Origin of the sequence: Mycobacterium sp. UM_WGJ (genome assembly GCF_000455125.1) — a bacterium.
GTDB lineage: Bacteria > Actinomycetota > Actinomycetes > Mycobacteriales > Mycobacteriaceae > Mycobacterium.
Map to the genome: position 1 here is coordinate 1 of NZ_AUWR01000032.1, position 56,020 is coordinate 56,020.

Genomic DNA, 56,020 nt, shown 5'->3' on the forward strand with positions numbered 1-56,020 from the left:
TGTGCGGATCACCGACACCTCGCTGCGCGACGGCAGCCACCACAAGCGCCACCAGTTCACCCCCGAGGAGGTCGCGGCGATCGTCGCCGCGATCGACGCCGCCGGGGTGCCGGTGATCGAGGTGACCCACGGGGACGGCCTGGGCGGGTCGAGCTTTAACTATGGGTTTTCCAAGACTCCCGACCAGGAGTTGATCAAGCTGGCGGCGGCCACGGCCAAGGACGCCAAGATCGCCTTCCTGATGCTGCCCGGGGTGGCTACCAAGGAAGACATGAAGGCCGCGCAGGGCAACGGCGGTGTGATCTGCCGGATCGCCACGCACTGCACCGAGGCTGATGTGTCGATTCAGCACTTCGGCTTGGCCCGCGAGTTGGGGTTGGAGACGGTGGGGTTTTTGATGATGGCCCACACCATCTCTCCGGAGAAGCTGGCTGCGCAGGCCCGGATCATGGCCGATGCGGGTTGTCAGTGTGTGTATGTGGTGGATTCGGCTGGTGCGCTGGTGCTCGAAGGGGTGGCCGACCGGGTGGCCGCGTTGGTCACCGAGCTCGGTGATGACGCGCAGGTGGGTTTTCACGGGCATGAGAACCTCGGGCTGGGGGTGGCCAACTCGTTGGAGGCGGTGCGTGCCGGTGCCAAGCAGATCGACGGGTCGGTGCGCCGGTTCGGTGCGGGTGCGGGTAACGCTCCGGTGGAGGCGTTGATCGGGGTGTTCGACAAGGTGGGGATCAAGACCGGTATCGACTTCTTCGACATCGCTGATGCCGCTGAGGACGTGGTGCGCCCGGCGATGCCCGCCGAGTGCGTGCTGGACCGCAACGCGTTGATCATGGGCTATTCCGGGGTGTACTCGAGTTTCCTCAAGCACGCCGTGCGCCAGGGCGAGCGCTACGGCGTGCCCGCCCATGAACTGCTGCACCGGGCCGGGCAGCGCAAGCTGATCGGCGGCCAGGAAGACCAGCTCATCGACATCGCACTGGAAATCCAGCGAGAGCGAGCCGCGAAATAACCGCAGCATGACGGTGCGGCCGCAGGCCCAGTCGATTCTGGAGCAGCTGGCCGGACCGCAGGCGCGGCTGCGTGACGACCAGTGGGCGGCGATCGAGGCGCTGGTGGTGGCGCGCCGCCGCGCGCTGGTGGTGCAGCGGACCGGCTGGGGCAAGTCGGCGGTGTATTTCATCGCCGCGAAGCTGCTGCGGGCCAGTGGGCACGGTCCGACGGTGATCGTGTCGCCGCTGCTGGCGCTGATGCGCAACCAGGTCGCCGCGGCCGAACGCGCCGGTGTGCACGCGGCCACCATCAACTCGTCGAACGTGACCGAGTGGGCCGACGTACAACGCCGGGTGGCCGCGGGCGAACTCGACGTGCTGCTGGTCAGCCCGGAGCGGCTCAACAATCCCGACTTCCGCGATCAGGTGTTGCCGGCACTGGCCGCCAAGGCAGGGCTGGTCGTGGTCGACGAGGCGCACTGCGTCTCGGACTGGGGACACGACTTCCGGCCGGATTACCGGCGTATCCGCACCCTGATCGCCGAGCTGGGCGCCGACATCCCGGTGCTGGCCACTACGGCAACCGCCAACGACCGGGTGGTCTCCGACGTCGCCGGCCAGCTGGGGGTCGGCGGTGGCGACACCCTGGTGCTGCGTGGCGGCCTGGACCGCGAATCGCTGCGGATGTCGGTGGTGCACGCCGGTGGTCCAGCGCAGCGGGCCGCCTGGATCGGCACTCACCTGCAGCAGCTGCCCGGATCCGGGATCGTCTACACGCTCACCGTGGCCCAAGCCCACGATGTGGCCGCCGACCTGCGCGCGCAGGGGTTCGCGGTGGCCGCCTACACCGGTTCGACCGACTCGGCCGATCGCGAGCAGCTGGAGGCCGACCTGCTGGCCAACCGGGTCAAGGCGCTGATCGCCACCTCGGCGCTGGGCATGGGATTCGACAAACCCGATCTGGGATTCGTCGTCCACCTGGGCGCACCGTCCTCGCCGATTGCCTACTACCAGCAGGTCGGTCGCGCCGGGCGCGCCACCGCCAGCGCCGAGGTGATCCTGTTGCCCGGCACCGAGGACTCCGACATCTGGCGCTACTTCGCGTCACTGGCCTTCCCGGCGGAGTCCTTGGTACGCAAGGTGATCGGCGAACTGTCCCATGATCAGCCGCTGTCGACGCCGGCGCTGGAAGCGCGGGTCGACCTGAACCGGTCGCGGTTGGAGATGGTGCTCAAGGTCTTAGATGTGGACGGCGCGGTGCGCCGAGTCAAGGGCGGCTGGCTGGGCACCGGAGCCCCGTGGACCTACGACGAGGCGCGCTACCGCAAGCTCGATGAGCTACGCCGGGCCGAGCAGCAGGCCATGCTGGACTACCAACGCACCGACGGTTGCCGGATGACCTTTCTGCGGGCCCAACTCAATGACCCCCAGCTGCAGGCAGGGGAGCGCTGCGGACGGTGCGACAACTGCGCCGGACCGCGGTTTGACGCCGCCGTGGATCCCAGCGCCGCCGCCGCCACCCGTGAGCGGCTGATGCGTCCCGGCGTGGAGATCACGCCGCGGCGACAGTGGCCGTCGGGGCTGGCGCAGCTCGGCGTCGACCTGTCCGGCCGGATCGCCGACGGGCCGGAACCGGGCCGGGTCATCGGCCGTCTCACCGACCTGGGCTGGGGTGCACGGCTGCGGCGGCTGCTCGACGAGCCGGACCGCGAAGTGCCCGACGAGGTGGTGCGTGCGGCCGTGAGCGTGCTGGCCGGCTGGGAGTGGCGGACCCGGCCGACCGCGGTGCTGGGCCTGGACTCGGCAACGCACCCGGTGCTGATCGGCTCGTTGACCGACCGGCTGGCCGAACTCGGCCGCCTGACCCGGTTGGACACCTTGCGGTATGCCCCGAACCGGCGCGCGACGGCGGCGGCGAACTCGGCCTACCGGGTCGCCGCGCTGCAGGGTTGCTGGCTGCCGCCGGCGGAACTTCCGGCCGATATCGGCCCGGTGTTGCTGGTCGACGACGTCACCGACACCGGGTGGACGTTGACCATGGCGGCCCGGGTGCTGCGGGCTGCGGGCGCCCCGCAGGTACTGCCGTTCGCCCTGGCCAGCGTGAACTGAAAACGCGGGTACCGTCGAGTGATGAGCGGTATTACTCGAGCGATCGCGGTCAGCTTGCTCAGCGTGGCCGCGGTACTGACACCGGTGGCCAACGCCGCACCGCAGCAATGCGACCAGACCTTCGGCAACTCCATCGACGCGTACCTGAACCGACACCCGGACGTCCGGGCCGAGCTAGACGAGAAGGGACGGCAGGAGGATCCCGGCGCCCCCAACCCGGTGCTGTCCTACCTCGAACGGCACCCGCATGTACGGGAGGCGTTGATCACGCTGTCCCAGCAGTGTGTGTGACGAACGGCGACCGGAACACATAGCGGCTGGTGGGCACGGTGTCGATGTTCAACTGCGCACCGAACGCGCTGACACTGGCGATCATCCGGCCCACCCGATCGCTGAGGTCGGCCTCGTCGGCCGCGCCGTAGAACGCGTACGGGTCGGACACCGCCTCGTCGGGGAAGTTCTCCTCGACGATGGCGTCGATGCCGGGTGCGTCCTCGGTGATCGGGCGGATCACGACATTCTGGGTGTAGCCGAAGGTCGCCTGGGTGTCGATCGCGACCTGGGTGTGGTCGATGTGCCAGCGGTGCAGCCAGGTCGCCTCGTCCAAATCAGCCGGCCGCCGCAGTAGCGCCACATTGGCCAGCCCCCGGGTACGGCGGCCCTCGCCGAGGTCCGGCGGCGGCATGGGCATCGATTCGGTCACCAAATATGCTGCCGCCGAATCAGATTCGGCCTCGATCAGTGCAATGGCTGCCCGGGTCGCTTCGCCGTAGTACTGCTGGGTCCACAGGCTGATGACGGCCGCCGCCGGCGGATCCAGCGTCGTCAGGGTCATCATGGAGTCGCGCACCGGCTCGTCGCGCACGTTGACCACGACGCCCGGCAGCCCCAGATCCAGTAGTTTCGCCGCGATCGGACCCCGCAGATTCTGGCACCATTGGTCGCTGAAATCGGCTGTACGCGCGACGATCATGACCTTTTCCATCGATGTCTCCTTAGCCGGTTGCGGCGCGGAACGCCGAGACGAGTTCGCCCAGCAGCTCGGTGGCCCGGCCGATGTCCTTGGGTAGTGAGCAGGTGACCCGCACATCGGTGACCCCGGCGGCTACCAGTGCCGGTGCGGAGGCCGCGGTGGCCGCGGTGTCCAGGGAACCGTCCGGGTTCTTGGCGGTGGTGGCGTGGCCCAGTACCTGCAGGCCGGTCGGATCGCCGCCCAGTGCGGCGATGCGGTCCTTCATCGCCGCGATGGCACCGGCCGGGTCGTGCATCGCCGGACCCCACGGGATCCAGCCGGACCCGAACCGGGCCAGCCGGCGCGCCACCGCGTCGTTGACGGTGCCGCTCACCCAGATCGGAACCCCGCCTGCGGCAACGGGCTTGGGCATCTGGTGAATGTTCTGGAACGACAACTCCGGGGACGTGTAGCTGCTGCGCTGCTGGGTCCACAGCGTCTGGCACACCTCCAGGGTGTGATCCAGCAGTCGCCCGCGGCGCTCGAATGACAGTCCGGCGGCCTCGTACTCCTCGCGTTGCCAGCCGACGCCCACGCCGAGATCCAGCCGCCCTCCCGACAGCACATCCAGGGTGGCCAGCTCTTTGGCCAGCACCGCCGGACGGCGCAGTGCCGCCAGCAACACCGCAGTGCCCAAACGGATGTGAGTCGTGGTCGCGGCCAGCGCGGTGAGCACGATCAGCGGATCCAGCCACTGTCCGTCGGGCCCGGTCGGCTGGCGCCCGCCGGCGATCCCGCCGAGCCGAGGGTCGGCGTACGCATCCGGATTCTCGCCGAACACCACGTGGTCGGAGACCACCACCCGATCGACACCCGCAGCGTCCATCGCCGCGCCCAGCGCCAGGGTGGTGCCCCAGTCGTGACCGGCGTCGTCGGTGAAGGTCTTCAGCTGCAACGAGATCTGGGGCTTCCGGGCAGCAGTCATGAGCGCACCTGACGTACCGGGCGAGATTCGATCGCGTCGATGGTCAACTCCCGCCGCGCGATTCGCCAGCCCTGTCCCAGGCGGTGATAAGCGTCGCGGTAGCGCAGATACCAGACGTAATCGGTGAGCTTGCCGTCGTGCTCGATCCAATGGTGCGCTACCCCGGTGATCTCTCCGCTCGCGACGTCGGTCGAGGTTGAGGTAGAGGCGGTGTAGACCTCGCCGACGATGCCGTGCTGGGTGCGGGTTACCGCGGCCAGTGCCGACATCGCATCCCGCACGCCGGCGTGGCCGTGGTGGCGCACGCATGGCTCCAGGTGATCCGGCGGATCCGGCAGGACGAGTTCGGCGTCGGCGGTGAACAATTCGGCTACCTCGTCGAATCGTCGCGCATCGACGTAGCTGGCGTAGCGGTGCACGAGCTCGGACAGCTCCAGGCGGGACGCAGTCGACAAGACCAGCGCCGTCATGTCGCCGAACCTAACAGCCAAACGGGCTTGGTTCCGCCCAGTTGCGCGGTGAGCGCCTCGGCGGTCCGCAGCAGTCCGCGCGCCCACTTGGTGATCTCGGAGTCGGTCAGTGCGCGCTGGGCGTGCAGCGACACCACCATTGCCTGGCGTTGATGGTGATCGTAGACCGGCGCGGAGATCACGCTGATGTCGTGGCGGCCCCGGCTGCCGGCTTCGCCACGCAGATAGACCCGTTCGCCGATATCGGAGACCAGCTCGCCGAGCAGGGCGCGCAGCTCGTCGGGCAGATCGCTGGGCAGTCCTGCCATCAACCCGTAGAGCCGCTGCCCGCCGGGTGTCAGTCGCTCGACCAGGTAGCCGTCGGCACGGCATTCGTCGACGACGCGTTGTAGGCGCTCGCTCTCCGATCGCAGCGGGATGGTGGGCTGGCGGGCCAGCCAGTCCTGCAGCGCAGGGTCGTCCCAGAGCACGAACATCAATCCGACGGGAGGCGCGAACGGATAACTCTGGCCAGCCTGAACTCCCAGCCGCGCATTGGGCGCCGCCACCAGCTCCAGCACGGTGATTCGGTCGTCGACCACCGCGCTCAGCGCCGCAGACGTGGCGAAATCCGCGGACAGCCGCCGCAGTTGCTCGCGCGCCTCGGGACCGACCCGCAGCGACTGTTGGGCCGCGCGACCGAGCGAGATCAGGCCCGCCCCGAGCCGGTAGGTCTTGGCGGGATCGTCTCGCCTCAGATAGCCGGCGTCGGCCAGGGCGTTGGCGATGCCCAGGCAGGTCGGCTTGGACAGCTCGGTGCGCCGGGCCAGTTCGGACAATCCAAAGCTCTGGTCGGGGTGGCGGGCCAGAAAGTCCAGGATCGTCACCACCCGCTCGGTCGGCGGGGACGACCGCACGACTCGTGGGGGCGCCGCTTGTTCAGGCACAGCCATTGCAGCATGCTACCGCGACCGTCTAAAGTCGGTTCGAGATATCTACCATGTCGGTCCAATATTGAACCAATCGACGATCTGTGAGGTGTTGCAGCGATGTACTCCGAACCCCTTTCGGCCGCGATCGCCGAGGCGGAGAAGCTGGTCGCCGCGGCTCCGCACATCGAGACCGAGGCCGACTTGCTCGAGGGCCTGCAATACCTGGCCGGCGGCGTCGAGGCGTGTGTGCACGCCGCCTTCAACAGCGAGCGTGACCACCCGTTCTTACTGTCGGGCACCGGGCCGTTCACCAAGATGGGTCTGGACAACCCCGACACGCTGTACTTCGGCACCGTCGTGCGCCCCGGCAATGACTACGTGGTGCAGGGGACCCGGGGGACCACCACCGACCTCAGTTTCCAGCTGCTCGGAGGCGAATACACCGACGACAACGTCCCGGCCAGTGAGGCCGCCTTCGACGACCGCGAACTCGATGTTGCCGCCGACGGCACCTTCACCTGGCGCTTCCAGCCGAAGGCGCCGGCGCAACTGGTGATCCGCGAGGTCTACAACGACTGGGCCGCCCAGCGCGGCACCCTCTCGATCGCCAGGACCGACACCGAAGGCACCGCACCGCCGCCGTTGACCCGCCAGTTGATCGAGAAGCGTTATGCGGCAGCGGGAAAACAGCTGATCAACCGCATCAAGACCTGGCTCGCGTTCCCACAGTGGTTCTACCTGAACCTCCCGGTCAACACTATGGTGGCGCCGCGACTCACGCCGGGCGGTCTGGCCACGCAGTACTCGTCGGCCGGGCACTACGAGCTCGCGCCCGGCCAGGCGCTGGTCATCACCCTGCCGGTGTCGGACGCGCCGTACCTCGGCTTCCAGTTGGGCAGCCTGTGGTACATCTCGCTGGACTACATCAACCACCAGACCTCGCTGAACGGCACTCAGGCGCAAGCCGATCCGGACGGCAAGATCCGGATCGTGGTCTCCGACACCGATCCCGGGGTCACCAACTGGGTCGAGACCCTGGGCCATCGGCGCGGGTTCCTGCAGTTCCGCTGGCAGCGGGTGTCGCGGCAACTGACCGAGGCCGACGGTCCGACCGTCGAGCTCATCGACGTCGACGCCGTGCAGTCGGCACTGCCCTTCTATGACCACAACAAGATTTCGCAAGAGGACTGGCGAGCGCGAATCGCGCAGCGGCAGCAGCAAATCGCTAACAGAATGCTGGGGTGAAGATGACGGGAATGCTGACGAGCAAAGTCGTCGTGATCAGCGGGGTCGGGCCGGGCCTCGGCAGCACGATGGCCACTCGGTTCGCGGCCGAGGGTGCCGACCTGGTGCTGGCCGCGCGCAGCGCCGATCGCCTGGAAGAGGTGGCCAAGCAGGTCAGGGCCGCGGGGCGCCGTGCCCTGGTGGTCCCGACCGACATCACCGACGACGACCAGGTAACCCAGCTGGTGGAGGCAGCGTCGGCCGAGTTCAACCACATCGACGTGTTGATCAACAACGCCTTCCGGGTACCGTCGATGAAGCCATTGGCGCAGACCACATTTCAGCACATCCGCGACGCCATCGAACTCAGCGGGCTCGGCGCGCTGCGGCTGACCCAGGGCTTCACGCCGGCTCTGGCCGCGGCGAAGGGCTCGATCGTCAACCTGAACTCGATGGTGATCCGGCACTCGCAGCCCAAGTACGGCGCATACAAGATGGCCAAGGCTGCGCTGCTGGCGATGTCGCAGTCGCTGGCGTCCGAACTGGGCGAGCAGGGTATCCGCGTCAACTCCGTTGCACCCGGATACATCTGGGGCGACACCTTGCAGAGTTACTTCGCCCACCAGGCCGGCAAGTACGGCACCACCGTCGAGCAGATCTACGCGGCCACCGCCGCCAACTCCGACCTGAAGCGGCTGCCCACCGAGGACGAAGTGGCCTCGGCGGTGCTGTTTTTGGCCAGCGACCTGGCCAGCGGCATCAGCGGCCAGGTTCTCGACGTCAACTGCGGGGAGTACCACAACTGATGACCGCTCGTACCAATGTCGGCACCGTCGAGGATCTGCACGCCTCGGCCACAAAGATGGTGGGTCTGGACGACTTCGGTCCCGACGACGACAATTACCGCGAAGCACTCGGTGTATTGCTGGACTCCTATCGCAGCGAGGCCGACCTCACCGAGTTGGGCAGCAAGATGAACCGGTTCTTCCTGCGCGGTGCGCTGGTGGCCCGGCTGCTGTCACAGGCCGGCTGGAATGCCAATCCTGAGTACACCCAGGTCGGCATCGAGCGGCCGATCTTCGTCACCGGGCTGCCCCGCACCGGAACGACCGCGCTGCACCGGCTACTGGGGGCCGATCCGGCGCACCAGGGCTTAGAGATGTGGCTGGCCGAGTTTCCGCAGCCGCGGCCGCCACGCGAAACCTGGGACAGCAACCCGGTTTACCAGCAGATGAAGGCCCAGTTCGAACGGCACCATGACGAGAACCCGGACTACACCGGGCTGCACTTCATGACCGCCGACGGCCTGGAGGAATGCTGGCAGCTGCTGCGCCAATCGCTGCACTCGGTGTCCTATGAGACGCTGGCGCACCTGCCTACTTATTCACGCTGGCTCTCCGAGCAGGACTGGACCCCGGCGTACCAGCGGCATCGCCGCAACCTGCAGCTGATCGGTCTCAACGACACGGACAAGCGGTGGGTGCTTAAAAATCCCAGCCATCTGTTCGCGTTGGACGCGATCATGGCGGTCTATCCCGACGCGCTCATCGTGCAGTGCCATCGGCCGGCCGAGACCATCCTGGCGTCGATGTGCTCACTGGCTCGGCACACCACCGAAGGTCAGTCGAACACCTTCGTCGGCGCGCAGATCGGCGCCGACGAGATGGAGACCTGGGCGCGGGGGCTGGAGCTGTTCAACAGCCAACGCGCCCAATATGACCAGGCCCAGTTCTGCGACATCGATTACCAGGATTTCGTCGCCGACCCGCTGGCCACCGCCGCGGGCATCTACGAACGCTTCGGCCTGCCGCTCTCCGACGAGGCGCGCCAGGCCATGGCCGATGACTATGCCGCCAGCAAGACCGGCCCGCGCGCGCCCAAGCACGAATACTCGCTGGCCGACTACGGGTTGACCGCCGAGCAGGTCCGGGAGCGCTTCGCCGGCCTGTAGCCGCGCCAGCAGCTTAGTGACTGCTCGCAGGGCGTGGGGCTAGTCGATGCCGTCGCCGGGCGGGGGAGCGCTGGAGCCCTCCTCCAGATGGCCCTCGGCGACCGCGTGCGCAATGCTCTTGGAGAGCTTCGGGCAGCCGCGGCTGCGACTACTGGAGTGGCCGGCCTCGCGTTCGGCGGCGAAGTAGGCACACTGCTGCACCGCCGCTGAATTCCATTGCACCGAGGTGTATCCGGGCCCCAGCTTCTTGACCTCGACGGTGGCGGTGCAGTGCCGGCATTCCACCGGCATCAGACCCGAATGCAGGTAGCGGTCGGTATCTCGTTCGGTCGCAGCACGAATCGCCTCGTAGCGTTCCGGGTCGACCGGAAACAGCGGTTGCCGCGAGTAGCGGGTGTCGGGCCCGTCGTCGGGGGAGTCGCCGTGCTCGCCGTGGTCGTCGTGCGGACCGTAGAACATCAGCATGGACCGGGCCAGCTCACCGGCGTCGGGAACCTCGCGGGCCATGGCGCCAGGCCTACTCTGCGTTAACGGTTTCGGAAGCCTTTGCGGCTTTCGCTTCCTCTTCCTGCACCCGCAGGTTCTCGGCGACTTCGGCGTTCCACTTCTCGTTGGCCACCGTCGCGTCGATCTCGATCTCGAAGCGATCGGTCATCTCGGGCGTGACGTCGGCAGCGTCGACGTAGAACTGCGAGTACCACCGGCGCAGCTGGTAGACCGCGCCGTCTTCCTCGACTAGCAGCGGGTTCTCGATCCGACTCTTGTGCGTCCAGATCTCCACGTCCTGCAGGAAGCCCTTGCTGACCCCGTCGGTCATGGCGTCGGCGATCTTCTCGGTCGTCGCGTCGTCGAGCCCCTTGGGCTTCTGCACGATCACGCCCCACATCAGCCGGAACTGGTCCTGGCTGATCGGGTAGTGGCAGTTGATCAGGATCGACTCGGCCTTGAAGCCGCCGTAGCTGTTGTGCAGCCAGTTGATCATGAACGACGGGCCGAAGTAGGAGGCCTCGGAGTCCAATTCCGAACCGCCGTAACTGGTGCCCAGGCCGGGCACGTCGGAACGGCCGACATTGTGCAGGTACTGCGAGGCGACGTGGCCCTCGAAGACGTTCTTGAACGAGGTGGGCAGGCCGTAGTGGATGTAGAAGAAGTGTGCGAAGTCGGTGACGTTGTCGATGATGTCGCGGCAGTTGGAGTCGATCACCATGGAGTTCCAGCGCCAGTCGGTCCACTCACCGCTCGACCACTCCGGGATCTCCGGGATCCGCACCTCGTCCGGCGGCGGGTTGCCTTCGGGGTCGTTGTACATGAACAGCAGCCCGCCGCGCACGTCGGTCGGGAAGGACTGGGTGCGCGCCACCCGCGGGGTCCGCTTGGAGTACGGCACCAGTTTGCAGCGCCCGTCGCCGCCCCAGCGCCAGTCGTGGAACGGGCAGGCGACCTCGTCGCCCTTGATCTCACCGCGGCTCAGGTCGCCGCCCATGTGGCGGCAGTAGGCGTCGAGCACGTGCAGCTCACCCTGCGAGTCGGCGAAAACCACCAGCTTGGCGCCGAACGCGTGAATCGAGTGCGGCTTGCCGTCCTGGAAGTCCTTCACCGGGCCCAGGCAGTGCCAGCCACGCGCATAGCGGTCCGGCAGTGTTCCGGTATCGATGTGGCGGACGCCGACCTCGGCGTTGTCAGTGCTCACCTGTTGCCTCCAACCTTCGCTTCTAACTAGAACACGTTACAGTTTTGACGCCTGTTTACGCAATAAGCCCTGCTGGTTCGGGGTCTTTCGTCCCTGGTATATGTGGATGATGCAGCTGTTCTCCTTCAATGGCCGGGCGCCCAAGATCGATCCCACCGCCTTCGTGGCTCCCACCGCCACGCTCATCGGGGACGTCACCATCGAAGCCGGGGCCTCGGTGTGGTTCGGCGCCATCCTGCGCGCCGACGACGCGCCGATCGTGGTGCGCGAGGGTGCCAACGTGCAGGACGGCTCGGTGTTGCACGTGCCGCCGGGCGTTCCGGTGGACATCGGCCCGGGCGCGACGATCGCGCACATGTGCCTCATCCACGGCGCCAACATCGGCGCCGAGGCATTGATCGGCAACCACGCCACCGTGCTCGACGGCGCGGTGATCGGCAGCCGCAGCCTGGTTGCGGCCGGCGCGACGGTGCTTGCCGGCACCAAGATCCCGGCCGGGGTGCTGGTGACCGGCTCGCCCGCCGTCGTCAAAGGCCCGATCGCGGGAACCGGAGCAGAGATGTGGATCAACGCCAACCCGCCGTATTACCGCGACCTGGCGAAGCGGTACCGCGAAGGCATGGAGCCGGTCGCCGAACAGTGACCGGCCGGCGCCGCAAGGCCTACATCTTGGCCTAGATCTTGCGGGCCGTCTTCGCGGCGCGGTCCAACTCCCAGTAGGCGCGCAGCGCGACCAGTTCACCCTTGTTGTTGGCCCGGTAGGTGAACACACCCTCGGTGACGATCTGATGACCGCCCATGGTGATGGTGATGTTTCCGGTGTTGGCTTCCTCGTCACCGCACTGGAAGGTGTCGGAGAAGTTGAACTCGATCTTGTCGGTGCTCGCGATGGCCTTGTCCCAGAACGCCGAGATCTCGTCGCGGCCGCGGTGGCCCTTGCCCTCGGGGTCGAAATGCGACGGCCCGATCGGGTCTTGCACGATCGCGTCGTCGGCGAAGTTGGCCAGCCAAGCTTCCTTGTCGCGGGCAGCTACCGCGTCACGGGAGCGCTTGCCCGCAATGTGGGCGGGGTGATCTGCGTTCATGCGGGTCTCCTCCTCAGTTGGCGGGCTTGTCGGCGCCGACAACCCACATCGAGTAGTACTGTGAGCCGCCGCCGTAGGCGTGACCCAAGGCCTTGCGGGCATTCGGGACCTGGTGGTCACCGGCCTTACCCATCACCTGGATCGCCGACTCGGCGAACCGGATCATGCCCGAGGCGCCGATCGGGTTGGACGACAACACGCCGCCGGAGGCATTGAACGGGATCTTGCCGTCGATCGCGGTCTCGCCGGCCTCGGTGAGCTTCCAGCCCTCACCTTCGGGAGCGAACCCGAGATTCTCCAGCCACATCGGCTCGAACCAGGAGAACGGCACATACACCTCTGCGCAGTCGATCTCGTCGATCGGGCTGGTGATCCCGGCTTCCTTCCACAGCGCCGCCGCAGCGTCTCGGCCGGCCTGCGGATTGACCTGATCGCGACCGGAATAAGCCAGTGGCTCGGTGCGCAGTGCCGTGGCGTGGATCCAGGCCACCGGATGCCCCTCGGCGATCCGCGCGTCAGCGATCTCCTCGTTGCCGATCACCATTGCGGCGGCACCGTCGGAGGACGGGCAGGTCTCATCGAATCGGATGGGATCCCACAGCATCTGGGAGGCCATCACCTTCTCGAGCGTGATGTCCGGTTGATGCAGATGCGCCAGGGGATTGCGGGCTCCGTTGAGCCGGTCCTTGACCGCGACCATCGCTCCGATATGCGTCGGCGCGCCGGAGCGGCGAATGTAGGCCCGCACGTGCGGGGCGAAATAGCCACCGGCGCCGGCCCCCACCGGCTTGGTGAACGGCACCGGAATGCTCAGCGCCCACATGGCGTTGGACTCCGACTGCTTCTCCCAGGCCATGGTCAGCACCCGCCGGAACTTGCCGGACTTCACCAGGCTCGCGGCCACGACCGCGGTCGAGCCGCCCACCGAGCCGGCGGTGTGCACCCGGATCAGCGGCTTGCCGGTGGCGCCGACGGCGTCGGCCATGAACAGCTCGGGCATCATGACGCCCTCGAAGAAGTCCGGAGCCTTACCGACCACCACTGCGTCGATGTCGTCGAACGTCGAGCCCGAATCGGCCAGCGCGCGATCGATGGCCTCACGCACCAGGCCGTTCATCGACACGTCCTGGCGCTTGGCGACGTACTTGGTCTGCCCGGTGCCCAGCACCGCAGCGAGCTGGCCCATCAGTTGCGTCCTTCCATCACCGCGACCAGGTTCTGCTGCAGCGCAGGTCCGCTGGTGGCGTGGGCCAGTACTCGGCCCGCCGAACCATTGAAGATGTGTTGTGCGGCAAAGCCGATGCGCTCCAGTCCCGCGACGAACATCGGATTGGCCGCCAGGGCGCCGCCGGAGGGGTTCACCTTCGTTTTCGACGGCAACTGCATGGCTTCGGTCAAAATCAGGTGCTGATGGGTGAACGGCGCGTGGATCTCAGCGACGTCCACCGCCGGCATGTCGTCGCCGGTCGCCACGCGAGTGGAGGCGGTGGTCGACGGGGAGCGGGTCAGATCCCGGCTGCCCAGCACCGGAGACTCGATGCGGTGCTCGAATCCGGTGATCCAGGCCGGGTTTTCGCACAGTTCGCGAGCCCGGTCGCCGGCGGCCAGAACGATCGCGGCCGCGCCGTCGGTGATGGGTGCGATGTCGTGCCTGCGCAGCGGGTCGGCGAAGAACGGGCGTGCCAGCAGCTCGTCGAGGTCGGTCGACGACTCCACCGAGTCCACCCGGTCTGACGCGGCGAACGAATCCATTGCCACCCGGGCCATCTGCTCGCGGGTCCACTGACCACTGTCCAGCCCGAGCCGGGCCTGCAACGCTGCGATCGAGACCGCGTCGGGCCACAGGGGCGCAACGGTGTAGGGGTCGGTCTGCAGCGCCAGGATCCGGCGCAGCTGGCCGGCCGAGGACTTGCCGAAACCGTAGGCCAGCGCGGTGTCGACCTCGCCGGTCAGCACCTTGATGTAGGCCTCATAGAGCGCCCATGCGCCGTCCATCTCCACGTGCGACTCGTTGATGGGCGGAACCGCGCCGATCGAGTCGATCGCTGAGATGAACGAGAATGCGCGTCCGGCAAGGTAATCCGAGGAACCCGAGCACCAGAAGCCGATGTCGGTCTGGGCGATGCCCAGGTCGGAGTACAACTGGGCGAAACACGGCATCAACATCTCGACGCCGTTGGTGGTGCCGTCGGTGCGGCGAACGTGCGGGGCGTGGGCGAAACCCACCACCGCGACATCGCGTTGCGTCATGCTGCCCCTCACAGGTGGTGCTTGTAGGTGTCGTAGTCGGCGTCCGGTTCGCCGGTGGGCCGGAAGTATTCGATGTTGTCGATGCCCAGGCCCCACTCCTCGCGGGGCTTCCACACCGCCGCGACACGCATGCCCATGCGCACCTCGTGTGCGTCGATGTCGGACACCAAGTGCAGGAACGGAATATCGGCACCGTCGAGCAGCACGTAGGCGGCCACGTACGGCGGCTTGATGCGCTGCCCGGCGAACGGGATGTTGATGATGGCGAACGTCGTCACCGTTCCGGTGTCGGGCAACTCGACGAAGTTGTCCAGCGGCAGGCCGGTGGCCGGGTCGGCTTCCTTGGGCGGGAAGTACAGCTTGCCCTCGGTGCCGGTGCGGGCCCCCAGCAGTTTGCCCTCCTGCAAGGCGCGCAGATACGCGCTTTCGGGTAGCGATGCGGTGTGCTGGATCTCCAGGCTGGACGGGACGACCACCATGGTCACCGGATCACGCTCATCGGGGACATCGGCTACCGGTTCTGCCTCTTCGCCGATCGCGAAGTAGGCGATGTCGGTGATCGCGCCGACGGTCTCCTCGGCCCAGTGCGCGTGCACCCGGGTACCCGCGCTGATGGCCTTGGGGTTCTCGGCAGCCACCGCGTGCAGCAGTGGCACGTCGGCGCCGTCGAGCTTGATCAGCGCCCAGGCGAACGGAGTGTCCAGCGGCTGGCCCTCCAGGGGCTCCGGCTGCCATGACCACGAGACCACGGTGCCCACACTGCTCACCGGTACGATCTCGGTGAGCGGTTCGTAGCTGACCGGGTCATACTCGGCCGGTGGCACGTACACCCGACCGTCGGAGCCACGTACGCCGACGATGCGGCGCTCACGCAGAGCGGTGAAGAACGCGCCCAGAACAGGGCCGACTGAACGTGTGTAGTCGAAGGACAACTTCAGCGGCGCAGACAGCGGTGGCTCATGCTCATCGATCTGCGCGCGGGTGCTTTGGCTGGCAGTCACGGCATCGAGTAGAACAGGTTCTAACAATGGTGGCAAGCAGGCGAGCGAGGAGCCAAGGATGAAGCTGGGACTGCAACTCGGATATTGGGGCGCGCAGCCGCCGACCAACCACGCCGAACTGGTGACCGCGGCCGAGGATGCCGGCTTCGACGCGGTCTTCACCGCCGAGGCCTGGGGCTCCGATGCCTACACGCCGTTGGCCTGGTGGGGCTCGTCGACGTCACGGGTTCGGTTGGGCACCTCGGTGGTTCAGCTGTCGGCACGTACCCCGACCGCCTGCGCGATGGCCGCTTTGACGTTGGACCACCTCTCCGGTGGCCGTCACATCCTGGGCTTGGGCGTGTCCGGTCCGCAGGTGGTGGAGGGCTGGTACGGCCAGCGCTTCGGCAAGCCGCTGGCTCGCACCCGCGAGTACATCGACATCCTGCGCCAGGTGTGGTCCCGCGAGGCCCCAGTGACAAGCGCCGGCCCGCACTACCCGCTGCCGATCAGCGGCGAGGGCAGCACCGGGCTGGGCAAGACACTCAAGCCGATCACCCACCCACGCCGGGCCGACATCCCGGTGATGCTCGGCGCCGAAGGCCCGAAGAACGTTGCGCTTTCGGCTGAGATCGCCGACGGTTGGCTGCCGATCTTCTACTCCCCGCGGCTGGCCGACATGTACAACGAATGGCTCGACGAAGGCTTCGCCCGTCCGGGCGCTCGCCGTACCCGGGAGACCTTCGAGATCTGCGCGACGGCCAACATCGTCATCACCGAGGACCGCGCCGCCGCGTTCGCGGCGATGAAGCCCTACCTGGCGCTCTACATGGGCGGCATGGGTTCGGAGGACACCAACTTCCACGCCGAGGTCTACCGCCGGATGGGCTACAGCGAGGTCGTTGACGACGTGACCAAGCTGTTCCGCTCCGGACAAAAGGACAAAGCCGGCGAGATCATCCCCGACGAGCTGGTTGACGACGCCGCGATCGTGGGAGACATCGACTACGTCCGTAAGCAGATCACGGTGTGGGAGGCCGCCGGCGTCACCATGATGGTGGTCACCGGACGCAGCCCGGAGCAGATTCAGCAGCTGGCCTCGCTGGTTTAGTTCGCTTGGACGCCCGGCGCCGTTCCTGCCTTGCGAGCAGACTAGAACGCGTTCTAGATTGGCCGAATGAGCGAAGCCGGCCTGTGGAACATCGCCCGTGACACCCCCGACGCCGTCGCTGTCGTCGACGTCCACGGTGGCCAGCTGACCTACGGGGAGCTGGCCGCGCGCGCCGATCGCTACGGCCGCGGGCTGCAGGCGATGGGCCTGGCGCCCGGCGACGTGCTGGTGATGGTGCTGCCGAATATCGTCGATACGCTCGCGGTGTACTTCGCCGCCATGCAGACCGGGCTCTACATCGTGGCCGTCAACTGGCACCTCACCGGTCCGGAGATCGGCTACATCCTCTCCGACAGCGGCGCGAAAGTCGTTGTCGCCCATGAGCGGTTCGCTGAGGCAGCTACGATCGCCGCGGACGAGGCCGGCCTGCCCGCGCAGCGCCGCTTTGCCGTCGGTGACATCGAGGGGTTCGCCCCGCTGTCCACGTTGGGCGCCGACGAGCCGGCGGACCGGCCCGACGTGCGCACCATGGGCGCCGCGATGCTCTACACCTCCGGTACCACCGGCAAGCCCAAGGGCGTCCAGCGGCCGCTGACCGGCGCCGACCCCGACGCGGTTCCGGTTGCCTCGGCCGGCTTCTTCGCGCTGTATGACCTGTTGCCGTTCGACAACCACGTACACATCTGTGGCTCGCCGCTGTATCACACTGCGGTGCTGAATTTCTCGTCGATCTCCATCCAGCTGGGCCACAAGGTGGTGCTGATGGACAAGTGGGATCCCGAAGAGATGCTGGCGCTGATCGCCGAGCACAGGGTCACCCATAGCCACATGGTGCCCACCCAGTTCCGTCGGCTGTTGGCGCTGCCCGCCGAGGTGCGTGAGCGCTACGACATGTCCTCGCTGCGCAACATGATTCACGGCGCGGCGCCGTGCCCGCCCGAGGTCAAGCGCCAGATGTTGGACTGGTGGGGTCCGGTGATCACCGAGTACTACGCCGCCACCGAGGGCGGCGGCACCAAGATCAGCGGCGCCGAGTGGCTGACCCACCCCGGTTCGGTGGGCAAGGCCTGGCCGTATTCGGTGGTCAAGGTGCTCGACGACGAAGGCAACGAGCTGCCGGCCGGCGAGGTCGGCACCGTCTACATGCAGATGGGCGGCTCCACCTTCGCCTACCACAACGACCAGAAGAAGACCGAGGAGAACCGCGCTGGTGACCTGTTCACCGTCGGCGACGTCGGCTACCTGGATGAGGACGGCTACCTGTATCTGCAGGACCGCAAGACCAACATGATCATCTCCGGCGGAGTCAACGTCTACCCGGCCGAGATCGAGAACGAGCTGATCATTCACCCAAAGGTGCTCGACGTCGCGGTGTTCGGGGTGCCCGACGAGGAATGGGGCGAGGCGATCAAGGCTGTCGTCCAGCCCGCCGAGGGCGTGGCCGGAGACGACACGCTGACCGCCGAACTTATGGAGTACGCGGCGGCGCGGCTGGCGAAGTTCAAGCTGCCCCGCTCGATTGACTACATCGCCGAGATGCCGCGCGACCCCAACGGCAAGCTGTACAAGCGCAAGCTGCGCGACCCGTACTGGGAGGGGCGGGACGCCAAGATTTAGGCGCCCACCACCTGCGCGTCGCCGAAGGTCATCTCGACGCGGCCCACGGTCGACGACATCATCGGCCGCTTGGGCAGGCCCAGCGCAGCCAGCTCGCGGGCGTACGGATGGGTGCCCAGCCGCAGCGTGGTACCGCCCAGCGACCCACGCACTTTCGAAATTCGCATCTCCCAAGGCACTTGGCGGGTAACGCCGTCGAGGTGGCTGAATGCCTGCAGCACCCGGGGCCGCGAAGTGAGCGGTCCTGGAATCGGCAGGCCGCGCCCGAATTCCATGGTGGCGATGTGCTGGCCATCGGCGGCGACATCGAAACCCAACTGCCGGCCGTCGCGAACGGTGAAGTCCGCCATGATCTTCGGGAATCCCCAGATGGTGCGCCCGGCCTCCAGGGTGAACGCCTGGTCGACCGGCAGGTGGTGGATGAACGCACCGGCCGAGCCCAATGCGCGCCAGCCGCTGGCCTCGGTGCCCGGCGGTTTAGCGAGGCTCGACGGAGGAGAGGCGAAGCTGGAACCGCCGCATGAACTCGGCGGGTTGACCATCACCGCGGTCCCGAACTCCAGGTACTTACCCAGGTCGCCGTCGATATAGCGAGCCAGCATCAGATTGACCACCGCACGTCCCGGCTGCTGCTGGAAGACCTGCAGGCCGCTGTAGTCGATCATTGCCTGCGCGGCGTCCGCGGGCACTGAAAACATCGCGGAATGCACATCCGCGTGACGGATACGGACCGGCATGGTAAGCACAGTGCCAGCGATGGTGTGCTGTGAAAGAGCCATGGCTCCCACTGTAATCCGGAGGACGCCAATGACCGAGGTAATGGCCGACGCGAAGCCGGCCACCAAGCCGGACGTCGATCTGACCGACGGCACGTTCTACGCCGACGGAGGTGCCCGTGACGCCTACGGCTGGATGCGGGCCAACGAGCCGGTGTTCCGGGACCGCAACGGGCTGGCCGCGGCGTCGACCTACCAAGCGGTGATCGACGCCGAACGCACACCCGAGGTGTTCTCCAACGCCGGCGGCATCCGTCCCGACCAACCGGGCTTCCCGTACATGATCGACATGGACGACCCGGAGCACCTGGTGCGCCGCAAGCTGGTCAACGCCGGATTCACCCGCAAACGCGTGCACGCCCAGCTGCCGTCCATCGAGACGTTGTGCGACACGCTCATCGACGCGGTGTGCGAGCGCGGCGAATGCGACTTCGTCCGCGACATCGCCGCCCCGCTGCCGATGGCGGTGATCGGTGACATGCTCGGGGTACTGCCTGAAGAACGATCGATGCTGCTGCGGTGGTCAGACGACCTGGTGGCTGGGCTGAGCTCACACCTGGATCCGGAATCGGCGACGGCTCAGGCGGTCATGGCGGCGTTCGCCGGCTGGACCGAATTCACCAGGAACACCATCACGAAACGTCGGGCCGAGCCCACCGACGACCTGTTCTCCGTGCTGGTCAACGCCGAGGTGGACGGCGCGCAGATGACCGACGACGAGATCATCTTCGAGACGCTGCTGATCCTGATCGGCGGTGACGAGACCACTCGGCACACCCTGTCCGGTGGCACGGCGCAGCTGTTGCGCTACCTCGATCAGTGGGAGTTGCTGCAGCGCGAACCCGATCGGTTGCCGGTGGCGATCGAGGAGATGCTGCGGTGGACCTCGCCGGTGAAGAACATGTGCCGCACCCTGACCCGCGACACCGAGTTCCACGGCACGCAGCTGCGCGAGGGCGAGAAGATGCTGCTGCTGTTCGAGTCGGCCAACTTCGACGAGTCGATATTCGACGAGCCGGAACGCTTCGACGTCACCCGCGACCCCAACAGTCACGTGGCATTCGGCTTCGGCACGCACTTCTGCCTGGGCAACCAGCTGGCCCGGCTGGAGTTACGGCTGATGACGCAGAAAATCTTGCAACGCCTGCCGGATCTGCGGCTGGCCTCCGATGACGCGCTGCCACTGCGGCCGGCGAACTTCGTCAGCGGCCTGGAGTCGATGCCGGTGGTGTTCACCCCGACTAAGCCGGTGCTGGCTTAGCCGCGTCGCCCTCGCCGTTCGGCGGAAAAGCGGGCGGGTTACCCGCTCGGCGGGGAAGGGAGGGGCGCCCGCAGCGACTCGATGATCGCCTCCGTCGGGGACCGCCACTCCAGACCCAGATCGGCCAAGGTGGCCGAGTCGTCGGTGGGGGTGGCCGAGGTCAGCAGCCAGGCCGCTTCGTAGCTCAGCGACTCTGGCAGCGGCAGCAGCTTGCTGGCAAGGTCGCTGACTCGGCCGATTCCCTTGAAAACGCTGGGCGAAATAGGGATTCGCCGCACCGGCTTGCTCAGGCCCTGCTCCACCGCGGCAATCATCTCGGCGAAGCTGACCATGATCCCGCCGCACAGGTAGCGGTGCGGGCCGCGGCCGGGCCGCATCAGCGCCTCGTGCACCCGGCCGATGTCGCGGACGTCGACCATCGCCATGCCGCCGCGCACCACCGGCGCCACCCGGTACTTCACGATCGGCGTCCAGCCCCGCTCGGTGACACCGGGCGCGGTATGAAACGCCGGGCCGACCACGCTGGAGGGATAGGTGACCACGACCGGGGCGCCTTCGTCCTGCAGCCGGCGGGCCACCCGCTCGCCGTAGGCCTTGGTGCGCGCGTACGCGCTGCGCCCGGGCACGGTGGGCGAGTCCGGCCCGATGATCCCGTTCGGCGGCGGAAAGAGCGCGCTGTAGGAACTGACCGACACCACCGGGTCCAGACCGGCGGCCACGGCGCGGGTCAAGATCGCTTCGGTGGCGTAGGCGTTGATGTCCCACATCAACTTTTCCTGGCGGTCGTTGGTGCCGACCACCCCCGCGGCATGCAACACCGAGTCGCAGCCGTCCAACAGCGCAGCCACCACCGCGGTGTCGCGGATGTCGCCGTCGAGAACCTCCAATGCGCCCAGTTCACGCAGTCGCGGAATGACGGGCTCAGCACCGCAGCCCGGGGCGACCATGAGCCGAACCGAATGCCCGGCTTCGAGCAGGGCCTTGACCGTGTGGGCGCCGAGGTAACCGGTGCCGCCGGTGACTGCGACCCGCATCAGCGGTTCTTGAATTCCGGCTTGCGCTTCTCGGCGAACGCCCGCGGGCCTTCCTTGGCGTCCTCGCTCAAGAAGACCTTGATGCCGATTTTGGTGTCGATCTTGAAGGCATCGTTCTCGTGCAGGCCCTCGGTCTCGTGGATGGTGCGCAGCATCGCCTGCACCGCCAGTGGTCCGTTGTTGTTGATCTGCTCGGCGATCTCCAGCGCCTTGGTCAGAGCCTGGCCGTCGGCCACCACATGGCCGATCAGGCCCATCTCCAGCGCCTCGGCGGCGGTGATGTGTCGACCGGTGAACAGCAGGTCACAGGCCATGGTGTAGGGAATCTGGCGCACCAGTCGCACCGCGGAGCCGCCCATCGGGTACAGGCTCCACTTGGCTTCGGAGATGCCGAACTTGGCGCTTTCACCGGCGATGCGGATATCGGTGCCCTGCAGGATCTCGGTGCCCCCGGCGATGGCCGGGCCTTCCACCGCGGCGATCAGCGGCTTGGTCAGCCGGCGCCCCTTGAGCAGGCCGTCGATACGCGACGGGTCGTAGCTGCCGTCTTTGAAGGAGTCGCCGGGTGCCTTCTTGTTGGCCGCTTTGAGGTCCATGCCCGCGCAGAAATAACCACCGGCGCCGGTCAGGATGCACGAGCGGATGTCGTCGTCGTTGTCGACGCGGTCCCAGGCCTCGACCATGATCGCCAGCATTTCGCCGGAAAGAGCGTTGCGGGACTCTGGCCGGTTCAGGGTGACGATCAGGGTGTGTCCGCGCTGCTCAACGAGGGCGTGGGGCTGTTCTGACGACTCGCTCACCGGCGTCCGCCTTTCCGGGTTGGAACCTCGACTTGAAATCGAAATGTAACACGTTCTAGTTTGTGTGTTGTGGCTCTCAACATCGCCGACTTAGCCGAACACGCCATCGACGCCGTACCGGATCGGGTTGCCCTGATCTGTGGGCCTGATCAGCTGACCTACGGGCAGCTGGAGGAGAAGGCCAACCGGCTGGCCCATTACCTGATCGACCAAGGCGTCAAGAAGGACGACAAGGTCGGCCTGTACTGCCGCAATCGCAACGAGATCGTCGTCGCGATGCTCGGCATCGTCAAGGCCGGCGCCATCCTGGTCAACGTCAACTTCCGTTACGTCGAGGGCGAACTGCGCTACCTGTTCGACAACTCCGACATGGTGGCCCTGGTGCACGAGCGCCAGTACGCCGACCGGGTGGCCAACGTGCTGCCCGACACCCCGAATATCAAGACCATTCTGGTGGTCGAGGACGGCAGCGACCTGGACTACCAGCGCTACGGCGGAGTGGAGTTCGAGGCGGCCCTACAGCAGGGCTCGCCCGAGCGTGACTTCGGACCGCGCAGCGAAGACGACATCTACCTGCTCTACACCGGTGGCACCACCGGGTTCCCCAAGGGCGTGATGTGGCGCCACGAGGACATCTACCGGGTGCTGTTCGGCGGCACCGACTTCGCCACCGGCGAGCCGATCGCCGACGAGTACGGACTGGCCAAGCAGGCAGTGGCCAACCCGCCGATGGTCCGCCACCCGATCCCGCCGATGATCCACGGGGCCACTCAGTCGGCGACCTGGATGTCGTTGTTCAGCGGCCAAACCGTGGTGCTGGCACCGGAATTCGATGCCGACGCGGTGTGGCGCACCATCCACGACCACAAGGTCAACCTGCTGTTCTTCACCGGTGACGCGATGGCGCGCCCGCTGCTGGACGCGCTATTGGCCCATCAGGACGCCGGCAACGAGTACGACTTGACGTCGCTGTTCCTGCTGGCGTCCACCGCGGCACTGTTCAGCCCCAGCATCAAAGAACGGCTGCTGGAGCTGCTGCCCAACCGGATCATCACCGACTCCATCGGTTCCTCGGAGACCGGTTTTGGCGGCACCAGCATCGTCGCCAAGGGTGAGGCGCACACCGGCGGGCCGCGGGTCACCATCGACAAGAACACCGTGGTGCTCGACGAGGACGGCAACGAGGTCAAGCCGGGCTCGGGTGTGCGCGGCATCATCGCCAAGCGCGGTCACATCCCGGTCGGCTACTACAAGGACGAGAAGAAGACCGCCGAGACCTTCCGCACCATCAACGGCGTGCGGTACGCGATCCCCGGCGACTTCGCTCAGGTCGAGGCCGACGGTTCGGTGACCATGCTGGGGCGCGGCTCGGTGTCGATCAACTCCGGAGGCGAGAAGATCTACCCCGAAGAGGTTGAGGCCGCCCTCAAGACCCACCCCGACGTCTTCGACGCACTGGTGGTCGGGGTGCCCGACGCCCGGTACGGCCAGCATGTGGCCGCGGTGGTGCAGCCGCGCGGGGATGCCCGGCCCTCGCTGGACGAGATCAACGCCTGCGCGCGTACCGAGATCGCCGGATACAAGGTGCCCCGCAGCCTGTGGTTCGTCGACGAGGTGAAGCGTTCGCCTGCCGGCAAACCCGACTACCGCTGGGCCAAGGAGCAGACCGAAGCCCGCCCCGCCGATGAGGTGCACGCCAAGCATGTGGCGGCTGAGAGCTAGATTGGCCGGATTTTTTGGCGGTGAGCCGCTCACAGCGAACCGGTGTCCGGGCTAGTCTCTGTCGATGCAGCGACTTTCGGGCGTCGACGCCGCGTTCTGGTCCGCGGAAACGGCGGGTTGGCACATGCACATCGGTGGGCTGGCGATCTGTGACACCACCAATGCGCCGAACTACAGCTTCGAGCGGGTTCGCCAGCTGCTGATCGAGCGGCTGCCGCAACTTCCGCAGTTGCGCTGGCGGGTCAGCCCGTCGCCGTTGGGGCTGGACCGCCCGTGGTTCGTCGAAGACGAGCATCTCGACATCGACTTCCACCTGCGGCGCATCGGCGTTCCAGCCCCCGGCGGGCGGCGCGAGGTGGAAGAACTCGTGGGCCGGCTGATGTCCTACAAGCTGGATCGGTCACGCCCGCTGTGGGAGATGTGGGTGATCGAAGGTGTCAGCGGCGGCCGGGTGGCGACCCTGACCAAGATGCATCATGCGATCGTCGACGGTGTCTCTGGCGCCGGGCTGTTCGAGATCATGCTGGACGTGACGCCTGAGCCGCGACCGCCAGAGCCTGCGGCGATGGAGTCGTCGAACGGGGTCAGCATGCCCAGCTACGAGCGCCGGGTCCTAGACGAGCTGGTCAACGTCGCGGTCAAGACGCCCTACCGGATCGGGCGCCTGTTGCAGCAGACGGTGCGCCAGCAGATCGCCACGGTCGGACTGGGACTGCCCCGCAAACCTCCGCGCTACTTCGACGCCCCGGTGACCCGCTTCAACGACAGCGTTTCGCCGCACCGGCGGATCAGCGCCGCGCGCGTCGAGCTTGCCCGGATCAAGGCCGTCAAGGATGCCTATGGGGTCAAGCTCAACGACGTCGTGCTGGCCATGGTCGCCGGTGCGGTCCGCGACTACCTGCGCGAGCGCGGCGAGCTGCCGGACAAGCCGCTGGTGGCACAGATCCCGGTGTCGACCCGCACCGAGGAGACGCAGGGTGAGGTGGGCAACCAGGTCAGCTCGATGACCGTGTCGATGGCGACCGACATCGAGGGAGCAGCCCAGCGGCTCAAGACGATTCACGCCAGCACCCAGAGTGCCAAGCAGATGGCCAAAGCGCTCTCGGCCCACCAGATCATGGGACTCACCGACACCACCCCGCCCGGCCTGCTGCAACTGGCCGCCCGTGCCTACACCGCGACCGGCCTCTCGCACCGTCTGGCGCCGATCAACCTCGTCGTCTCCAATGTTCCGGGGCCGCCGATCCCGATCTATATGGCTGGTGCGGAATTGGAATCACTGGTGCCGCTCGGCCCGCCGGTCATGGACGTGGCGCTGAACATCACCTGCTTCTCCTACCGCGACCACCTCGACTTCGGATTCGTGACCACGCCGGAGATCGCCGAGGACATCCACAAGATGGCCGACGCGATCGAACCGGCACTGGCCGAATTGGAGCGCGACATCGATCGAGGCAAGAACCGAACCGGCCGGCGCTGAGCGCTACCGGCCCGGTAGCGCCTGCACCACCCGGATCATCGGGGTCAGCAGCTTCTGCCACACCGGAGCCGAGATCCCCAGCGGCGGATCCAGATTCAGGACCCGCGCCGTGGAGACTGTCTGCGACTCGGTGTACTTGAGGATTCCGTCCGCGCCATGCCGACGGCCCACCCCGGACGCCTTCATGCCGCCCATCGGCGCCGCGGTGCTGCCGAAGGCCAGCGCGTAGCCCTCATCGACGTTGACCGTCCCGGACTTGATCCGCGCGGCGATCGCCTCACCCTGCGACTTGGTGGCGGCCCACACGCTGGCGTTCAGCCCATACTCGGTGTCGTTGGCCCGTGCGATCGCCTCCTCGACGTTGTCGACGGGATAGATGGAGACCACCGGCCCGAACGTCTCGTTGCGTGCGCACTCCATCTCGTCGGTCACGTCGGCCAGCACCGTCGGCTCGTAGAACAGCGGCCCGATGTCGGGGCGGGCCTTACCACCGGCAATCACCTTGGCGCCCTTGGCCTTGGCGTCGTCGACGTGATTGGAGATGGTCTTGACCTGGTCTTCGGAGATCAAACTGCCCATATCCGCGGTGAAGTCGTAGGCCGCCGAGAGCTTCATCGCGCGCACCTGCTCGGCGAACTTCGCCGCGAACTCCTCGGCGACGTCGCGCTCGACGTAGATGCGCTCGATCGAAATGCACAACTGTCCGGCGTTGGAGAAGCAGGCCCGGGTGGCAGCCTTGGCGACCTCGGACAGGTTGGCGCCCTTGGTGACGATCATCGGGTTCTTGCCGCCCAGCTCGGCGGAGAAGCCGATCAGCCGGGAACCGCACTGCTCGGCCAGGGTGCGACCGGTGGCGCTGGAGCCGGTGAACATCAGGTAGTCGCACTGCTGCACGATCGCGGTGCCGACCACCGACCCCGGCCCCGGCACCACCGCGAACAACTCACGCGGCAGGCCCGCCTGATACAGCAGCTCGGCGTTGGCCAGCGTGCAGTAGGGGGTCTGACTGTCCGGCTTGACCACCACCGCGTTGCCCGCCAGCAGCGCGGGGATGGCGTCGGAGATCGACAGGGTCATCGGGTAGTTCCACGGCGCGATCACACCCACCACGCCCTTGGGGTGGTGGTTGATCACGGTCTTGACGATGCCGGGCAGCAGCCCGGGGACTCGCTTGGAGGCCAGCAACTTGGTGGCCTGGCGCGCGTAGTACCGCGCGTTGAGCATGATGTCGAGAATCTCTTCCTGGGCCGCCGAACGCGCCTTGCCGGTCTCGGCCTGGCAGACGTCCATCAGGAAGTCCCGGTTGGCGATCACCAGATCGCGGTAGCGCTCGATGATCGCGCTGCGCTCCTTGACGCTGCGCGCCGCCCAGGTTCGCTGCGCCTCGCGGGCCTTGGCGAACGCCGCCGTCACGTCCTCGGCGTTGCCGACCGGGATGGTGGTCAGCGGCTTACCGGTGAAGACCTCGTCGATGGTCTTCGACTGCCGCGCCTCGATGTCGTCGATCGCGGACAGTTGACGCAGTCGGTCGAAGTCTATGGCGGATGGGGCGGGCATGGGCGATCTCCTACTCGCGGGTAACACGGCGTTAGCCGCCAAACTACCCCGCGCAGCGGCCACCCGGTAGCTCGGCGGCATGGGCGCTGAGCCACTGGGTGAGCTGGTTGAGTGCCGCAGTCCCGGATCCGAAACTGCCGTCCTTGGGTTCGGCGGCCAAGGCCACGGCCAGATCGCCCGCCGGTGCGTGCACGATGCCGAACTGCCGCACCAGGTACCCGCCACCGGCGCCAGGTCCCCAGCCGCCCTTGCTGGGGACGTTGAGCCCGGCCAGCCCCCAGCGCTGGTCGGGCACGGTGTTGCGCATCAAGCTGTAGACGGGCGCAGCGACGGCCATGCAGGGCAGGTGGGCGGCGAACACCGCTTGGCGGGCCAGCGGCCACTGGGTCTGACCGAAGGCGCTGAACTCGGGACGCAGCCGCCGGGATTCGACCGCGGTGCCGGTGTCCCCGCCGGCCCGCAGGACGGCCTGCACCTGCTGGGCGGCCTGAGGCGCCGGCCCCAGCGATGCCCACAACTGCTCGGCGGCGTCGTTGTCGGATGCTGTCACGGCCTTAGCCGCCAGCTCCTGGGCGTTCGGGCGGTTGGCGTGCAGCGCCGCGATCGCCAGCGGGACCTTGATGGTCGACCAGGCCACGCCGTTCTGCAGCGATCCGAGGGTGGCCACCTGGTTCTGGCCGACCGGGGCATAGGCGATGCCGACGTTGGCTCCGATGGTGTTGGCCAGCTGCGCGAAGCTGGCCTGGAGCGGTTCCGCGGAGGCGGGCGAGGCCAGGGCCAGGGGTAAGGCCAGGGCGGCGGCCAGGATTGCGACGAGCATGCGGCGGGCGGCAGGCATTGACTCATATTGCCCGCGGTGGGCGACGAAAGGGGATGACCATTGGCCGTGTCGAACCGGCCAATCCCCGGGATTGTTCGACCAGAGCGGTCCGTGGCAGCCGCTGAATGCCGGGCTCAGCACGGGCGAGTGGGGCACCGGAGGTGTAACAATTCTCGTTAAACCGTACAATCGTCTGTTTTCGGCTATCTTTTCATCATGAAAGCAGCGCTCGGTGCAGCAGCGGCCCTGATCTTCTCGGCTATCGGCATGGCGCCGACCGTCCTGGCGCAGCCGGATCTGCACTTCTTCGTATCCCCGAGCGGAAACATCGCGTGCCTGGTAGGCCCCGACTGGGTCCGGTGCGACATCCAAGAACGTGATTGGTCGCCGCCGCCGCGGCCGTCGGATTGTTACAGTCAGACCGGGTACGGGCAGGGCATCCAAATCGAGGCTCACGGTAAGGCCGAGTTCGTCTGTGCCGGAGACACCACGTTCGGCGGGGACGCGCGAACCCTCAACTACGGCGAACGTGACAGTTCAACGACACATCTGTGCACCAGTGAGAAGTCCGGGATCAGGTGCGAGAACCGGGACGACCACGGGTTCGTGATTTCCCGCGAGTCTTACGAACTGTTCTGACAGGCATTTTCAGCGCTGCGCCAGTGCCTTCATGTCGGGTGCCAGCACGTCGGTCAGCGATGACCATGGCACGGTGATGACCGGCGAGCCGTGTCCGAACTGATAGTCGGCAAAGTGGATCTGGATGCCCTCGGCGGTAGGAATCCAGTTCGCGAAGTTTTCCGCGATCGGGCGGTTGCCCGGTTCGTCGGACATCGGCTCGCCGCCGCCGTAGGTGGTCGGCCAGATCCGTTTGGTCTGCTCGGAGAGTCGATTGAGGCCGTCTTGTTCGGTGATGAACAGGTCGCTCAAAGTGATCGGTTTGGCATTCCGACTGTCGATGACGACAGTGCTCACATAGTTGGTCGGATGGGCCGCGTCTTTGGCGTAGTAGACGCCGGTGAGAACCTGGGCGATCGCGATGGGGCGAAAGGTCAATGCCGACTGAATCTCAAGCCGCCAAGGCGAACTGGTGTCCGCGTCCGCACGCACTTGATCGATCTGATAGCGCGCCGATGCGTTGCCGGCTTTGTTGAACGACTCGGCCACCCGGGGATCGCCGCCCGATATCCGGCCGACTTCCGCGCGCCAGTGGCCCCGGCCGTCGGCGGTCGCTCCCTCGATTGGGGCGACCGTGACGGTGTAACTCTTCCCGTTGGAGATCTGCGAATCCGTGTGGGTCACCGGCGATGGGCTTGCGGAAGTCAGGGTTGTCGATGTGACAACGAGCTGATGTCCCACGGAGACAGACGACTCGGTGTTCCCGCAGGAAGCCGTCGGCATCGACAGTGCGGCCACGAAAGTCGCGGCCAAGAGTGTCCTGCGGGTCTGAGGTATGCGGTGTCCGGTGAGCTGGTGAAGGGGCACCCGTAGATCATCGCACCGGCGCCGGAAGGTGGTACGCGGTTTTTGCTGATCGCGGCTGCATGCGGGCGCGAACGGATATCGCGCAGAATCTCCACGTCGCCGGGTGTGGTTCTGTCATCGTGGACGCCAAACCGTGATCGAGGAGCGGGCCATGTACATACGTCGCAGTTTGACCATGCTGCGCGCGGTCCGCGGGGCGGTGTTGATTTGCGTCCTGCTGGGGTTGTTCGTCACGGCGCTGCCTTTTGTGTCCAGTGCGGCCTTGGGGCCGCTGATGCAAGCCGTCGCCGCCGCCGGGATGAATGGGGACCTCTCCGATGTATGGGGGCAACAGGGTTCGTTGCTCAGCCGTGACGGCGGTTTGGCCTCCGGTCTTGTCGGATGGCTGACGAAGCCGCTGAATTTCATGGTGCTGCTGAGCATTTGGTCGGGCGCATTGGTGCTGGCGCAAGCGCTGGGCTTCGTCAACGCGTGGATCGGTGCGCATGTCGAGCGCAAGCTGCTGGCTGCGATCCTGCAGCGTGTTCACGACCACGTTCAATCGCTGTCCCTGGACTTCTTCGTCGGTGCGCGCAGCGGTGTCCTGATTCAGCGTGTGCAACTGGAGGCGCCGTGTGTCCAGCGGCTGTTGACCGATTGCGTTGTCCCACCGCTTGTCGACGCAGTGGTCTTGGTGGTCGCGCTCGGATACCTTCTCGCGTTGTCCTGGCCGATGACGGTGGTGTCGCTGGTTCTGGCCCCGCTCGCGCTCATGGCCCTTCGTTACGCGGGCAGCAGGCTCCAGGTGGTGACGCAACGAGCGATGATGGCAAATCGCGAGATGAGTGGCGAACTCGCCGAGACGGCCAGTGGTATCTCGGAGATTCAGGTGTTCAACGCCCAGCGTCGCCGCAGTGAGACGTTCGGCGAATCGGCGATGGCCGCGACGAAGAACATGGCCGCGATGCGGGTCTGGATGCAGGCATCGACCAACGGTGTCCAGGTCTTCATCGCGCTGAGCACGGTGCTGGTGCTGGTGAGCGGGATCGCGTGGGGCGACCGGTTCGGTCTGAGCTTCGCGGGCCTGGTGGTGTTCATCGCGTATGTGCCGACGATGTTTGCAGCTGTGCAGCGAATGGTATTGGCGTATACGACCTATCAGTCGATCCTGCCCCACGTCGCATCGACCTACGAACTGCTCGACACCGAGCCCACGGTGCGGGAACTCCCTAATGCTGCCGCGTTGCCCAGCATCAGGGGCGACGTCGTATTCGAAGATGTTTCCTTCAGCTATTCGCCGCAACAGAAGGTTCTGAATGGGTTGTCCTTCTCGATCGCGGCAGGAGAGACGGTGGCGCTGGTCGGACCGATCGGATCAGGAAAATCGACCGTCTTCAATCTACTGCTGCGTTTCCTTGAACCGCAGAGCGGCCGGATTCTGCTGGACGGCAACGATATCCGTCAGGTGACATTGCACTCGCTGCGAGAACAGGTGTCCAAACTCGCGCAGTTCCCGTTCTATCTAAAGGACACGATTCGACAGAACGTGCGGTTGGGCAGGCGCGATGCCAGCGACAGTGAGGTCGAAGATGCCTGTCGATCGGCCCATATCCATGCGGTGATCGTCGATCCGGCCAAGGTTCGCGACGGCTATGACACCGTCATGGACCTCGAGGTGCCGTCGGGAGGGCAGAAGCGGCTGATCGCCTTCGCGCGGTGTCTGCTTCGCCGGCCGCAGGTCCTGCTCCTCGACGAGCCGACGGAGAACCTGGATGCCGATCAGCGATCCCGCGTAACCGCCGTGATCCGGGAATACGCGGATACCCGCACCTGTCTGGTGATCAGCCACGACATGGACTTCATCGCGGCCGTGGCCGACCGGATCATCGTGTTGAACCACGGCAGAGCCGCCGAACAGGGCACTCACGCGGAGTTGATGAATCGTGGCGGCCTGTACACGCGGCTCTGCGCTGCCGACAACGCGGACTCGGCACTACTCGATCGCAGCGCTCCGGGCTGAGAAGACGACCCGCTCGCGAGGAGCCCTGCCCGATTGATCGGTGCGACGAGGCTTCCGGAGCGACCGCTCAGCCGCGCGGTGGCAGCGGTGCCGCGGTGTCGGGGGTGTCGAGATGCCGCTGGTACCAGCCCATGTAGCCGTAGCCCGTGCTGCTGTCCGACAGGTAATTCCCGCTGCCCTGAGTGGTGGCGCGGACATCCCCTACGTGCACGACCTGCGGGGGTGAGTAGTTGCGCATCCGGGAACCTCCAAAGAGTCGTCACACGCCAGCTGGCCTCCGAAAGTGTACTTGATGCCAGCGAGCGAGACATGGCGTTTCGGCGAATCAGGGCGCAGCGCCGGTCAGCAGGGCAGGAGCGCCCACGTGGTGTAGGTGGCGCAGCCAGACCTCGATCTGGATTGCCGTGTAGAACTGCGTGACGGCGCCCACACGCCCGGGTGCGGGCAGCGCCGCGGTCCAGGCGTCGGCATCGGCATAGCCGCGCTCCACGATCTGGGGCCGTTCGGCCAGGAATTCCCGCCATTGGGGATGGCGTTCGAAGCCGTGCAGCATCGCCTCGTCCGCGATCGGCTTCGACCGCCGCCGAAGTACCTGTTCGCTGACCAGCCCCGCGAAGGCGTACCGCTGCACCGCTCGATCGATACGGGGATCCACCGCGATGTTCCACGGGGTGGCCAGTGCCAAGTCGACCAAGGGTGGCGCCAGCAGCGGATGCCGCAATTCGAATGTGGCCGAAGGGAACTGGTGGCGGCTTCGGGCGAACTCCAGGCCGCGTAGCACGTTCTCCACGACGGCCTGACCGTGGACCGTCTGCGCTCGGATCGGCGTGGTGAACTCGGCGCGGCGTTGCAGCCCGTGACCCTCGACGTACTCTCGGCGCAGCCACGGTGCCGCTTCGGTAATGCGCGCAGACGGTTGCAGCGTCAGGGTCCGACCGCGTCGCCACCGGCGCCGTCCTTCGAGGGCCGCGCGACGCAGCCAGAACGTGGCGGGTCGGCCCAGCCCGGACTCGGCACTCCACCGCAGCGCCTCGCGCCACAGGTGTACCGGCTGTCCGTTACGCAGTAAGTCGGCCAGGTACCAGGGCAGCAGGCCCGCGAAGAACACCGCGTCGCCGCCCTCGCCGGTGAGCAGAGTCGACACGCCCAACTCCCGCGCGACGGCCTCCTCGGCCGCGCTCGGGGCCCAGTTGATGATCCGGCGCGTGGGTGCAGGTAGGAAGATGCCCAATTCCGGCCCGGCGGTGAAGGTGCCGTGTTCGGTGGCGTCGATGGGATGCCACGGTGCCGGACTCGTTTCCAGCGCCGCCCTCATCCACGACGACTCGTCGCTGCCGGGGAATCCGGGATGAGTGAAGCTGAGCGCGGCCACCGGCGCCAGACCGGTGGCCGCGGCTAAGACCGTCGAGGTGTCCAGGCCGCCCGACAACTCGACCGCTTGGGTGCCGTCGGGCGACAATGCTCCTGCGACGGCACGTTTAACGGTGTCGCGCAACAGTTCCTGATGGCCGTCGAATGTCTCGTGGACAGGATCGGTCGACGGTCGCCATCCGCCGCGCAGCCGGGGGCGGCCGGTGTGACAGGTAGCGAACTGGCCCACCTGCAGCCGTCGAATGCCGCGGTACGGGGTGCGCGGGCCCAGATGCATTCCGGTGCTGAACATGTCGGCCAGATACTCTTCGTCCAACTCTCGCCAGGCCCCGGTTTCGCGGACCAGTGCTGCCAAGTCGGTGGACACCACGGTTGCGTTCGGCCTAACGGCGTAGTAGAGGGGCCGCAGGCCCATGCGATCGCCGACCAGCACGGCATCGGGGCCGTTCACGATGACAACCGCGTATTCGCCGATGATGCGCTCGGCGGTGTTGGCCTGCCAGCGCCGGAGTCCGGCTTCCACGATCCGGCCGAAGGACGCCGAGGGGGCAAGATTCAACTCGGCGCGCAACCGCGCCGGGTTCGCCAGGTAGCCGTGAAACCAGACCGCGGTTTCGCCGACCGGCTCGTGCTGCGGCCAGCCCTGTATCGGTGCCCCCACCGTGGTGGGCAGCGACACCAGGAATCCCTGCAGGGCTGGTTGCGTCATGCCCGCTGGATAACGGTGAAGCGGTGCAGGACGGAGGCACTCTCCTTGAGCGCTACGCCGTCCAACTCCACCCAGGCATGGGCTTCGAAGGGGTACAGCGCCACGCCGATCACATGCTGGGCCGGCCAGCCGGCCGCGCGAAGAAAGCTGGTCAGGGCGAGCGAGCGCGGTAGACAGTCCAGCGGCGCCTGGCGGGCGGGATAGAGGCCCTCGGCGGTGAAAAAGCGCGCTGTTGCCAGCTGCACGTCAGTCCGCGGCTCGGTGGGGTCGGCGACGGGTTGGGTGCGCTTGTGGTAGGCGGAAGCGAAACCCTTTCGCAGGTCGCGGTCCGCGGCGGCTCGTTCGGTCAAGGCGCGCATGATCGTTGGCCTGCGTCGCCGTGCCCGGACGCCGGCATGCGGCGTGGCGGGCTGCGGCGCGCGGACCAGTCGGCCGGCGGCCAACTGTGATGCGGCGAAGTCGGCGGTGTCGGCCGCCACGGTGGCCGCAGGCACTCCATAGTTGTCGGCGAGGGCGGCGAAGTCGCGCTGTTTCGGTGGCCGGGTGAGTTGGGCCCACATGGCGGTGCCGATCTCATCCACCACGTCGTAGACACCGGTGGAGAGGTCCAGCAGTACCAATCGGTCGGCTACCTGCGCGCAGCGCAGGGTCGGAGCGGGGGCCAGTTGTGGCGGTGCGGAGGGTCCAGGATTCGGCACTGTGTTGGGCGACTGTCGGATGATGGGCCAAAGAGGCGGCGGTAGCCGCCCAATGGTGTATTTGTACGCCCAAATTTCCGAAAAGGTGGGGGAATGCCGAATCCAGATCTCGGGAGTACGGCGTTGTCGGCGGCGTCTTGACGCTGATCGGCCGAGCGGGCGCGACTTCGCCACGTGGCGAGCAACACCTCGACGCGACGGCACCGGAAGGGGAATCTGCCGCTTGCGGCCCATGAACTGCGGTCATGGTGATAGGAGTGGCTGCATCACTTGGTGCCGCCGCGGCCGACGGGGCCGACGACGCTGCGAAGAGGGAGCGAACCATGCATCCGATGAGGTCGATGGGCGCTGCCGGCCGGGCCCTTGTGGTTGCTGGGACGGTGCTGGCCGCCACGGTGCCAACCGCCGGCGTGGCAGCCGCCGACGGGCCGGTCGGGTTGGCCAGTCGGCTGGGCGATTTCTGTCTGGATGCCCCCAGCGCGAACTATTTCGCCGCGGTGGTGGTCAACCCCTGCGATGGTTCGGACACCCAGCGCTGGTTTCTCAATGGCAGGCAGCTGCAGAACGTGGCCTTCCCCCGGGGATGCCTGATCAATCCGGCGGGTGACGGTGTCTTCGCGCACCTCGGACCCTGTGTCGGACTGTGGAACCAGAACTGGAATTTCGATCCCAATGGCCACGTCAAAAATGACCCGGGCTGGTACTGCCTCACTGTCCTCGGCGGACCGGGGCCGGGGACGTGGGTCTCCACCCGCTACTGCGGCGACGACCCGAGCCAAGGCTGGGACGTCATCTCCTGATTGGGCCGGCAGGAGCCTAGGACGAGCGGCTATCGGGAGATCCGATACACCGGATCGGTGCACTCGGTGCCCTCGGCGGACAGCACCCGCTTGAGCACTTTGAACGTCTCGGTGCGCGGCAACTCCTCGGCCACCCGCACATAAGACGGCCACTGCTTGGGTCCCAGATCGGGCTGCTCAGCCAGGAACGCGCGGAAGTCGTCGGCGTCGAACGACGTTCCCCGGGCCAGCACTAGTGCGGCCATCACCTGATCCCCCACCGCGGGGTCCGGGACGGGGTAGACCGCGACCTGAGCGACGGCGTTGTGGCGCAGCAGGATCCGCTCGATCGGTGCGGTACCGAGGTTCTCCCCGTCCACCCGCATCCAGTCGCCGAGCCGGCCGGCGAAGTAGGCGTAGCCGGCCTCGTCGCGGTAGGCCAGGTCGCCGGAGTGATACATCCCCCCGGCCATCCGCTGCGCCTCGGCCTCGGGATCGCGGTAGTAACCCCGAAACTGGCCGCGGCCACTGGCGTTCACCAGCTCGCCGACCACGCCCGGCGGGCACTCTTCACCCGTCTCGACATCGATGATGGTGTTGCCGTCGGTCAGCGGCCCCAGCGCCCCGGGCGGAGTGTCCGGGGTGCGCCCGATCGCGACCCCGCCCTCGGTCGAGCCGAAGGCGTCGATCACGGTGCACCCGAAACGGGTCGCGAAGCGCTCCAGGTCTCGTGGCGCGCCCTCGTTGCCGTAGAGCAGCCGTAACGGGTTGTCGGCATCGTCGGGCTGCGCCGGCGTGGCCAGCACATACGACAGCGGTTTGCCCACGTAGTTGGCGTAGGTCGCCCCGAATCGGCGCACATCGGGAATGAATCCAGAGGCGGAAAATTTGCGGCGCAACGCGATTGACGCACCGGCGGCCACCGCCACCGACCAGCCCGCCATCACCGCGTTGGAGTGAAACAGCGGCATCGACAGATAGCAGACATCGGCGGCCCCCAGGCCGAATCGTTGCGAGAGCATCACCCCGGGGAATGCCGCCTTCCACTGGGTGCAGCGCACCGCCTTCGGGTCACCGCTGGTGCCCGAGGTGAAGATCAGCATGAACAGCTCGTCGGGGTCGGCCTCCCGGAAGCTCACCGGGGTGTCGGCAACACCGGCCAATTCCGATTGCCACGAGGGTGATTCGACATCGATCATGCCCGGAACCGAGACGTCGGCAGTGTTGTCGGCCAGCACCAGTTGGCAATCCGCGTGCGCCACGTCGCGCTCCAGGGCCGCGCCCCGGCGGGTGGGGTTCAAGCCGACCGGCACGATCCCGGTCAGCGCCGCCGCCACCAGCATCGTGGAGAAGAACGGCGTATTGCCCAGCAGCACACCGACATGCGGGGGCTTCTCCGGATCGAGGCGGGCCCGCAGTGCGGCGCCGAGCCGGGCACCCGCGGCGATGTGGTCTCGCCAGCTGACGAAGGTGTCCTCGTAGAAGACACCGCGGTCGTCCACCTCGGCCACCTGCGCCAGCAGGGCTGTGACGGTGGACTGTTGGTCGATATCGGCGGGTGCTGACATGGTGATCAGATTAGTGTTGCAATAGAGCGGTGACTGATTCGCAGGCCTTGAACGCCATAGACGCCATAGCAGCCCTGAAGAAGATCGCCGACATCGAAGAGATCAAGCAGGTCAAGTACCGCTACCTGCGGGCATTGGACACCAAGCACTGGGATGACTTCGCGGCCACGCTGGCCGAGGACGTCACCGCCGCCTACGGCCAGTCGATGGGCAGCAAGCACACCTTCGCCGACCGTGACTCGCTGGTGGAGTTCATGCGGAACTCGCTTCCCGGCAACGTCATCACTGAGCACCGGGTCAACCACCCCGAGATCACCCTCACCGGCCCGGACACCGCCACCGGCATCTGGTACCTGCAGGATCGAGTGATCGTGCCCGACGTCAACCTCATGCTGATAGGGGCAGGTTTCTATCACGACACCTACCGCCGTACCGACGGCGGCTGGAAGCTGAGCCACACCGGATACGACCGGACCTATGACGCCACCGTGGCCCTGACTGACCTGCCGGGGTTCAAGGTGACGTTCGGGGATGCGCTGAACCGTTGAGCCGTCCGGCTCAGCCGACTACGCCGGCGTTTCGGCCAGTTCGCGGCCGATCGCCAGCAGCTGTCCCGTGGCGCCGCCGAGCGCGAACTCGGTCTGCTTGGCGGCCAGGAAGTAGCGGTGGATCGGGTGGTCGATATCGATGCCGACCCCGCCGTGAATGTGGACGATGCTGTGCGCCACCCGGTGGCCGGCCTCGGCCGCCCAGAATGCGGCGGTGGCCACCTGGGTGGTCGCCGGCAGACCCTCGCTGACCCGCCACGCCGCCTGGGTCAGCGTCAGGCGCAGGCCCTTGACGTCGATGTAGCCGTCGGCCAGCCGCTGCGACACCGCCTGGAAGCTGCCGATCGGCTTGTCGAACTGCTCACGCTCGCGGGCGTATTCGGCAGTCATGGCCAGGCCACGCTCGAGCACTCCCAGCTGGTAGGCGCTGTGACCCAGGGCCGCCACGGCGACCAGGTGGTCGAGCACGTCGGCGCCTCCGACCAGGCGGCCGGCCGCCACCTCGACCCCGGAGAGCTCCAGGTGGCCCACGCTGCCCCGTCCGGTGGTGGCCAGCGAAGTCACCGTCACGCCGAGATCGGACGCGGCGACCAGGAACACCGCTGTGCCCGAATCGGTTTCGGCCGCCACCAGAAAGGCATCGGCAACCGAGGCGAAACCGACCTGAGTGCGGGTTCCGGTCAGGCGGTAGCCGTCACCGGCGGCGGCCGCGCGGACCGGGCCCTCACCCATCTCACCGTCGAGGGCGATGGTGAGGATCTTCTGCCCGGCCACGGCCGGGGCGCCCCAGGCCTGCTGCAGCTCCGCGGAGCCGAACTTGGCCAGTGTCTCGGCGGCCAGCACCACCGACTCCAGGTACGGCACCGCGGCCAGCTGGCGGCCGAGTGCGGTCAGGATCGCGGTCTGCTCCAGCACGCCGAACCCGCCGCCACCCAGCGACTCGCTGGCGGCGCTGGAGACGACGTCGGCGTCGACCAGCTTGCGCCACAGCTCGGCGTCGAAGCGCTGCTCCAATGCGTCGAGCTCACGCTGGCGCTCCGGCGTGCACACCGCGTCCACGATGGTGCCGACCAGGCCCGAGAGGTCGTCAGATGCTTCGGTAGTGGTGAAGTCCATGAGTACTTGCCTCCAAAGTCCTTGGGTATATAGGTCAGCGGTTACGGGGCAGGCCCAAAGCGACCATGCCGATGATGTCGCGCTGCACCTCGTTGGTGCCGCCGCCGAAGGTCAGGATCAGGCAGGCACGGTGCATCCGTTCCACCCGACCGCGCAGCAGGGCGCCGGGGGAGTCCTGGCGGACGGTGGCGGCGGTGCCGAGCACCTCCATGAGCAGGCGGTAGGCCTCGGTGGCCAGCTCGGTGCCGAACACCTTCGCCGCCGAGGCGTCCGCCGGGGACGGCGCGGCCTTGTCTGTGGAAGCCAGCTCCCAGTTGATCAGCTTGAGCACTTCGGCCTTGGCCAGCACCCGGGCCAGGTTGAGCTGCACCCACTGCGAGTCGATGACCCGATTGCCGTGGGCGTCCTTGGTGTTCTGTGCCCACTCACGGACCTCTTCGAGAGCCAGCAGGATCGGCTGCGCCGAGACCAGGGCAACGCGCTCGTGGTTGAGCTGGTTGGTCACCAGCTTCCAGCCCGCGTGCTCTTCGCCGACCAGGCTGGTCACCGGCACTCGCACGTCCTGGTAGTAGGTAGCGCTGGTGTCCGGGCCGGCCATGGTGTGCACCGGGGTCCAGGAGAAGCCCTCGGCGCTGGTGGGCACGATCAGCATCGAGATACCACGGTGCTTTTTGGCTTCCGGGTTCGTCCGGGCCGCCAGCCAGACGTAGTCGGCGTAGGCGATCAGCGAGGTCCACATCTTCTGGCCGTTGATCACGTACTCGTCGCCGTCACGCACCGCGGTGGTGCGCAGCGAGGCCAGGTCGGTACCGGCGCCCGGCTCGGAGTAGCCGATCGCGAAGTGCAGCTCGCCGGCGGCGATCTTGGGCAGGAAGAATTTCTTCTGCTCTTCGGTGCCGAACGCCATGATCGTCGGGGCGACGCTGTTGATGGTCAGGAACGGCACCGGGGCGCCGGCGATCGCGGCCTCGTCGGTGAAGATCAGCTGTTCCATCGGCGAGCGTGCCTGGCCGCCGTACTCCTTGGGCCAGCTCAGCGTCAGCCAGCCGTCGTGCCCCATCTGGGCCACGGTCTCGCGGTAGACGTTGCCGGTGCCGTACTCGCCCTGGGTCGAGCTGAGGGCCTCGCGACGCTCCGGTGTCATCAGCGTGGTGAAGTAGGACCTCAGTTCGCTGCGCAGCTCTTCTTGTGCCGGCGTGTAGCTGATCTGCATCGGGGGAGTCCTTCGCTGGTGATCGGTGTCACGATAAGATTCTGGTTCGACAGCCCGTTGTAACACGTTCTAGTCCCGGGGTCCAACGGCCCTAGCGGCTCGTGTGGGAGAGCTGTCGGATCGTATGGTGACACTAGTGGACGACGACGGCCGGAAACGCTCGGTCGGCGCAGGGCTTGTACAGGAGAATGTCATGCGAGTTGAGGTAGATCTGGATCGTTGCGAGGGCAACGCGATTTGCGTCGGAATCGACCCCGACCTGTTCGATCTGAACGATGACGAGCAGGCAGAGGTCAAACTCGCCCCCGTCCCGGCAGACCGGGAAGCCCACGCCGAGCAGGCCATCGCCGAGTGCCCGCGGGCCGCGCTGCGCCGCGTCGACGACTAGCCTCCCCCGGGCGACGACTAGAGGTATTCATAACCGCCGGCGACGATGCGGAGCGCCAGCGATGAAGAGGAGTGGCGTACATGACTGACAACACGATCGACCTGACCGGCAAGGTCGCGGTGGTGACCGGCGCGGCCGCCGGCCTGGGCCGAGCCGAGGCGATCGGGTTGGCCCGCTCCGGGGCCACGGTGGTCGTCAACGACATCGCGCCGGCGCTGGAGTCCTCCGACGTCATCGACGAGATCGCCGCGGCCGGCGGCAAGGGTGTGCCGGTGGCCGGTGACATCAGTCAGCGGTCCACCGCCGACGAACTCGTCAGCACCGCCGACGGCCTGGGCGGGCTGAACATCGTCGTCAACAACGCCGGGATCACTCGCGACCGGATGCTGTTCAACATGTCCGACGACGACTTCGACGCCGTGATCGCCGTGCATCTGCGGGGACATTTCCTGCTGACCCGCAACGCGGCGGCCTACTGGCGGCAGAAATCCAAGGAGTCCGACGCGGGCATCTACGGCCGCATCGTCAACACCTCCTCGGAGGCCGGCCTGATGGGCCCGGTCGGCCAGGCCAACTATGGCGCGGCCAAGGCGGGCATCACCGCGCTGACGCTCTCGGCGAGCCGGGCACTGGGTCGCTACGGCGTCACCGCCAACGCGATCTGCCCGCGGGCCCGTACCGCGATGACGGCCGATGTGTTCGGCGAGGCCAAGGTGGGGGAAGGCGAGATCGACCCGCTGTCGCCCGAGCATGTGGTGACCCTGGTCCGGTTTCTGGCATCGCCGGCCTCGGCCGCGGTCAGCGGTCAGGTCTTTGTGGTCTACGGACCTGAGGTAACCCTGATGGCCGCGCCGGCGGTGGAACGCAAGTTCAGCGCCGACGGGCAGGCGTGGGATCCGGCCGGCCTATCGGACACGCTGGCCAATTACTTCGCCGGCCGGGATCCGGCCCGGACTTTCTCCGCGTCCGAACTGATGTCCGGCGATTAGAACAAAATTAGAACGCGTTACAGCGAGGCGTGGGTCACAATACGCCGTGACCAGCGAAAATAACTCATGTTATCTGCCAAAACATGTCCTTTGACACTGAGAACGTGTTCTAGTTAATATGATCCGGCTCACGGGGGCGGCGCCTGAATTGCACGAATGACGCCACCGCACGATGTTGCCGGATACAGTTTTGCAACCGCCGATGCCCAGGAAGCCCGACCTGAGGGAAGGACCTGCCTTGATCGATCAGCTCGCGGTCCCGGCTCGGGCCGTGGGCGGTTTCGTCGAGATGTCGATAGAGACGTTTCGGGGCATGTTTCGCCGGCCGTTCCAGTACCGCGAGTTCCTCGACCAGACCTGGATGATCGCCCGCGTTTCGCTGGTGCCAACCCTGCTGGTCGCTATCCCGTTCACCGTGTTGGTGGCTTTCACCCTCAACATCCTGCTGCGCGAGATCGGCGCCGCTGACCTGTCCGGCGCCGGGACCGCGTTCGGCACCATCACGCAGCTGGGGCCCGTGGTCACCGTGCTCGTGGTGGCCGGTGCGGGGGCCACCGCCATCTGTGCCGACCTGGGCGCACGAACTATCCGCGAAGAGATCGACGCGATGCGGGTGCTCGGTATCGACCCGATTCAGCGGCTGGTGGTGCCCCGGGCTCTGGCGTCGACCTTCGTGGCACTGATGCTCAACGGCCTGGTGTGCGCGATCGGCCTGGTCGGGGGTTACGTGTTCTCCGTCTTCCTGCAGGGCGTCAACCCCGGCGCCTTCATCAACGGCCTCACCGTGCTGACCGGGCTCGGTGAACTGGTGATGGCCGAGATCAAGGCGCTGCTCTTCGGCACCGCAGCAGGTCTGATCGGGTGTTATCGCGGGCTGACCGCCAAGGGCGGACCCCAGGGCGTAGGCAACGCGGTCAATGAGACGGTGGTCTACGCCTTTATCTGTCTGTTTGTCATCAATGTCGTCATGACCGCCATCAGCGTGCGGGTGCTGGTCAAATGAGTTACGACGCCACATTGCGGTTTCGGCGGTTGTTCCGCGGGGTGCCCAAGGCCGTCGACACCTTCGGCGAGCAGGCGCTGTTCTACGCCGAATCGGTCCGTTACGTCCCCAACGCGCTGACCAAGTACCGCAAGGAGACGGTCCGGCTGATCGCCGAGATCACCATGGGAACCGGCGCGCTGGCCATCATCGGCGGCACGGTCGGGGTGGCCACCTTCCTCACCCTGGCCTCCGGTGGCGTGATCGCGGTCCAGGGCTTCTCCTCGCTGGGCAATATCGGTATCGAGGCGTTGACCGGCTTCTTGTCCGCGTTCCTGAACGTGCGGATCGTCGCCCCCGTGGTGGCCGGTATCGCACTGGCTGCCACCATCGGGGCCGGCACCACTGCCCAGCTGGGCGCCATGCGGGTTGCCGAAGAGATCGACGCTGTCGAATCGATGGCGGTCCATGCGGTGTCGTATCTGGTGTCCACTCGCTTGGTGGCCGGCCTGATCGCGATCATCCCGCTGTATTCGCTATCGGTGCTGGCCGCGTTCTTCGCCGCGCGGTCCACCACGGTGTTCATCAACGCGCAGTCGCCAGGCCTCTATGACCACTACTTCGACACCTTCCTGATCCCCACCGATCTGCTGTGGTCATTCCTGCAGGCCATCATCATGTCGGTCGCGGTGATGTTGGTGCACACCAACTACGGCTTCAACGCGGCCGGTGGCCCGGTCGGGGTGGGTATCGCGGTCGGTCAGGCCGTCCGCACGTCACTGGTTGTGGTCGTCGTCATTACGCTGTTCGTTTCACTTGCCGTGTACGGCGGGTCCGGCAACTTCAACCTCTCGGGCTAGCAAGGGAATGCAGGTGCAAACGGGATCGAGGCGTACCCAGGTGAGGATTGCTGCGGCAATCCTCGGCGGGATTCTGCTTGCCGCCACCGTGTTCACCTACCTGTCCTACGTGTCGGTGTTCAGCTCTACCGACAAGGTCACCGTTACCTCGCCGCGCGCCGGCCTGGTGATGGAGCAGGACGCCAAGGTCAAATACCGCGGTATCCAGGTCGGCAAGGTCAAGTCGATCAAGTACCAGGGCGACCAGGCCAAGCTGTTCCTGGCCATCGACAGCTCCGCCATGCATCAGATCCCGTCCAACGCCGCAGTGCACATTGCCGGCAACACCATCTTCGGGGCCAAGTCGGTGGAGTTCATTCCGCCGCCGGTGCCGTCCGGCGCGACGCTGCGTAACGGCGCGAACGTGCCGGCATCCGAGGTGCAGCTCGAGGTCAACACGCTGTTCCAGAAGTTGACCGATGTGCTGGACAAGATCGACCCGGTGCAGCTCAACGGCTCCGTCAGCGCGCTGGCCGAGGGTCTGCGTGGCAACGGCGACAATCTGGGCGGGCTGCTGTCCGGGCTGAACAGCTACCTCGGAAAGCTCAATCCGAAGCTGCCCCAGCTGCAGTCGGGCTTCGCCAAGACCGCCGTCGTCGGTGACATCTATGGTGACGCCGCCCCGGACCTGGCCACCACCTTCGACAACCTCCCGGCGATCAGCAAAACCCTGGTCGACCAGCGGGAGAACCTGAACAAGGCGCTGCTGGCGACGACCGGACTGGCCAACAACGGTTATGACACCTTTTCCCCGGCCGCCGACGATTTCATCGCCGGTGTGCAGCGGTTCCGTGCCATGAGCAGCCTGCTGGCCGAATACTCCCCGGAGTTCGGGTGCCTCCTCAAGGGCATCCAAAAAGCATTGGAGCGTTTCGGCCCGTCGCTGGGTGGTACCAAGCCGGCCCTGTATGTGCAGTCCAGCTTCATCCCGGGCGCACCGGCCTACACCTACCCGGAGAGCCTGCCGGTGGCCAACGCGACCGGCGGACCCAACTGCCGCGGATTGCCTGATCTGCCTAGCAAGCAGTACGGGGGTTCCTGGTTCCGGTCGCCGTTCCTGGTGACCGACAGCGCCTATATCCCGTTCCAGCCCAACACCGAGGTCCAGTTCGACGCCCCCTCCACAGCGCAGTTCCTCTTCAACGGGGCATTCGCGGAACGGGATGAATACTGATGTCGCCGCGCAGCACTCTGATCAAAGTCGCGATCTTCTCCCTGGCCATGCTGCTGGTCTCCGTCGGCCTGGTGCTGGTGTTCGGCGAGTTCCGATTCACCTCGAACAACACCTACCATGCTGACTTCGCCACCGCGTCCCGGCTCAAGGGCGGCCAGGACGTGCGGATCGCCGGCATACCGGTGGGCACGGTCAAGCGGGTTGAGTTGACTCCGGACAACCACGTCCGGGTCACCTTCGATCTGGACAAGCGCTACCAGCTCTACGATTCGACCCGCGCCCTGATCCGCTACGAGAACCTGGTCGGTGACCGGTATCTCGAGATCGCCTCGGGCGCCGGCGATATGGGCAAGCTGCCACCGGGGGGCACCATCGCCCGGGACCACACCCAGCCGGCACTGGACCTGGACGCCCTGCTGGGCGGGATGCGCCCGCTGCTCAAGGGCCTGGACGGCGGAAAGATCAACGAGATCAGCAATGCGCTCATCGAGCTGCTGCAGGGTCAGGGTGGCGCCCTGACCCAGATGCTGGCAAACACCAGTTCGTTTACCACCACGCTGGCCTCCCGTGACCAGCTGATCGGCGACGTGATCAACAATCTGAACACCGTGCTGGCCACCGTCGACGACAAGAGCGAACAGTTCGATGCCACCGTCGACCGCCTTCAGCAGCTGATCAGCGGGCTGGCCCAGGGCAAGGACGCGATCGCGGGCGCCATCGGACCGCTGGCCTCGGTCGAGAACGACCTGACCGATACCCTGCGCCGCACTCGACGGCCGCTGCAGGGCGTGCTCGAGAACGCGCGGCCACTGGCCACCGTGCTGGACAAGCGCAAGCAAGAGCTTAACGACGTCATCGACCCGTTGGAGGAGAACTACCTGCGCCTGAACGCGTTGGGCGCCTACGGCTCGTTCTTCAACATCAACTACTGCACCGTCGCGATGAAGTTCAACGGCCCCGCGGGCAGTGACATCATCCTGCCCATGGGCGGCCAGAACGACACCAGCAAGGGGAGGTGCTCTCCTGTCAAAGAGTGACGGCGTAAACCCGGTTCGCACGGGTCTTCTGGGCATCGCACTGGTGACGTTCCTGGTGATGGTGTCCTTCGGCTACACCAGCCTGCCGTTCTGGCCGCAGGGCAAGAACTATCACGCCTACTTCGCCGATGCCGGCGGCATCATCGCCGGCAATGACGTGACGGTGTCTGGCATCCGAGTGGGCAAGGTCAAGTCGGTGTCGCTGGCCGGGGCCAGCGCCAAGGTGGACTTCACTGTGGACCGCAAGGTCCGGGTGGGGGATCAGTCATTGGCCGCCATCCGTACTGACACCGTGCTGGGCGAGAAGGCGCTGTCGGTCACCCCCGCCGGTGCCGGCTCCGTTACCGCGATTCCGCTCGAACGCACCCGTGCTCCCTACACGCTCAACAACGCCCTGCAGGACCTCGGCGGCAATGTGCGCGATCTGGACAAGCCGCGCTTCGAAGAGGCACTCCAGGTACTCACCGACTCCATGCGCGAGGCAACGCCGCAGCTGCGTGGGGCGCTGGATGGGGTGGCCGCGCTGTCGCGCAGCATCAACCGCCGTGACGAGGCCTTGGGGCAATTGTTGTCGCACGCCAAGGTGGTGACCGGCGTGCTCAATCAGCGTGCCGGCCAGGTCAACCAGCTGGTGCTCGACGGCAACCAGCTGTTCGCGGCGCTGGACGAGCGCCGCCAGGCCCTCGGCGCCCTAATTGGTGGTATCGATGATGTATCGCAACAGCTTTCCGGTTTCGTGACCGATAACGAAAAGGAGATCGGTCCGACCCTCAAGAAGCTCAATCTGGTGCTGGACAACTTGATCGAGCGCGAGGACCGGATAGTCGGAGCGTTGGACCGCTTGCCCGGATACGCCACCACCCTCGGCGAGGTGGTGTCCTCGGGCCCGGGCTTCCAGATCAACCTGTACGGCCTGCCGCCGCCCACCATGTCGGAGGTGTTGCTCGACATGTTCTTCCAGCCCGGCAAGCTGCCCGACAGCCTGGCCGATTACCTGCGCGGCATGATCTCCGACCGCACTGTCATAAGGCCGAAGTCACCATGACACGCCGAACTTCACGGATCGTCCTCGCCGGGGTACTGGCCGTACTTCTGGCCGCCGCGGCCTACGTGGTGCTGCCCGCGCAGCGCAGCTACCGCATCACCGGCTACTTCGCCTCCGCGGTGGGCCTCTACCCGGGCGATGACGTCCGGGTGGTCGGAGTCCCGGTCGGCCGTATTGAGTCCATCGAGCCGCGTGCCGAGAACGTCAAGATCACCATGTCGGTGAACAAGGATGTGCCGTTGCCGGCCGATGTTCATGCGTTGCTGATGGCGCCGAATATCGTCTCGGCACGAGTCGTTCAACTGGCCCCGGCCTACACCGAGGGTGAAAAGCTCGCCGACGGGGCCGTACTGGGTGAAGATCGCACCGCGGTCCCGGTCGAGTGGGACGAGGTCAAGCAGGAGCTGACTCAGCTCAGCGCTCAGTTGGGCCCCGAGCAGGGCAAGCTCAACGGCGCGCTGAGTACGTTCGTCAACCAGGCCGCGGACACCTTCGACGGCAACGGCGACTCGTTCCGCAACGCACTGCGGGAACTGTCCACCACCACCGGACGTCTCGGTGACTCGCGCACCGACCTCTTCGGCACCGTCAAGAACCTGCAGGTCCTGATCGAGGCACTATCGGGCAGCAACGAGCAGATCGTGCAGTTCACCGACCACGTCGCAGCGGTGTCCGGGGTGCTGGCCGAGAGTTCGGTCGACCTGGACGTCACACTGGGCACCCTCAGCCAGGCGTTGCGCGACGTTCGCGGCTTCCTGCACAACAACAACGACGCGTTGATCGCGCAGGTCGACAAGCTGTCGCAGTTCGCCAAGACACTCTCGGATCAGAGTGACAACTTCGAGCAGGTTTTGCACATCACGCCCCACGGCCTAGTCAACTTCTACAACATCTACAACCCGGCCCAGGGCTCGCTGGCCGGCCTGCTGTCGCTGCCGGACTTTGCCAACCCGGTCCAGTTCATCTGTGGCGGTGTTTTCGATGTCGGCTCGGTCCCGGACAACTTCAAGCGGGCCGAGATCTGTAAAGAGCGGATGGGGCCGGTCATGCGCCGCTGGGCGATGAACTTCGTCCCGTTCCTGTTCCACCCGATCAACTCGATCACCGCATACAAGGGTCAGATCATCTACGACACTCCGGCCACCGAGGCGAAAGCGCAGACGCCGCTTCCGTACCTAAAATGGTTGCCCGCACCGGGTGTCACGCCGCCGAGCACCGATGACGTCGCCGCGCTGTTCATGCCGCCGCCGCTGCCGGGGCAACTGGGTACCCCGCCAGGCCCGACCGGGCCGGCTCAGCCCGGGGCCGGTGCACCACGGGAGGGCGGATGAGCGTGAAGTCTCTTGCCGGTGCGTTGCGGCGCGGCGGGCGGCGAAGTGCCTTGCTCGGTGCCGGAATGTTGGTGCTGTCGGGTTGTCAGTTCGGTGGGCTGAACTCACTGAACATGCCGGGAACCGCGGGCCACGGAAAGGGCTCATACACCGTCACAGTGCAACTGCCGGACGTGACCACGCTGCCGCAGAACTCGCCGGTGATGGTCGACGACGTCACGGTCGGAAGCGTCTCGGGTATCCGGGCCGTGCAGCAGCCCGACGGCAGTTTCTACGCCGCCGTGAAGCTGTCCTTGGACGGCGACGTTCAGCTGCCGTCCAACGCCATCGCCAAGGTCGCGCAGACGTCACTGTTGGGTTCCCAGCACATCGAGCTGGCCGAGCCGACAGACCAGCCGCCGGTGGGCCACCTCGCCCCCGGGGACGAGATACCGCTGAGCCGGACCGGGCGCTACCCCAGCACCGAAGAGGTGCTGTCGTCGCTGGGCGTGGTGGTCAACCAGGGCAATCTCGGTGCGGTGCAGGACATCACCGAAGAGGCCTACGCCGCGGTGGCCGGTCGAGCCGGCACCTTCGCCGAGCTGGTGCCGCGACTGGCCGAACTCACCGCGTCGCTGGACCACCAGGCACGCGACATCATCGCGGCCGCCGAGGGCCTGAATCGGGTCGGGGCGACGGTGGCTCGCAGCGCCCCCAGCCTGGCTCGTGCGCTCGACACCATGCCCGCGGCGTTGCAGGTGCTCAATGACAACCGCAGCAACATCGTCGATGCGTTCGGTGCGCTGCAGCGGCTGGCCGTGGTCGGATCGCGAATCATGAGCGAGGCCAAGGAAGACTTCGCGGCCGACGTCAAGGACCTGTACCCGATCGTGAAGGCGTTCGCCGACAATGCCAACGAATTGGTGACGGCATTCCCATTCATCCCGACGTTCCCATTCCCGTCGATGTATCTGCGTAACGCGGTGCGCGGCGACTTCCTCAACGTCTACGTCATCTTCGACATGACCCTGCGGCGGTTCGGCGAGACGGTGTTCACCACCGGCGGTTTCGACCCGAACATGCCGCACATGCACGACATCCTCAACCCACCCGATTTCTTGATCGGCGAGATGGCCAACCTGTCCGGGCAGGCGGCCGACCCGTTCAAGATCCCGCCCGGCACGGCTGCCCACTATGAGGAATGACCTGCGATGCTGACCCGCCTCGTTCGAATCCAACTCGGGATCTTCGCCGTGGTCACAGTGCTGGCCGTCGGTGCGATCTCGATCTTCTATCTGCACGCGCCGAGCCGGCTGGGCATCGGCACCTACACGGTGACGGCCGACTTCATCGGTGGCGGCGGCATCTATAAGAGCGCCAATGTCACCTACCGCGGCGTGACCGTGGGCCGGGTGGAGTCGGTCCGGCTCGGTGACAACGGTGTCGACGCCGCGATGCGCCTCAACAGCTCCACCAAGATCCCCGGCAATGTGACCGCCACGGTCAAGAGCATGTCCGCGATCGGCGAACAGTTCATCGATCTGGTGCCACCGTCGGGAGATCCGGCCGCGGGCGTGCTGCGCAACGGCGCGCGCATCGGTCAGGACCGTACCGCGATCGGCCAGGACATCGCCGGAATGCTTGACGAGGCACAGTCGCTGGTAAACAGCATCGGCAACAGCCGCCTGCGTGATCTGCTGCGCAGCGCCTTCGAAGGATTCAACGGGTCTGGCCAGGAGTTGGCCCGGATGATCTCGTCATCGCGGCAGCTGATCGATGAGGCCAATGCCAACTACGACGCGACGTCGACACTGATCGACCAGGTAGAGCCCTTCTTGGATGCTCAGATCCGCAGCGGGGACGACATCAAGAAGCTGTCCCGGTCATTGGCGGCGGTCACCACCGAGGTGCGCAAAGCCGACCCGCAGCTGCGTGAGGTGCTGCAGACCCTGCCCAGCGTCACCGACGAGGTCAACACCACCTTCGAGGGGATCCGGGCATCCTTTCCGACGCTGGCTGCCAGCATCGCGAACTTCGGCCGCGTCGGGGTCATCTACCGCAACTCCATCGAGCAGGCGCTGGTGGTGTTTCCCGCGCTGATGGCCGCGCTGATCACCGTCGCCGGCGGCACGCCGATGGACGAGGGCGCCAAGCTGGACTTCAAGATCGACATGCATGACCCGCCTCCGTGCACGGTCGGCTTCCTGCCGTTCACCGAGATGCGCACGCCGGCCGACGAGACGGTCCGTGATCTGCCCAAGGGGCTGTACTGCAAGGCCGCGCAGAATGATCCGACCGCGGTGCGCGGCGCACGCAACTACCCGTGCATGGAATACCCGGGCAAGCGGGCGCCCACCATCCAGCTCTGCCGCGATCCGCAGGGCTTTGTCCCGATCGGCAGCAACGCCTGGCGCGGCCCGCCAGTCCCGTATGACACCCCGATCACCGACCCGCGGATGCTGAATCCGATGAATAAATTCCCGTACATCCCGCCGTCTGCGGACTACGACCCGGGCCCTCCGGTCGTGGCGCTGCCGCCGGGGGTGCCTGCGGGACCGGGACCGGCACCCAACCCGCCGTTCCCGCTGCCGTACCCGCCGAACGAGCTCGGCCCCAACCCGCCGGCGCCGTGGCCGTACTACGCGCCGCCGGACCAGAACATGCCGACCAGCCCTGGCGGCAACGGGGGCCTGCCCGCCTACGGACGTGACCCCGCGCCGGGACCGGCTGCCGGTCCGGCTCCGGGGCCGCTGCCTGCCGAGGCCAACGGTGTCGCCTACAGCACCTACGACCGGTCCGGCAAGTTCGTGGATCCGGTCGGCAACAGTGGCGTGTTCGTCTCCGGCTCAGACAAGTGGCTGCCCGCGGAGAACTGGGCTGATCTGATGCTCGCGCCGAGGCAGACGTGAGCGGACCCGACGACGCGAAGGTCCGGCGCCGGGCCTCGCGGGCTGCGGGACCAGCGGGGGAGGCCGGTGAGACGACGCCGACCGCGGTACGGATTCCGCCACCCAGCCGCGCTGCGGTACGGGCGGTCCGGCCGGCCGGACCACCGCCGCGGCGGCAGCCCAACGCCGGCAAGACAGCGCAACTGGCGGGTGTGGTTGGACTGGCGGCGTGGGTCTTGTTGGGCGGGATGGTCGCCGTACTCGGCGTGCAACACCGGCATGCCGATGCAGCACACCAGCGCGATCAGCGATTCGTCGACACGGCGGTGCAGACGGTGCTGAATATGTACACCTATACGCCCGACACCATCAACGAGCAGGTGGATCGCTTCGTGGCCGGCACCAGCGGTCCACTGCGCGACACGATGGCGGCCAACTCCGAAAATCTCAAGGCCTTGCTGCGAGAGACCAAGCACAGCTCTGAGGCCGTCATCAATGGCAAGGCATTGGAGGGCATCGACAACGTCGCCGGCAACGCGTCGGTGCTGGTGGCGATACGCGCTACCGCCACTGATGCGGACGGAGTCAATAAGCCCTCGCAGCCCTACGCGTTGCGGGTCATCGTGCATGAAGACGGCAACGGCGATATGACCGCATACGACCTGAAGTGGCCGGGGGGCAGCGGATGACACGGCGGTGGATGTGGCTGGCCGTCCTCGTGGGAGTTCTCGGTGGGTTCGTGGGTCTGGGAGCTGCGGCGGGATCGCTGTATTGGAGCCGAGTCGAGGCGCGTGGTGAGCAGACGACACGCTCGGAGTTGGTCAGGCTGACCGCCGATGAGATCCCCAAGGTCTTGGGCTATGAGTACAAGACGGTGGAGCGCAGCCTGACCGAGACCTACCCGCTGTTCACCGGGGACTATCGCCGCGAGTTCGAGGCCCGCGCCATGAACGAGATCATTCCGCAGGCCCGCGAGAAGCAGTTGGTGAACCAGGTCGACGTCGTCGGCGTCGGCGCCATGGCTGCCCGCCGGACGTCGGGCTCGGTGCTGGTGTTCGTCAACCGCACCGTGACGGGCAAGTCCAAGGAGAAGTACTACGAGGGCAGCCGCCTGCGGGTTGATTTCCGCAAGATCGACCGCAAGTGGCTGATCAGCAATATCGCGCCGATCTAGCTGAAAGGATGAGCGCCATGGGGAAACTCGTTCGTGGGCTGGCCATCTTGGCTGCGGCGATGACGGCGGCCACCGGCCTGGCGGTCCAGGCCGGCGCCGATGACGACGCGATACCGGAAGGAACGATCGAGGGCGTCTACACCTACAACGACGGTGTCAAGACGGCGACCTGGAAGATCTACCCGCTGTGCGTGCCGACGGTGGGTGACGGCCGGGTTCCGCTGCACACGGCGGTGGGCTGCAAACTGCAGGTCGAAAGTAACGGGCCTCCGGGACAGGCTGGGGCATACCGGTTGGCCAACGGTCGGTGGACCTACAAGACCCCGTTGCTGGCGGGCACCAGGTGCTCGAACGGCGGCACTGCCGGCAGCGAGGAGATGTATCAGTTCGATCTGTCCCTCAACGGCACTTACACCACCTCCCACAACGCGGTGTGCGGGCTGCAGCCCGGGTTGGAGAAGCGGCCGTTCACGCTGACCTTCGTATCGCCGCTGCCGGTCCCGGTCATCCACTATCCGCTGAATTGCCAGGACAACCCAATCCACCTGTGCAGCTGAGTGTCACCGGCCGTTGGGCATTACTCCGCGGAGTCGGCGAGTGCACCAAGGAAGGAGCGGGCCCAACGGTCTACGTCGTGGGCCAGCACCTGACGGCGCAGCGCCCGCATCCGCCGGCGCCCTTCTTCAGGAGTCTGGTTGACCGCGGCCTCGATAACATCCTTGACGCACTCGAGGTCGTGCGGGTTGACCAGGTAGGCCTGGCGTAATTCTGCTGCAGCGCCGGTGAATTCGCTGAGGACCAAGGCGCCGCCCAGGTCGCTGCGGCAGGCCACGTATTCCTTGGCGACCAAATTCATCCCGTCGCGCAGCGGGGTCACCAGCATGACGTCGCTGGCCACGAAGAATGCGATCAGTTCGTCGCGGGGGACCGGGCGGTGCAGGTAGTGCACCACCGGGTGGCCGACCTCGCTGTACTCGCCGTTGATATGCCCGACTTGGCGTTCGATGTCGTCGCGCAGGATCTGGTAGCTCTCCACCCGCTCGCGGCTCGGCGTCGCCAGCTGCACCAGCACGGTGTCGTCGCGCTTGGCCCGTCCCTCAGCCAGCAGCTCGTTGAACGCCTTGAGCCGGACGTCGATGCCCTTGGTGTAATCCAGGCGGTCCACGCCGAGCAGAACCTTGCGCGGATGACCCAGCTCGGCCCGAATCTCCTTGGCGCGCCGCCGGATCCCGCGTTCCCTGGCCTTGCGGTCGAGTTCGCCGGAGTCGATCGAGATGGGGAAGGCGCCCACCCGGACCGTGCGGTCGGTCAGCCGCACCTCACCGAACCGGCTGCGCACCCCGACCGACCCTCGCGAGGTGACGGCGCCGGCCAGATTGCGGGCCAGGAACAAGAAGTTCTGGGCTCCGCCGGCCAGGTGAAAACCGACCAGGTCGGCGCCGAGCAGGCCGTCGACGATCTCGGCGCGCCACGGCAGCTGCATGAACAGCTCCACCGGCGGGAACGGGATGTGCAGGAAGAAGCCGATAGTCAGATCTGGCCGCAGATCGCGCAGCATCTTGGGCACCAACTGCAATTGATAGTCCTGGACCCACACCGTGGCGCCAGGCGCGGCGGCGCGCGATGTGGCCTCGGCGAAGCGACGGTTGACGTCGACGTAACGGTCCCACCACTGCCGGTGGTAGATCGGTTTGACGATCACGTCGTGATACAGCGGCCACAGGGTGGCGTTGGAGAAGCCCTCGTAGTACTCGGCGATATCGGTGGTGTCCAGCGGAACCGGATGCAGCCGCAGGTCCTCGATGTCGATCGGCCCGTCGGGCGCCTCCAGGCTGCCGGGCCAGCCGACCCAGGCGCCGCGGCGCTTACGCAGCAGGGGCTCCAGCGCGGTCACCAATCCGCCGGGGCTGCGCTTCCACGCCGTCGTACCGTCGGCGAGCACCTCGATGTCGATCGGCAGCCGGTTGGCCACGACGACGAAATCGGACTCCCCCCGCGGCGCCGACTCCGGCATCTACGCTCCGTTCTTGTCGGGTGTTGCGGGCCCGATCCCCAGCATGGACAGGAACACCCGACACTCGTCGGCGTCCTCGGCGTAGGCGGCAACCACTCGCCGGGCCTGGCGCGCGGTGCTGTCGGCCAGCGGTTCCACGTCCTCGATGTCGGCGGGTTCGGATTTAGCAGGCATGACTCGACTCTAGCGAAGTGCGCGCTGTGTCACACCTGCCTCGGGCAGCTCAGGCCGGCCGCCGTAGCCTGTGAAGCGAAGACGACGAGGGCGGAGGCAATGGTCACATCGGACACCGCATCGCAGCAGGCCGGCGACAATACGGATCGCCTGGTCGACTACGAAACGCTCGACGACGGGCGTATCGCCCGGATCTGGCTGAACCGCCCCGACGTGCACAACGCGCAGAATCGCACCCTGCTGGTGCAGCTCGACGAGGCATTCGGCCGCGCCGAGGCCGATGACGCCGTCCGGGTGGTGATTCTGGCCGCGCGCGGCAAGAACTTCTCCGCCGGTCACGACCTGGGGTCCGAAGCCACGCTGCTTGAGCGGCGTCCCGGGCCGGCGCAGCACCCGACGTTCCAATCCCACGGCGCCACCCGGGAGCCGGTCGTGGAGAAGACCTATCTGCAGGAGTGGCACTTCTTCTTCCAGAACACCTGCCGGTGGCGCGACCTGCGCAAGATCACCATCGCTCAGGTGCAGGGCAACGCCATCTCTGCCGGACTGATGTTGATCTGGGCCTGCGACCTGATCGTGGCCGCCGACAACGCCCGGTTCTCCGACGTGGTCGGGGTGCGGCTGGGCATGCCCGGCGTCGAGTACTACGCCCACCCCTGGGAATTCGGCCCCCGCAAGGCCAAGGAGCTGCTGCTGACCGGGGACTCGCTGGACGCCGACGAGGCGCACCGGCTGGGCATGGTCTCCAAGGTGTTTCCGACCGACGAGCTGGCGGACAAGACGCTGGAGTTCGCCCGGCGCATCGCCAAACTGCCCACCATGGCCGCGCTGCTGATCAAGGATTCGGTGAACGGCGCCGCCGATGCGATGGGCTTCACCGAGGCGCTGCGGCACGGCTTCCACATCCATCAGCTGGGTCACGCGCACTGGTCGGCCCACAACGAGAACCGCGCCCCGCTGGGGTTGCCCCCTGACGTCGAGGACTGGCGTACCGCCGGGCCCACCGCCGTGGCCCGCCGCGACCAACCCTGAGCTGGGGGCCGGAGGCATGGTTCGATAGGTAGAACCTGTTTCAGTTTCGACGTGAGGGGTCGGTGTGCAGCTTTCCTTTGAAGACCGCAGCTACCTGGTCACCGGCGGCGGCAGCGGGATCGGCAAGGCCGTGGCCGCCGCGCTGGCCGCCGCCGGCGCCGATGTCCTGATCGTCGGACGAGACGCCGATCGATTGGCGAATGTGGCCGCCGAGCTCGGCGAGAGGGTTCGCCACCTGCCGACCGACGTCACCGACGAGGACAGCGTGATCGCCGCCGTCGATGCCGCCGTGACCAAACACGGCCGACTGCACGGCGTGGTGCACTGCGCGGGTGGCTCGCTGACCATCGGGCCGATCACCCAGATCGACTCGGAGTTGTGGCGGCGCACCGTCGACCTCAACGTCAACGGCACCTTGTATTTGCTCAAGCACGCCGGCCGGGCGTTGGTGCGCGGCGGCGGCGGCTCATTCGTCGGGATCTCCTCGATCGCGGCCAGCAACACCCACCGCTGGTTCGGCGCCTACGGCCCCACCAAGTCGGCGCTGGACCACATGATGCAGCTGGCCGCCGACGAGCTGGGTGCCTCCTGGGTGCGGGTCAACAGCATCCGTCCCGGCCTCACCCGCACCGAGCTGGTCGCCCCGATCCTGGACTCGCCCGAGCTCAGCGAGGACTACCGCATCTGTACGCCGCTGCCGCGGCCCGGCGAGGTCGAGGACGTCGCCAACCTGGCGCTGTTCCTGCTCAGTGACGCGGCCGGCTACATCACCGGTCAGGTCATCAACGTCGACGGCGGGCAGATGCTGCGCCGCGGCCCGGACTTCTCGTCGATGTTGGAACCGGCGTTCGGGGCCGATGGGCTACGGGGAGTCGTCGAAGGTTAGCGGCCCGCCGGGCGGTAACGACGCCACGATCCCGCCCGGGCCGAGCGCGACACTCTCAACGGCGTCGTCGTCGGCAAGCATGGTCTGCACCACGTCGCCGCGGCAGACGTCGGCCACTGTGCGTGCCGCGGTGGCGCCGCGCTGAACCAGGGCGTCCACCTTGACCGCTGACCGGTTATAGGCGGTCACGGTGTGACCCGCCGCGAGTAGGTTGGCGGCCATGCCGCTTCCCATGTTCCCGAGTCCGATGAATCCGATGTGCATGCTGTCCACCTTGCCCGGTATGCCTATACGACGGAACGCAACGGTTGAGGAGGGCGTCTCATGGGCGTTTACGCGGTAACCGGGTCGGCATCCGGCATGGGCCGCCAGGCTGCGGACAAGCTGCGGGCGGCCGGTCACACCGTGATCGGGGTCGACCTGCGCGACGCCGACGTCGTCGCGGACCTCTCGGGTCCCGGCGGGCGCGCGGCGGCCGCCGAGCAGGTGCTGGCGTTGTGTGGAGGTCACCTGGACGGCGCGGTGCTGGCCGCCGGTGTCGGCCCCACTCCACGGGCGACGGCGCTGATCCTGCAGGTCAACTACTTCGGGGTGGTCGACCTGCTGCAGGCGTGGCGACCGGCGCTGGCCGCCGCGCCCGGTATCGCCAAAGTCGTCGTGGTTGCCAGCAATTCGACCACCACGGTGCCGGCCGTACCGCGGTCCGCGGTACATGCGCTGCTGGCCGGCAAAGCGAACAAGACGGTGCGCCGGTTGCGTCTGTTCGGC

At 66.7% G+C, this 56,020-nt stretch carries 56 protein-coding genes and 1 pseudogene (1 of these 57 cut by a window edge); 32 read left to right on the forward strand and 25 right to left on the reverse strand.

The genetic code is table 11. From position 1 onward, the window contains the following. The first annotated feature begins 1 nt into the window (after window position 1). The 3 genes from dmpG to N416_RS0111170 are packed head-to-tail and all read left to right on the forward strand — an operon-like array spanning window position 2 to window position 3,389. Window positions 2-1,009, forward strand: coding sequence for a 4-hydroxy-2-oxovalerate aldolase (dmpG, locus tag N416_RS0111160; RefSeq protein ID WP_081654537.1), 1,008 nt, complete (start codon window positions 2-4; stop codon window positions 1,007-1,009). 7 nt (window positions 1,010-1,016) lie between these two features. After that, window positions 1,017-3,098: a RecQ family ATP-dependent DNA helicase gene (locus tag N416_RS0111165; protein ID WP_024442190.1), complete on the forward strand. Its 2,082-nt coding sequence runs from the start codon at window positions 1,017-1,019 to the stop codon at window positions 3,096-3,098. A gap of 21 nt (window positions 3,099-3,119) precedes the next feature. Then, window positions 3,120-3,389, forward strand: a complete 270-nt coding sequence (locus N416_RS0111170) for a hypothetical protein (RefSeq protein ID WP_024442191.1) — start codon at window positions 3,120-3,122, stop codon at window positions 3,387-3,389. Here N416_RS0111170 and N416_RS0111175 read toward each other — a convergent pair. Genes N416_RS0111175 through N416_RS0111190 form a run of 4 tightly spaced genes read right to left on the reverse strand, consistent with a single transcriptional unit; the run spans window position 3,364 to window position 6,437 of the window. Beyond that, window positions 3,364-4,083, reverse strand: coding sequence for a hypothetical protein (locus tag N416_RS0111175; RefSeq protein ID WP_024442192.1), 720 nt, complete (start codon window positions 4,081-4,083; stop codon window positions 3,364-3,366). The two genes, N416_RS0111170 and N416_RS0111175, sit on opposite strands and share 26 nt — an antisense overlap. A 10-nt stretch (window positions 4,084-4,093) precedes the next feature. Then, window positions 4,094-5,035, reverse strand: a complete 942-nt coding sequence (locus N416_RS0111180; protein ID WP_024442193.1) for a TIGR03619 family F420-dependent LLM class oxidoreductase — start codon at window positions 5,033-5,035, stop codon at window positions 4,094-4,096. After that, entirely contained in the window at window positions 5,032-5,505 is a 474-nt protein-coding gene (locus N416_RS0111185) for a nuclear transport factor 2 family protein (protein WP_196805132.1), read from the reverse strand. The genes N416_RS0111180 and N416_RS0111185 overlap by 4 nt, the downstream gene beginning before the upstream one ends. Next, window positions 5,502-6,437, reverse strand: a complete 936-nt coding sequence (locus N416_RS0111190) for an IclR family transcriptional regulator (protein WP_024442195.1) — start codon at window positions 6,435-6,437, stop codon at window positions 5,502-5,504. Before N416_RS0111190 ends, N416_RS0111185 begins: the two co-directional genes overlap by 4 nt. Before the next feature lie 96 nt (window positions 6,438-6,533). On the opposite strand from N416_RS0111190, the gene N416_RS0111195 reads away from it, so the two are divergent. The 3 genes from N416_RS0111195 to N416_RS0111205 are packed head-to-tail and all read left to right on the forward strand — an operon-like array spanning window position 6,534 to window position 9,591. Next, window positions 6,534-7,661 carry a hypothetical protein gene (locus N416_RS0111195; protein ID WP_024442196.1) on the forward strand — a complete coding sequence of 376 codons (1,128 nt, stop codon included), beginning with the start codon at window positions 6,534-6,536 and terminating at the stop codon, window positions 7,659-7,661. A gap of 2 nt (window positions 7,662-7,663) precedes the next feature. Continuing rightward, the gene (locus N416_RS0111200) at window positions 7,664-8,446 is read left to right on the forward strand and encodes an SDR family oxidoreductase (RefSeq protein ID WP_024442197.1); all 783 of its coding nucleotides are present in this window, start codon (window positions 7,664-7,666) and stop codon (window positions 8,444-8,446) included. Further along, the gene (locus N416_RS0111205; RefSeq protein WP_024442198.1) at window positions 8,446-9,591 is read left to right on the forward strand and encodes a sulfotransferase; all 1,146 of its coding nucleotides are present in this window, start codon (window positions 8,446-8,448) and stop codon (window positions 9,589-9,591) included. Before N416_RS0111200 ends, N416_RS0111205 begins: the two co-directional genes overlap by 1 nt. 39 nt (window positions 9,592-9,630) lie before the next feature. On the opposite strand, the gene N416_RS0111210 is transcribed toward N416_RS0111205, so the two are convergent. Both N416_RS0111210 and N416_RS0111215 read right to left on the reverse strand, forming a co-directional pair. Next, the gene (locus N416_RS0111210) at window positions 9,631-10,098 is read right to left on the reverse strand and encodes a hypothetical protein (RefSeq protein ID WP_024442199.1); all 468 of its coding nucleotides are present in this window, start codon (window positions 10,096-10,098) and stop codon (window positions 9,631-9,633) included. Window positions 10,099-10,108: 10 nt separating this feature from the next. Continuing rightward, window positions 10,109-11,281, reverse strand: a complete 1,173-nt coding sequence (locus N416_RS0111215) for a Rieske 2Fe-2S domain-containing protein (protein ID WP_024442200.1) — start codon at window positions 11,279-11,281, stop codon at window positions 10,109-10,111. A 109-nt stretch (window positions 11,282-11,390) separates the two neighbouring features. Between N416_RS0111215 and N416_RS0111220 the strand changes: the two genes are divergently transcribed. Beyond that, entirely contained in the window at window positions 11,391-11,924 is a 534-nt protein-coding gene (locus N416_RS0111220; RefSeq protein ID WP_024442201.1) for a gamma carbonic anhydrase family protein, read from the forward strand. Window positions 11,925-11,955: 31 nt separating this feature from the next. On the opposite strand, the gene N416_RS0111225 is transcribed toward N416_RS0111220, so the two are convergent. The 4 genes from N416_RS0111225 to N416_RS0111240 are packed head-to-tail and all read right to left on the reverse strand — an operon-like array spanning window position 11,956 to window position 15,617. Beyond that, entirely contained in the window at window positions 11,956-12,366 is a 411-nt protein-coding gene (locus N416_RS0111225) for a nuclear transport factor 2 family protein (protein ID WP_024442202.1), read from the reverse strand. 13 nt (window positions 12,367-12,379) lie between these two features. Then, window positions 12,380-13,555: a thiolase domain-containing protein gene (locus N416_RS0111230; protein ID WP_192830880.1), complete on the reverse strand. Its 1,176-nt coding sequence runs from the start codon at window positions 13,553-13,555 to the stop codon at window positions 12,380-12,382. After that, a complete protein-coding gene (locus N416_RS0111235) occupies window positions 13,552-14,616 on the reverse strand; it encodes a thiolase domain-containing protein (protein WP_024442204.1) in 1,065 nt (354 codons plus the stop codon). Before N416_RS0111235 ends, N416_RS0111230 begins: the two co-directional genes overlap by 4 nt. 8 nt (window positions 14,617-14,624) lie before the next feature. Next, window positions 14,625-15,617 carry a Zn-ribbon domain-containing OB-fold protein gene (locus tag N416_RS0111240; RefSeq protein ID WP_024442205.1) on the reverse strand — a complete coding sequence of 331 codons (993 nt, stop codon included), beginning with the start codon at window positions 15,615-15,617 and terminating at the stop codon, window positions 14,625-14,627. A 58-nt stretch (window positions 15,618-15,675) separates the two neighbouring features. Here N416_RS0111240 and N416_RS0111245 point away from each other — a divergent pair, with 58 nt between their 5' ends. After that, window positions 15,676-16,707: an LLM class F420-dependent oxidoreductase gene (locus tag N416_RS0111245; RefSeq protein ID WP_024442206.1), complete on the forward strand. Its 1,032-nt coding sequence runs from the start codon at window positions 15,676-15,678 to the stop codon at window positions 16,705-16,707. A 66-nt stretch (window positions 16,708-16,773) separates the two neighbouring features. After that, the gene (locus N416_RS0111250) at window positions 16,774-18,324 is read left to right on the forward strand and encodes an acyl-CoA synthetase (protein WP_024442207.1); all 1,551 of its coding nucleotides are present in this window, start codon (window positions 16,774-16,776) and stop codon (window positions 18,322-18,324) included. Here N416_RS0111250 and N416_RS0111255 read toward each other — a convergent pair. Beyond that, complete coding sequence (locus N416_RS0111255; protein ID WP_036457724.1) at window positions 18,321-19,103, reverse strand: acetoacetate decarboxylase family protein; 783 nt, start codon at window positions 19,101-19,103, stop codon at window positions 18,321-18,323. The two genes, N416_RS0111250 and N416_RS0111255, sit on opposite strands and share 4 nt — an antisense overlap. 40 nt (window positions 19,104-19,143) lie before the next feature. Between N416_RS0111255 and N416_RS0111260 the strand changes: the two genes are divergently transcribed. Further along, window positions 19,144-20,361, forward strand: a complete 1,218-nt coding sequence (locus N416_RS0111260; protein WP_024442209.1) for a cytochrome P450 — start codon at window positions 19,144-19,146, stop codon at window positions 20,359-20,361. Window positions 20,362-20,399: 38 nt separating this feature from the next. Here the strand turns inward: N416_RS0111260 and N416_RS0111265 are convergent, their stop codons facing one another. Continuing rightward, window positions 20,400-21,395 carry an NAD-dependent epimerase/dehydratase family protein gene (locus N416_RS0111265; RefSeq protein ID WP_024442210.1) on the reverse strand — a complete coding sequence of 332 codons (996 nt, stop codon included), beginning with the start codon at window positions 21,393-21,395 and terminating at the stop codon, window positions 20,400-20,402. Beyond that, window positions 21,395-22,195: a crotonase/enoyl-CoA hydratase family protein gene (locus N416_RS0111270; protein ID WP_024442211.1), complete on the reverse strand. Its 801-nt coding sequence runs from the start codon at window positions 22,193-22,195 to the stop codon at window positions 21,395-21,397. Before N416_RS0111270 ends, N416_RS0111265 begins: the two co-directional genes overlap by 1 nt. A gap of 69 nt (window positions 22,196-22,264) precedes the next feature. On the opposite strand from N416_RS0111270, the gene N416_RS0111275 reads away from it, so the two are divergent. Together N416_RS0111275 and N416_RS0111280 are read left to right on the forward strand one after the other, a co-directional pair. Then, the gene (locus N416_RS0111275; RefSeq protein ID WP_024442212.1) at window positions 22,265-23,917 is read left to right on the forward strand and encodes an acyl-CoA synthetase; all 1,653 of its coding nucleotides are present in this window, start codon (window positions 22,265-22,267) and stop codon (window positions 23,915-23,917) included. Between the two features lie 64 nt (window positions 23,918-23,981). Further along, window positions 23,982-25,397, forward strand: coding sequence for a wax ester/triacylglycerol synthase family O-acyltransferase (locus N416_RS0111280; protein WP_024442213.1), 1,416 nt, complete (start codon window positions 23,982-23,984; stop codon window positions 25,395-25,397). Window positions 25,398-25,400: 3 nt separating this feature from the next. On the opposite strand, the gene N416_RS0111285 is transcribed toward N416_RS0111280, so the two are convergent. Beyond that, entirely contained in the window at window positions 25,401-26,954 is a 1,554-nt protein-coding gene (locus N416_RS0111285; protein ID WP_024442214.1) for a succinic semialdehyde dehydrogenase, read from the reverse strand. A 43-nt stretch (window positions 26,955-26,997) separates the two neighbouring features. Continuing rightward, window positions 26,998-27,792: a hypothetical protein gene (locus tag N416_RS0111290; protein ID WP_231384168.1), complete on the reverse strand. Its 795-nt coding sequence runs from the start codon at window positions 27,790-27,792 to the stop codon at window positions 26,998-27,000. Between the two features lie 198 nt (window positions 27,793-27,990). On the opposite strand from N416_RS0111290, the gene N416_RS0111295 reads away from it, so the two are divergent. Next, on the forward strand, window positions 27,991-28,413 hold the full coding sequence (locus tag N416_RS0111295; protein WP_024442216.1) for a DUF6636 domain-containing protein: 423 nt from the start codon (window positions 27,991-27,993) through the stop codon (window positions 28,411-28,413). Window positions 28,414-28,422: 9 nt separating this feature from the next. On the opposite strand, the gene N416_RS0111300 is transcribed toward N416_RS0111295, so the two are convergent. After that, entirely contained in the window at window positions 28,423-29,190 is a 768-nt protein-coding gene (locus tag N416_RS0111300) for an RsiV family protein (RefSeq protein WP_231384169.1), read from the reverse strand. A 202-nt stretch (window positions 29,191-29,392) separates the two neighbouring features. Here N416_RS0111300 and N416_RS0111305 point away from each other — a divergent pair, with 202 nt between their 5' ends. Next, a complete protein-coding gene (locus N416_RS0111305) occupies window positions 29,393-31,258 on the forward strand; it encodes an ABC transporter ATP-binding protein (RefSeq protein ID WP_024442218.1) in 1,866 nt (621 codons plus the stop codon). 67 nt (window positions 31,259-31,325) lie between these two features. Here N416_RS0111305 and N416_RS23225 read toward each other — a convergent pair whose 3' ends face one another. The 3 genes from N416_RS23225 to N416_RS22130 form a co-directional block, all read right to left on the reverse strand. Beyond that, the gene (locus tag N416_RS23225; protein ID WP_109370734.1) at window positions 31,326-31,496 is read right to left on the reverse strand and encodes a lasso RiPP family leader peptide-containing protein; all 171 of its coding nucleotides are present in this window, start codon (window positions 31,494-31,496) and stop codon (window positions 31,326-31,328) included. An 87-nt stretch (window positions 31,497-31,583) separates the two neighbouring features. Then, window positions 31,584-33,338 carry an asparagine synthetase B family protein gene (locus tag N416_RS0111315; RefSeq protein WP_024442219.1) on the reverse strand — a complete coding sequence of 585 codons (1,755 nt, stop codon included), beginning with the start codon at window positions 33,336-33,338 and terminating at the stop codon, window positions 31,584-31,586. Then, on the reverse strand, window positions 33,335-34,036 hold the full coding sequence (locus N416_RS22130; protein ID WP_192830878.1) for a lasso peptide biosynthesis B2 protein: 702 nt from the start codon (window positions 34,034-34,036) through the stop codon (window positions 33,335-33,337). Before N416_RS22130 ends, N416_RS0111315 begins: the two co-directional genes overlap by 4 nt. 323 nt (window positions 34,037-34,359) lie before the next feature. On the opposite strand from N416_RS22130, the gene N416_RS0111325 reads away from it, so the two are divergent. After that, entirely contained in the window at window positions 34,360-34,836 is a 477-nt protein-coding gene (locus N416_RS0111325; protein WP_024442221.1) for an RICIN domain-containing protein, read from the forward strand. Window positions 34,837-34,865: 29 nt separating this feature from the next. Here N416_RS0111325 and fadD17 read toward each other — a convergent pair whose 3' ends face one another. Continuing rightward, window positions 34,866-36,383, reverse strand: a complete 1,518-nt coding sequence (gene fadD17, locus N416_RS0111330; RefSeq protein WP_024442222.1) for a long-chain-fatty-acid--CoA ligase FadD17 — start codon at window positions 36,381-36,383, stop codon at window positions 34,866-34,868. A gap of 29 nt (window positions 36,384-36,412) precedes the next feature. On the opposite strand from fadD17, the gene N416_RS0111335 reads away from it, so the two are divergent. Next, complete coding sequence (locus N416_RS0111335) at window positions 36,413-36,931, forward strand: nuclear transport factor 2 family protein (RefSeq protein WP_369797599.1); 519 nt, start codon at window positions 36,413-36,415, stop codon at window positions 36,929-36,931. An 18-nt stretch (window positions 36,932-36,949) separates the two neighbouring features. Here N416_RS0111335 and N416_RS0111340 read toward each other — a convergent pair whose 3' ends face one another. Both N416_RS0111340 and N416_RS0111345 read right to left on the reverse strand, forming a co-directional pair. Next, window positions 36,950-38,047 carry an acyl-CoA dehydrogenase family protein gene (locus N416_RS0111340; RefSeq protein WP_024442224.1) on the reverse strand — a complete coding sequence of 366 codons (1,098 nt, stop codon included), beginning with the start codon at window positions 38,045-38,047 and terminating at the stop codon, window positions 36,950-36,952. Between the two features lie 34 nt (window positions 38,048-38,081). Beyond that, on the reverse strand, window positions 38,082-39,260 hold the full coding sequence (locus N416_RS0111345) for an acyl-CoA dehydrogenase family protein (protein ID WP_024442225.1): 1,179 nt from the start codon (window positions 39,258-39,260) through the stop codon (window positions 38,082-38,084). 193 nt (window positions 39,261-39,453) lie between these two features. On the opposite strand from N416_RS0111345, the gene N416_RS0111350 reads away from it, so the two are divergent. From N416_RS0111350 to N416_RS0111410, 13 genes are all read left to right on the forward strand, one after another. After that, window positions 39,454-39,648, forward strand: coding sequence for a ferredoxin (locus N416_RS0111350; protein ID WP_024442226.1), 195 nt, complete (start codon window positions 39,454-39,456; stop codon window positions 39,646-39,648). Between the two features lie 80 nt (window positions 39,649-39,728). Then, window positions 39,729-40,637: a 3-oxoacyl-ACP reductase gene (locus tag N416_RS0111355; protein ID WP_024442227.1), complete on the forward strand. Its 909-nt coding sequence runs from the start codon at window positions 39,729-39,731 to the stop codon at window positions 40,635-40,637. Window positions 40,638-40,875: 238 nt separating this feature from the next. After that, window positions 40,876-41,640, forward strand: coding sequence for an ABC transporter permease (locus N416_RS0111360; RefSeq protein WP_024442228.1), 765 nt, complete (start codon window positions 40,876-40,878; stop codon window positions 41,638-41,640). Continuing rightward, on the forward strand, window positions 41,637-42,479 hold the full coding sequence (locus N416_RS0111365; RefSeq protein ID WP_024442229.1) for an ABC transporter permease: 843 nt from the start codon (window positions 41,637-41,639) through the stop codon (window positions 42,477-42,479). Before N416_RS0111360 ends, N416_RS0111365 begins: the two co-directional genes overlap by 4 nt. 7 nt (window positions 42,480-42,486) lie before the next feature. Continuing rightward, window positions 42,487-43,692: an MCE family protein gene (locus N416_RS0111370; RefSeq protein ID WP_024442230.1), complete on the forward strand. Its 1,206-nt coding sequence runs from the start codon at window positions 42,487-42,489 to the stop codon at window positions 43,690-43,692. Next, window positions 43,692-44,729 carry an MCE family protein gene (locus N416_RS0111375; RefSeq protein WP_024442231.1) on the forward strand — a complete coding sequence of 346 codons (1,038 nt, stop codon included), beginning with the start codon at window positions 43,692-43,694 and terminating at the stop codon, window positions 44,727-44,729. The genes N416_RS0111370 and N416_RS0111375 overlap by 1 nt, the downstream gene beginning before the upstream one ends. Then, window positions 44,716-45,774, forward strand: a complete 1,059-nt coding sequence (locus N416_RS0111380; protein ID WP_024442232.1) for an MCE family protein — start codon at window positions 44,716-44,718, stop codon at window positions 45,772-45,774. The genes N416_RS0111375 and N416_RS0111380 overlap by 14 nt, the downstream gene beginning before the upstream one ends. Further along, window positions 45,771-47,105, forward strand: coding sequence for an MCE family protein (locus N416_RS0111385; RefSeq protein WP_024442233.1), 1,335 nt, complete (start codon window positions 45,771-45,773; stop codon window positions 47,103-47,105). Before N416_RS0111380 ends, N416_RS0111385 begins: the two co-directional genes overlap by 4 nt. Next, window positions 47,102-48,289 (forward strand): MCE family protein, encoded by a 1,188-nt coding sequence (locus N416_RS0111390; protein ID WP_036457728.1) that lies wholly within the window; start codon window positions 47,102-47,104, stop codon window positions 48,287-48,289. Before N416_RS0111385 ends, N416_RS0111390 begins: the two co-directional genes overlap by 4 nt. A 6-nt stretch (window positions 48,290-48,295) precedes the next feature. After that, window positions 48,296-49,993 (forward strand): MCE family protein, encoded by a 1,698-nt coding sequence (locus tag N416_RS0111395; protein WP_024442235.1) that lies wholly within the window; start codon window positions 48,296-48,298, stop codon window positions 49,991-49,993. Further along, window positions 49,990-50,661, forward strand: a complete 672-nt coding sequence (locus tag N416_RS0111400) for a hypothetical protein (protein ID WP_024442236.1) — start codon at window positions 49,990-49,992, stop codon at window positions 50,659-50,661. Before N416_RS0111395 ends, N416_RS0111400 begins: the two co-directional genes overlap by 4 nt. After that, window positions 50,658-51,146 carry a hypothetical protein gene (locus tag N416_RS0111405; RefSeq protein ID WP_036457744.1) on the forward strand — a complete coding sequence of 163 codons (489 nt, stop codon included), beginning with the start codon at window positions 50,658-50,660 and terminating at the stop codon, window positions 51,144-51,146. The genes N416_RS0111400 and N416_RS0111405 overlap by 4 nt, the downstream gene beginning before the upstream one ends. Before the next feature lie 17 nt (window positions 51,147-51,163). Beyond that, window positions 51,164-51,703, forward strand: coding sequence for a hypothetical protein (locus tag N416_RS0111410; protein WP_024442238.1), 540 nt, complete (start codon window positions 51,164-51,166; stop codon window positions 51,701-51,703). Window positions 51,704-51,723: 20 nt separating this feature from the next. Here the strand turns inward: N416_RS0111410 and N416_RS0111415 are convergent, their stop codons facing one another. Together N416_RS0111415 and N416_RS23545 are read right to left on the reverse strand one after the other, a co-directional pair. After that, complete coding sequence (locus N416_RS0111415; RefSeq protein WP_024442239.1) at window positions 51,724-53,160, reverse strand: trehalose-6-phosphate synthase; 1,437 nt, start codon at window positions 53,158-53,160, stop codon at window positions 51,724-51,726. Continuing rightward, window positions 53,161-53,334 carry a hypothetical protein gene (locus N416_RS23545; RefSeq protein WP_164517933.1) on the reverse strand — a complete coding sequence of 58 codons (174 nt, stop codon included), beginning with the start codon at window positions 53,332-53,334 and terminating at the stop codon, window positions 53,161-53,163. Window positions 53,335-53,433: 99 nt separating this feature from the next. On the opposite strand from N416_RS23545, the gene N416_RS0111425 reads away from it, so the two are divergent. Both N416_RS0111425 and N416_RS0111430 read left to right on the forward strand, forming a co-directional pair. Beyond that, the gene (locus tag N416_RS0111425) at window positions 53,434-54,366 is read left to right on the forward strand and encodes an enoyl-CoA hydratase (RefSeq protein ID WP_024442240.1); all 933 of its coding nucleotides are present in this window, start codon (window positions 53,434-53,436) and stop codon (window positions 54,364-54,366) included. A 64-nt stretch (window positions 54,367-54,430) separates the two neighbouring features. Next, on the forward strand, window positions 54,431-55,252 hold the full coding sequence (locus N416_RS0111430; protein WP_024442241.1) for an SDR family oxidoreductase: 822 nt from the start codon (window positions 54,431-54,433) through the stop codon (window positions 55,250-55,252). Window positions 55,253-55,258: 6 nt separating this feature from the next. Here the strand turns inward: N416_RS0111430 and N416_RS0111435 are convergent. Next, window positions 55,259-55,516: pseudogene (locus N416_RS0111435) on the reverse strand (NAD(P)-binding domain-containing protein); the annotation flags it as partial. Window positions 55,517-55,576: 60 nt separating this feature from the next. On the opposite strand from N416_RS0111435, the gene N416_RS0111440 reads away from it, so the two are divergent. After that, on the forward strand, window positions 55,577-56,020 hold the beginning of the coding sequence (locus N416_RS0111440) for an SDR family oxidoreductase (protein ID WP_024442243.1). The gene runs 465 nt beyond the window's last position; 444 of the gene's 909 nt are visible here — the first part of the coding sequence; the start codon lies at window positions 55,577-55,579; its stop codon lies off the right edge, out of view.

Bases quoted from the DNA above. Each gene is read 5' to 3' on its own strand.
- N416_RS0111325 (WP_024442221.1), top strand. From the start codon at position 34,360: ATGCATCCGATGAGGTCGATGGGCGCTGCCGGCCGGGCCCTTGTGGTT.
- N416_RS0111185 (WP_196805132.1), bottom strand. From the start codon at position 5,505: ATGACGGCGCTGGTCTTGTCGACTGCGTCCCGCCTGGAGCTGTCCGAG.
- N416_RS0111190 (WP_024442195.1), bottom strand. From the start codon at position 6,437: ATGGCTGTGCCTGAACAAGCGGCGCCCCCACGAGTCGTGCGGTCGTCC.
- N416_RS0111200 (WP_024442197.1), top strand. From the start codon at position 7,664: ATGACGGGAATGCTGACGAGCAAAGTCGTCGTGATCAGCGGGGTCGGG.
- N416_RS0111195 (WP_024442196.1), top strand. From the start codon at position 6,534: ATGTACTCCGAACCCCTTTCGGCCGCGATCGCCGAGGCGGAGAAGCTG.
- N416_RS0111265 (WP_024442210.1), bottom strand. From the start codon at position 21,395: ATGCGGGTCGCAGTCACCGGCGGCACCGGTTACCTCGGCGCCCACACG.
- N416_RS0111290 (WP_231384168.1), bottom strand. From the start codon at position 27,792: ATGCCTGCCGCCCGCCGCATGCTCGTCGCAATCCTGGCCGCCGCCCTG.
- N416_RS0111180 (WP_024442193.1), bottom strand. From the start codon at position 5,035: ATGACTGCTGCCCGGAAGCCCCAGATCTCGTTGCAGCTGAAGACCTTC.
- N416_RS0111235 (WP_024442204.1), bottom strand. From the start codon at position 14,616: ATGACGCAACGCGATGTCGCGGTGGTGGGTTTCGCCCACGCCCCGCAC.
- N416_RS0111395 (WP_024442235.1), top strand. From the start codon at position 48,296: ATGCTGACCCGCCTCGTTCGAATCCAACTCGGGATCTTCGCCGTGGTC.
- N416_RS0111345 (WP_024442225.1), bottom strand. From the start codon at position 39,260: ATGCAGATCAGCTACACGCCGGCACAAGAAGAGCTGCGCAGCGAACTG.
- N416_RS0111340 (WP_024442224.1), bottom strand. From the start codon at position 38,047: ATGGACTTCACCACTACCGAAGCATCTGACGACCTCTCGGGCCTGGTC.
- N416_RS0111415 (WP_024442239.1), bottom strand. From the start codon at position 53,160: ATGCCGGAGTCGGCGCCGCGGGGGGAGTCCGATTTCGTCGTCGTGGCC.
- N416_RS0111170 (WP_024442191.1), top strand. From the start codon at position 3,120: ATGAGCGGTATTACTCGAGCGATCGCGGTCAGCTTGCTCAGCGTGGCC.
- N416_RS0111295 (WP_024442216.1), top strand. From the start codon at position 27,991: ATGAAAGCAGCGCTCGGTGCAGCAGCGGCCCTGATCTTCTCGGCTATC.
- N416_RS23225 (WP_109370734.1), bottom strand. From the start codon at position 31,496: ATGCGCAACTACTCACCCCCGCAGGTCGTGCACGTAGGGGATGTCCGC.
- N416_RS0111405 (WP_036457744.1), top strand. From the start codon at position 50,658: ATGACACGGCGGTGGATGTGGCTGGCCGTCCTCGTGGGAGTTCTCGGT.
- N416_RS0111260 (WP_024442209.1), top strand. From the start codon at position 19,144: ATGGCCGACGCGAAGCCGGCCACCAAGCCGGACGTCGATCTGACCGAC.
- N416_RS0111355 (WP_024442227.1), top strand. From the start codon at position 39,729: ATGACTGACAACACGATCGACCTGACCGGCAAGGTCGCGGTGGTGACC.
- N416_RS23545 (WP_164517933.1), bottom strand. From the start codon at position 53,334: ATGCCTGCTAAATCCGAACCCGCCGACATCGAGGACGTGGAACCGCTG.
- N416_RS0111250 (WP_024442207.1), top strand. From the start codon at position 16,774: ATGAGCGAAGCCGGCCTGTGGAACATCGCCCGTGACACCCCCGACGCC.
- N416_RS0111315 (WP_024442219.1), bottom strand. From the start codon at position 33,338: ATGACGCAACCAGCCCTGCAGGGATTCCTGGTGTCGCTGCCCACCACG.
- N416_RS0111245 (WP_024442206.1), top strand. From the start codon at position 15,676: ATGAAGCTGGGACTGCAACTCGGATATTGGGGCGCGCAGCCGCCGACC.
- N416_RS0111175 (WP_024442192.1), bottom strand. From the start codon at position 4,083: ATGGAAAAGGTCATGATCGTCGCGCGTACAGCCGATTTCAGCGACCAA.
- N416_RS0111390 (WP_036457728.1), top strand. From the start codon at position 47,102: ATGAGCGTGAAGTCTCTTGCCGGTGCGTTGCGGCGCGGCGGGCGGCGA.
- N416_RS0111255 (WP_036457724.1), bottom strand. From the start codon at position 19,103: ATGGCTCTTTCACAGCACACCATCGCTGGCACTGTGCTTACCATGCCG.
- N416_RS0111285 (WP_024442214.1), bottom strand. From the start codon at position 26,954: ATGCCCGCCCCATCCGCCATAGACTTCGACCGACTGCGTCAACTGTCC.
- N416_RS0111385 (WP_024442233.1), top strand. From the start codon at position 45,771: ATGACACGCCGAACTTCACGGATCGTCCTCGCCGGGGTACTGGCCGTA.
- N416_RS0111225 (WP_024442202.1), bottom strand. From the start codon at position 12,366: ATGAACGCAGATCACCCCGCCCACATTGCGGGCAAGCGCTCCCGTGAC.
- N416_RS0111220 (WP_024442201.1), top strand. From the start codon at position 11,391: ATGCAGCTGTTCTCCTTCAATGGCCGGGCGCCCAAGATCGATCCCACC.
- N416_RS0111410 (WP_024442238.1), top strand. From the start codon at position 51,164: ATGGGGAAACTCGTTCGTGGGCTGGCCATCTTGGCTGCGGCGATGACG.
- N416_RS0111370 (WP_024442230.1), top strand. From the start codon at position 42,487: ATGCAGGTGCAAACGGGATCGAGGCGTACCCAGGTGAGGATTGCTGCG.
- N416_RS0111425 (WP_024442240.1), top strand. From the start codon at position 53,434: ATGGTCACATCGGACACCGCATCGCAGCAGGCCGGCGACAATACGGAT.
- N416_RS0111165 (WP_024442190.1), top strand. From the start codon at position 1,017: ATGACGGTGCGGCCGCAGGCCCAGTCGATTCTGGAGCAGCTGGCCGGA.
- N416_RS0111210 (WP_024442199.1), bottom strand. From the start codon at position 10,098: ATGGCCCGCGAGGTTCCCGACGCCGGTGAGCTGGCCCGGTCCATGCTG.
- N416_RS0111280 (WP_024442213.1), top strand. From the start codon at position 23,982: ATGCAGCGACTTTCGGGCGTCGACGCCGCGTTCTGGTCCGCGGAAACG.
- N416_RS0111365 (WP_024442229.1), top strand. From the start codon at position 41,637: ATGAGTTACGACGCCACATTGCGGTTTCGGCGGTTGTTCCGCGGGGTG.
- N416_RS0111350 (WP_024442226.1), top strand. From the start codon at position 39,454: ATGCGAGTTGAGGTAGATCTGGATCGTTGCGAGGGCAACGCGATTTGC.
- fadD17 (WP_024442222.1), bottom strand. From the start codon at position 36,383: ATGTCAGCACCCGCCGATATCGACCAACAGTCCACCGTCACAGCCCTG.
- N416_RS0111375 (WP_024442231.1), top strand. From the start codon at position 43,692: ATGTCGCCGCGCAGCACTCTGATCAAAGTCGCGATCTTCTCCCTGGCC.
- N416_RS0111205 (WP_024442198.1), top strand. From the start codon at position 8,446: ATGACCGCTCGTACCAATGTCGGCACCGTCGAGGATCTGCACGCCTCG.